A 45,396-nucleotide genomic window follows, 5' to 3' on the forward strand; every position below is an offset into this window, starting at 1 on the left:
CGCGTCGCGGGGCGTGACGCAGACCTTCCCTCCACGCAGCCCTACCCTCCCCGTGCCCGACGAGCGAGCGCTCGAACGACCGCAAGAGATCAGGAGCGCGACGAGACGATCGAGAGCCACTTCACGACGAAGCCGAGCCCCAGCGCGACGATCGCCAGCACGATCAACAGGATCAGGAGTGAATCTGTCGTGTGCCGTTGTGTGCCGTTTCCTCTCGGCGAACCAACGCGGGCGGGCGCCGGTGCGGGACCCCGACCTGGTGCGCTCCACACCGCGTCGCTCTCCGAACCATGTCGGTGCTCGTGGTCGTCGGTCGGCAGCCGTCCCGCGGCCGGGCAGGCACGCGAGAGCTCGCGTCCGCCGGTCCGGTGGACGCGGCTGACAGCGAACGATCGCGGCGTGGTACGACACGGATGTGCGATTCGACACCGAGATCACGCTGATCGGCCCGTGGCGGGCGCCCGCGCAGATGCTCGCCGACCAGGAGTACGACGGGCACGCGAGCGTGCACGACGACGCGACCGCGGGGTCGCTCGGGCTTGCCGGCGCGCCGATCGAAGGCCCGACGCACTTCAGCCAGGTCGATCCGCTCGCGGTGGCACTGTGGGGGGACGCGTGGTTCGAGCGTGGCTGTCTCAGCGCGCACTTCCGGACGATGGTGGTCCAGGGTGAAGAGGTGCAGGCGTCGCTCCTCGTCCCCGACGCGAGTGGCAGCGTCGTCGCGCGCGCACACAAGCGCGATGGCGCGCAGGTGTTCGCGGGCACGGCGTCGGTGGGGCCGGACTACGGGACGACGGAGCTCGAGCGGCGGCTCGCGACGTTCGGTGATCCCGGCGAGTTGCACGTGCTCGATCGGCTCGAGGTGGGCGCGACCTCGACGGATCCGGGCGTCGTGCGCATCACGCGCAGCGAACGCAACGGGTCGGGGTATCCGTTCTCGCTCGACGAGAAGCTCGCGCGCATCACCGAGCCGCACCCCTGGTACACGGACGCGCCAGCGCGTACGTCGCCGTGGGGCCGTGCGGTCGTGCCCATCGAGATGATCAGCGTGCTCGCTCACAAGAGCGGGCCGTCATGGCCGGTACGCACGCCGTCGCTCGGACTGTTCCTCGATCTCGAGATCCGACTCGTGGACGGTCCCGTATTCGTCGACCACGACTACTCGCTCGAACGCGAGCTCGTCGCGCTCGGTCAGAGCCGCCGAACCGAGTCGTACTGGACGCGCACGACGGTCGTCGACGCCGACTCCCACCGGACCACCGCCGTCGTGTTGCTGCACTCGGGCGTGTTCAAGGACTCGTATCCCGGCTACCCGGGGGCGCAGCCTCCTCGGACGAGCAGCTGACCGTGCTCGGGGGCGAAGATCGGTGCTCAGAGGTTCGGAGCGCGGGTGGTCTCGCGAAGCCACTCCGACCAGATCTTGTGGCCGTCGCGTCGGTCGGGGCAGCGGTGCCGTCCGTCGTCGAAGTCGCGGAGGAAGCCGACCCGACGTACGGGGAGCAACGCGACCGGGCGACCGGTGATCTCACGGCGCGTCGACGCGAGCGTGCTGATCGGAGCGATCTCCGGTCCGCCGAAGTCCGGAGCGCGTCCCTTGGGCGCACCTTCTGTCGGCGCGATCAGCCGCTGGGCGACCTCACCCGCATCGACGACCTGGAACGCGAGATGTGGCGTTCGGAGGAACAGCGGCATCGCGAGAAAGGCGTCGAGCAAGTCGTGAAACTGCGTTGCGCGCTGAATCGTCCATGCGCATCGTGATGCCGAGATGATCCGCTCGGCCTCCCGCTTCACCTTGTAGTACGGGAAGCGATGTCGATCGACTCCCACGATCGAGACGTAGAGCAGATGCGCGCCAGTCGCGGTGACCGCATCGACGACGTTGCGGATGCCCGTCGACCTCGACACGGCCGGCGCCGGGGCGAGGACTCGTCGCAGCGTGGAGCACCACGTCGACGCCCTTGACCACGTCGACGACGCGGTCGCGGTCGGTGACATCACCGCGCACGGCGTCGATGCTGCCTTGACGCTGTGCGTGACGTGAGAAGACGCGTACGTCGTGACCTCGCGCGAGGAGCGCAGGAACGAGGTACCGGCCGAGCGTCCCGGTACCGCCGGTGACGAGCACACGCGCCACGGGCACCAGCTGCCTGCTGGGGGCCCGTTCTGCGGCGGCGGGAGCGCTTCCGCGGTGTTCGGCGACGGACCAGCCCGCGTCGCGGTGGCGACGCGGGGTCAGTGGTCGACGTTCACGTCGGCGCGCCACCCGGCCAGCGCGTGCAGCGCAGCGTGTGACGGCGAGCCGGGCTCCGCGGTGTACACGATCAGCACCTGACCCGGGTCGGCGGCGACGTCCAGTGCTTCGTAGGCAGGCTCCGCGTCACCGTTCGTCGCTCGCCGCGTGCGTCGACGACGGTCGCGTGCCGTTCGTGATGCAGCCGTGAGGGATGCCGGCGCGGCGGGCGAATCCGGCTGCCCGTTGCCGGAGCTGCACCTGCCGCTCCCGCGGCGTGACGTGCGCGCTCCCGGCGGGGAGCACGGCGTCGAGGTTCGCGAGCGTCACGAGACGCGCGCTGATCATCGGCGACGTGCCACCGCGCAGGTCCTGCCAGCGGGCGAACAGGGTTCCGTCGCGCAGGCCGGTCGTGTCGAGCCAGTTCGCGACGCCAGGATCACGGGTCGACAGCACGAACGTGAAGCTGCCGTCGGCGTTCGGTCGGGCTTGGTCGTTGGTGAGGCTCGACTGGCGATCCCAGTACGGCGGTGTGATCGTCCACGGCGTCTGGACGGTCACGCCGAGGTACGGCGCCTTCGCGGGGTCGGCGGTGATGACGAGCGCGTGACCGTCGTCGAGGTGGTAGTTCGCGAACGCGCGCGCGGTCGTGCCCGTGATCAACGGCGCGGACCACACGTTCGACGGCGGCGCGTACTGCAGGCCGAGAATGAAGAAGTCGATCCAGTCCTGCGTCTGGATGCCGCGGACGGTGTCGTCGACGAGCTGCGCGAACGTCTGCGGCGGCGCCGGAGGTGGACCGGCGACGCGGCGGACGGCGAGCGTCGGCGGCGCCTGTGCGCTCCAGTCGCTCAAGGTGTCGCGGACGAACAGCTCCACCGTGCCCGGCTTGGTCTGCAGGTGGTTCGCCGTGCCGGTCCCGGCCGTCGGGTCGATCGTGAGCGTGAACGAGCCGTCGGGCGCGACCGTCATGTCCTCGCCGTCGAGCTGGCTCACCGTGGTCAGGACGTTCACGTCGGTGACGACCTGGAACAGCGTCGTCGCCGGCCGCCGATACGTGAAGCGACCCGTCACGCGGTACGTGGACACGCCGTCGATCGGAACGATGCGGTAGACGGTGTCGGGATCGTCGCCCGCGTAGCGGCCGCCGGGAACGCACGTGCCGAACCAGCGGTGCGGCGGCGACTCGATCCACGACACCATCGGGCGCGCCGGGTCGCCGTTCGCGGCCTTCTGCGCGTACGCGAACGCGAGCTCGCGGATCGCGGGTGCGAGCGAGGCGTTCGTCCGAGGCGTGAGAGCTCCGAGCTTCGCCGTGAGCTTCGCCCGCCACTGTCGCTCGACCGTGGCGGCCGCCGCCTGCACCTGCGGCGTCGCCACCAGCCGTTCCGCCAATCGCTCCGAACGCAGCTCGTCGGCGGTCGCGAGCGGGCCGGGCGCGCGCGATCGCATCGACTCGGCGCCCACCGGTCGGGCCGACATCAGCGTGCCGCCCGTAGCGAGCGCGAGCGTCAGGAGCGCGGACCACGGGAGTCGCCATCCGCGCACCGTCATCCTCCTTCGGGGCTCGGTGTCGAGCGATCGTGCGCGAACACGACGCCGGTCGGGAGGTTCTGGTACACGGCGCCGGTCGGGCCGATGCTCATCGGCGTGTAGTCGTCGTTCAGCGTGCCGCCAGCGCCCGCGCGCGCCTGCCAGACGACGCGTCCCGTCCGGTAGTCGACGGCGGTGAAGTACCAGACCCAGATACCCGCGCGCGCGAGCGTCGCGTCCTGCGTGTACAGGTAGAGCAGCCCGGTGCGCGTCGACAGGTACGGCACGGTCTTGGTCCGCACGTCGATCGTCCACGCGGTGCGGCAACGATGTGCCCCGGGCTCGACGTCCACCCGGGCGACGCCGGGCGCCATCGCCGTCATGTCGTTGTGCGGGCCGTTGTCGGGTGCCGTGAGCCACAGCGGCGGCGCGTTGTAGTCGTTGGTGACGATGATGCTCGCCCGGTTCCCCACCTGGACGCCGATGGGAGACACGTCGCTCGCGCTCCGACCGGCGTCGAAGATCGGTACCGAGCACACGAGGCGGCGCCCGTCGTCCGGAACGTTCCCACGTCGGTACACGAGCACGTGGATCCGCGGGGACGCGTTGTCCGTGATCGTCACGTAGTCGTCGCCCACCAGCGTGACGGTGGCGCCCGAGCCGCGTGCGAAGCCACCCGGCTTGCGCGCCGTCCCCGCGTCGTACTGCTCCCGCCACACCTGGCGCACGCGGCCGTCCGTCAGCGTGAACGCGATCAGGTACCCGACGTTGCTGGAGGACGTGTCCGGAGGTCCGGTGTCCACGTAGATCGTGTCACCGTCGACCGCGAAGCCGTTCTCGACCACCTGCCCGTCGAGGTGCACGACGTGGACGCGCCCGTCGACGTCGATCACGCCGACCGTCGTGGACGGCGCCGGGTTGTCGCCCGCGCCGAGGATCCCGCCGGTCGTGAACCAGATGCGGCCGCTCGCGTCCGGTGCGGTCGCGAGCAGCGACTCGCCGGGCCGGAGCAACCCCGAGACGTCGACCTCACGCACCAGCGTGAAGGTCGTCGTGTCCGCCGTGTCGCTGCGATGCACGACGAAGACGTGACCCTGGGTCGATCCGACGACGACGTCGTCGTGTGCCCGGTCGAGCACGGCATACGCGAGTTGCAGCGTCTCGCCGGCGGGCGGCAGCCACCGCGCGTAGGGCGTCATCGTGCGCGGGTCGACGGCAGCGATGCAGCGCACGATCCCCGACGGCTGCGGCGCGACGCATCCCGTCGTCAACGATCCGTCGCGTCCCCACATCTCGGGCGTGAGCGACAAGGTCTGCGCGCTGATGACGGCGACACCGTCGCCCGTCGGTGCCGGGCAGTCCGACGTGTCGGTGTTGCCGGCGTCGCCGTGCATCAGGGACAGATCCGGGACGTAGCGCGTGATCGGCCCCAGCGAATGGGCCGACACCGGCCGGCCGACGAACAGGGGAGACGGGCCGGGATCCTGCGAGCTGGCGACGGGCCCCGGTGGCGTCTGGACCGCGCGCGGGCCCCCAGGCCCGGCTGCGCATCGAGTCGTGCGCGCGCGCAGCTCGCTCGCGTGAGCGGCCGGAGGCATCCATGACGTGCCGGCGACCAGGCAAGTCGCCGCCGCGAGTCCGAGCACCGTGGCACGTGTTCGCATGTCGCCTCCGATCGGATGGCGCGTTCGCGCCCGGCTACCCTTGCCGCGCGCGGTTCTATCACTCGATTGAACAGAGGTCTATCACGTGATAGAAGAGGTCGCGGGCGTCCCCGACCGGCAGTCGGCGTCGACCCGAACGCGGATCCTGCGCGCCGCGGAACGGCTGTTCGCGACGCACGGGATCGACGGCGTCTCGTTGCGCCGGATCAACACGGAAGCTGGCACGAACGTCGCGTCGACGAACTACCACTTCGGCACCAAGGACGACGTGGTGCGCGCGATCCTCGCCGATCGCATGCCGGGGATCGAGCAGCGACGCCGGCAGATGCTCGACGCGATCGATCCCGGCCATCCGTCGGTCGAGAGCGTCGTGCGCGCGCTGGTCGTGCCGCTCGCGGCCCTGGCCCAGTCAGGTCCCGACGGCCGTGCCTACGTCCGGTTCCTCGGCCGGGTGCGACTCCACGGCGATCCCGAGATCACGCGCCTCGTCACGAACGAGCTCGCGCCGTCGACGCGGAAGGTGTCGAGACTCCTCGACACGGCACTCCCGGGCGTGCCTCGCGACTTGTTGCGCGTCCGTCTGCTGCTCGTCGCCGACCTGATCGTTCACGCGCTCGGTGAACCCGAACGCTACGCGGCGCGGTCGCGACGGTCGTTCGTCGAGACCGTGATCACCGTCGCGAGCGCCGCGCTCTCCGCTCCGGTCGAGCTCCACCGTTGACGAGCGCGCGGCGGTCACGGGTGCGCGACGTCAGCGCGCCCGATCGCCCGTGACGGCGGCACGGGGCACGTGCCGGCGACGGCGATCCGCCTGGTCGTTCGCCGTCGTCTTCATGGACCGCGCCCGCGTCGAGTACCCAACGCTCGCGTGCTGAGGCCCGGCCGCGTGCCTCCCGACGAGGCCGTCGACCAAGTGGCGTCGCCGATACTCGGTCTTCGTCGCGACGTTCGCCGGCGCGATGCTCGCGACGCGGAAGGTCCACGATGACACGGTTCCCGCCGTCGCGATCGTCGTCGCGTACGTGCTGATCATCGTCAGCACCGTCGCGCTGATCCCGTACGTGCACCGCGTCGGTCAGTCGCTCGGGATCTCGTGATCATCGAGTCGTCCGTGATGACACCGTGCGACTCGGGCAAGGGTTCCGACCGATCGGCCCTCGCCGACGACAGGTCCCCGGGAACCGTGGCGGTCCGGCAGTCGGGCGTGGCGTTCGCGGTGGACGAGCGTGCCTTGGTCGAGATGGCTGGTGACGCGGACGTGATCGTCGAGCTCGTCCCCGCGGTCGGCGACTTCGTGCCCGTCGAAGGCAACCGGTTCCGCGTCCACGGTGCCGCGACGGGCATCGACGAGGACCGCATGCGACGCACGGTCGTCGTTGCACGCGAACGCAACCAGGGCCGAAGTGTCGGTGATCGACGAGCTGTGACCCCCGACGCCGCGTCGGTACACAAGTCGCGCCGCTGACCGCGAGTCGTGCCCCAAACGGTCAGGCTCAGCGCCTGGTGGCGCGCCGTGTCGTGGACCGCTTGCGTCGAGCGGCGGCTCAGCATGCGGACGCTCGGCGAGCCCGAGCACGTCCCGATCGAGCTCACGGATCGCTCCTCGCAACACTGAGCCGCGCCCATGCTCGGAGACCATCACGCGTCTGCGGCGCGCGGAAGTAGCGTTCCGCGCCGTGTCGCGGGGAGGAGTGTCGTGACCGTCTGGGACCTCGTCGTCGCCGCGGCAGGCGAGCGTCCCGAACGGGTCGTGTTCGCCGACAGCCACGGCCGGTCGCTGACGACCGTCGAGCTGCGCGACGCGGCCGAGCGTGTCGCGGCCGGGCTCGACGTCACCGCCGGCCAGTTCGTGTCGTGGCAGCTGCCGACCGTGCTCGAGTCGGTCGTCCTGCTCGTCGCGCTCGCGCGCGTCGGCGCGGTGCAGAACCCGATCATCCCGATCCTGCGCGAACGCGAGGTCGGGTCGATCGTCGACCAGATCGGTACGTCGCTGCTCGTCGTCCCCGAGACGTGGCGCGGCTTCGCGCACGGTGACATGGCGCGCGCGCTGGCGACCGACCGCGGGTTCGGCGTGCTGACGATCGACCTCGAAGGGGCGATCGGCGACGCGCTCCGTTTGCCGGCGGGCGACCCGAGCACGCTCCGCCGCCCACCCGCCGACGACGGCGAGTGCCGGTGGATCTACTTCTCGTCCGGTACGACGGCGGCACCCAAGGGCGTCCGCCACACCGACGCGTCGGTGATCGCGTCGTCGCGCGGCATGACGGACCACCTCGGGATCGGCGACGGCGACGTCTATCCGATCGCGTGGCCGGTCACCCACATCGGTGGTGTGACGATGATCGCGTCGGTGCTGCGCGCGGGCGGCCGCCTGGTGCTCTTCGACGGCTTCGACCCGGCGACGATCGGCGACGCGATGGCCGCAGTGCGGCCAACCCTGCTCGGCACCGGCGTCCCCTTCTTCCGCGCCTACCTCGACGCGCAACGGCGTCACGGCGACGCGCCGTTGTACCCCGCGTTGCGCGCGTTCACCGCGGGCGGCGCGCCGACACCACCCGAGCTCGTGCACGAGCTCGTCGACGTCTTCGGTGTCCACGTCGTCAGCTCGTGGGGCCTGACCGAGTTCCCGATCGCGACCTGCGCGTCGCCGTCCGATCCGGCCGACCAGCTCGTCTCGACCGTCGGTCGGGCCTCACCCGGCGTGCGCGTACGCGTCGTCGACGGCGAGCTGCGCCTGAAGGGCCCGCAGTGCTTCACGGGGTACGTCGACGCGACGCTCGACGCCGGCGCGTTCGACGACGACGGCTGGTTCCGCACCGGAGACCTGGGCGAGGTCGACGCCGACGGGTTCGTCACGATCACGGGGCGGCTCAAGGACGTGATCATCCGCAACGGCGAGAACATCTCCGCGCTCGAGCTCGAGGACGTGCTCCTGCGCCATCCCGACGTCGCGGACGTCGCGGTGATCGGCCTGCCGGATGCGCGGACCGGCGAGCGTGTCTGCGCGGTCGTCGTCGCGGTACCGGACCGCACGGTCACGCTCGACGTGATCGCCGCCCACTGCGCCGCGCAGGGACTCGCGCGTCAGAAGACGCCCGAGCAGGTGGAGCTGGTCGCGGCGATCGATCGCAACCCCATGGGGAAGGTCGTGAAGAGCGACCTCCAGGCGCGGATCCTGTCGTCGCGACGCTGACGCCGCCGCGACGTCGCGTCACGTCGCGTCAGGACAGCGCGAGCATCACGGCCGCGAACTGCACCGGCTCGTCGCCGATCACGCGCCAGCGGTGGTCGGTCCCGCGCTGGACGACCGCGTCGCCGGGACCGAGCTCGACCGAGTCGCCGCCGGCGAGGTCGAGACCGAGACGACCCGCGAGCACGACGTCGACGTCGATGCTGCGCGTCCGGTGCCAGCCCGCCTCGAGCGGCGGGCCCGGTTCCATGTCGACGCGCCGGAACCAGGCGCCGCCGGGCGGCGGTTCGAGTGCCCACGGTCCGGTCGGATCCCCGCCTTGCGTCGCGCGCGACAACGGGCCGCCGGTGTGCCAGACGTCGACGAGCCGTGTGGTTCCGCCTTCGAGGCTGCACGAAGGCGGTTCGTCGACGGCGGTGTCGTCGCCGGTGACGACGCGCCGCGCCGACGCGACCTCGCCGACCGACCACGTCATGTCGACCGACGGCTGCGACGGATCCGGGCGCAGCATCGCGACGAAGTACGTGCACGGTTCGTCGCCCGCGACGCGCCAGCGATGCGGCGCCGCGCGCTGGACCACGAAGTCGCCCGCACCGATCGTCGTCTCCCGCCCGTCGCCGGTGCCGAGCACGATCTCGCCGTCGAGCACGACGACGAAGTCGAGTGTGTCGGTCGCGTGCATGCCTGGCCGCGCGTCGTCGTCTCCCTCGACGCGCAGCCAGTCACCGCTCGGCGGGAGCCGGATCACACGCGCGCTCGCGCCGCCGGGTGGTGGTTCGAGCGGGAAGCCGCCACCCGTGCGGTCCGTGCCGTCGGCGACGTCGGCAGGCGGCCCCTCGAGCCAGAGGAGCTCCGCGACCCCGATGCCGCCCGCGACGTCGACGGTCCGGGGCGGGGGACCGTCGCTCGCGATGCCGTCGTCCGCCGTGACCACTCGTCGCCCGAACGCATTGGGTGTCATGACGAGCATGATCGCTCCTGGCGACGGATGGTGCCGTGTGCCAAGGTCGCCGCCATGCACGACATCGTCATCAGGGGCGGCACGATCGTCGACGGCACGGGCGCGCCACCGCGGAGCGGCGACGTCGCGGTCGACGACGGCGTGCTGACACAGGTCGGCGGCAGGGTCGGCGGCGCGGGCCGCCGCGAGATCGCCGCCGACGGCACGGTCGTCGCTCCCGGTTGGGTCGACATCCACACCCACTACGACGGTCAGGTCACGTGGGACCCGGAGCTGACGCCGTCGAGCTGGCACGGCGTCACGACGGTCGTGATGGGCAACTGCGGCGTCGGGTTCGCGCCGGTGCGGCCGGGCGACGAGGGATTCCTGATCGAGCTGATGGAGGGCGTCGAGGACATCCCGGGCACCGCGCTGCACGAGGGCATCGACTGGCAGTGGGAGAGCTTCGCCGAGTACCTCGATGCGCTCGAGCGCATCCCACGCGTGCTCGACGTCGCCGCGCAGGTCCCGCACGCCGCGGTCCGTGCATACACGATGGGCGAGCGCGCACACGAGGACGCCACGGCCGACGAGGTCCTCGCGATGGCGGCGGTCGTCGAGGACGCGTTGCGCGCCGGCGCGGTCGGGTTCACGACGTCGCGCACGGTGCTGCACAAGTCGCGGCACGGGCTCGTGCCCGGCACGTATGCGCCGGCGGACGAGCTGCTCGCGGTCGGCGACGCGATGGGACGGGTCGGGTGGCGGGCCTTCGAGGTCGTGTCCGACCACGTCGGGACCGTGCCGGAGATCGAGCTGCTCGTCGATCTCGCGAAGCGCAGTGGCGGGACGGTGACCTACGCGCTGGCGCAGTCACCGATCGATCCGGACATGCACCGGCGCGCCCTCGCCGACGCCGCGCGCTACCAGGCGGGCGGCGTCGCGATCGTCCCGCAGGTGTCGTCGCGGCCGACCGGGATGCTGTTCGGGCTGCAGTCGTCGCTGCACCCGTTCATCACGCACCCGACGTACCGTGCGTTGCGGGACCTGCCGCTCGACGAGCGCGTCGCGCGACTGCGTGACCCGGACGTGCGCGCGCGGCTCGTGAGCGAGTCACCCGCGACGGGCGACCGCATCGCGGCCGGGCTGATGACCCGCTTCTCGCAGATCTTCCCGCTCGGCGACCCACCCGACTACGAGCCCGCACCGTCGACGTCGATCGCGGCCGTCGCGGAGCGCGAGCGGCGCGACCCGCAGGAGGTCGCGCTGGACTGGCTGCTCGAGCGCGACGGCACGGCGTTGCTGTTCGCGCCGCTGGTGAGCTACGGCGACGGCAATCACGACGCGATCCGCGAGATGATGACGCACCCGGCGTCGGTGCTCGGCCTGTCTGATGGTGGCGCCCACTGCGGGCTCATCTGCGACGCGTCGATGCCGACGACGCTGCTCACGCACTGGGCACGCGACCGGTCGCGCGGCGAGCGAATCGCGCTCGAGGAAGCGGTCCGGCTGCAGACGTCGCGCACGGCCGAGGTCTACGGCTTCCGTGACCGCGGCACGCTCGCGCCCGGACTGCGCGCCGATCTCAACGTCATCGACGTCGACGGTCTCACGGTGCACGAGCCCGAGATGGTCTTCGACCTGCCCGCCGGTGGGCGCCGGCTCGTGCAGCACGTCGACGGCTACGAGGCGACGATCTGCGCGGGCCAGGTCACGTTCGAGGCGGGCGAGCCGACCGGCGCCCGCCCCGGTCGCCTCGTCCGGGCGCGCTGACCCCGAAAGATGCGGCACTGAGCGCCGCATAGCGATACTGAGTGCCGCATCTCGCGTGTTCCGACGACCAACGGAGCTGCACATGACCGCGACGAGCAGCACGGCCACACCGGTTCGCCATCCCGACCGCCTGTACATCGGGGGCGAGTGGGTCGCGCCGTCGACCGGGTCGACCATCGACGTCATCGACTCCGGGACGGAGGAGCTCTACTACCGGGTCGCGGAGGCCCAGGCCTCGGACATCGACCGAGCCGTCACCGCGGCGCGGGCCGCGTTCGACGAAGGGACGTGGCCGTCGCTCACGCACAAGGAGCGTGCGGACTACCTGCGCGCGCTGGGCGCCGCGCTCGCACCGCGCGCGGACGCGCTGGCGCAGCTCTGGCCGCGCGAGTCGGGCACGATCGCCAAGATGGCGAAGTTCGCCGCCATGGTGATGCAGAAGGACTTCGACGCCTACGCGTCGCTCGCCGACACGTTCGCGTTCGAGGAGCCCGCGACACCGTCGCAGGGCGGCTTCGGTCTGATCGTGCGCGAGCCCGTCGGCACGGTCGGGGCGATCGTGCCGTGGAACAGCCCGCACGCGCTGATCCCGCACAAGATCGGGCCCGCGTTGCTCGCCGGCTGCACCGTCGTGCTGAAGATGTCGCCCGAGGCCCCCGGCGCGGGGTACGTCGTCGCGGAGGCAGCCGAGGAGATCGGCCTCCCGCCCGGCGTCCTGAACGTCGTGACCGCCGACCGGGAGGTGTCGGAGCTGTTGGTGCGCGATCCGCGCATCGACAAGATCACGTTCACGGGCTCGACCGCCGCGGGACGGAAGATCGGCGCGATCCTCGGCGAGCGGATCGCGCGGATGACGCTCGAGCTCGGTGGCAAGTCGGCCGCGGTGATCCTCGACGACGCCGACATCGAGACGGCCGCGAAGACGCTCGCCCGGGCCGAGTGCGCGATGACCGGTCAGGTCTGCTCGTCGCTCACGCGCATCGTCGTCACCAACAAGCGTCACGACGCGATGGTCGAGGCGCTCGCGGAGAGCTTCGGGCGCGTGCGTGTCGGTGACCCGTTCGACGATCAGACGCAGATGGGTCCGCTCGCGATGGAGCGCCAACGCGCCCGCGTCGAGGGCTACATCAAGAAGGGCGTCGACGAGGGCGCGACGCTCGCCGCCGGCGGCAAGCGGCCCGCGCATCTCGAGCGCGGGTGGTTCATCGAGCCGACGGTGTTCGGCAACGTCGACAACTCGGCGACGATCGCACAGGAGGAGATCTTCGGGCCCGTCCTGAGCGTCATCCCCGCTGCCGACGAGCAGGACGCCGTGCGGATCGCGAACGACACGATCTACGGGCTCAACTCCGCGGTGTTCACGCCGGACCCCGAGCGGGCGCGCTCGGTCGCCGCCAAGCTGCGCGCCGGGACGGTCGGCATGAATTCGTTCCGCACGGACTTCGGCATCGCGTTCGGCGGGTTCAAGCAGTCCGGCATCGGCCGCGAGGGTGGCAAGGAAGGTCTCGTCCACTTCCTCGAGACCAAGACCGTCATCCTCGACGAGCCGCCGGCCGGGTACGACGCGAACGACTGACGTCACCCGTCACTCGTGCGTCGCTCGACCGCGTATGGCGCGGTTCGACGACGCACGAAGGGGTCAGCGCGCCGCGGTGAGCTCGACCGCCGTCGCGACGACGTCGCGTTGCCGGTACTCGCGGACGCCGCCGCGCAGCTGCACGGTCGCGGACGCTTTCCCGACGCGGAACGTGAACGAGCCTGGCTCGACGACGAAGCGCATGTCCGGGTCGTAGAACGCGAGCCGACTCGGGTGGACGGTGAAGCGGACCGTCCGCCGTTCGCCGGGCCCGAGCGCGACCTTGGCGAACCCGCACAGCGCACGCTCGGGACGCGCCACGGACGCGACGTCGTCGCCGACGGTGAGCTTCACGACGTCGATGCCCGGGCGGTCGCTCGTGTTGCGCGTCTCGATCGACAGGACGACGGGTTCGGTCGTCGACCCCTCGCGCTCGATGTCGAGCGGGCCCCGCTCGAACGTCGCATACGAGAGCCCGTGACCGAGCGGGAACAACGGCGTACGGGAGCAGTCCGTGTAGTCGCCGTAGAACATGCTGCGCCCGCCGCCCGCACGCGGTGACCGGTACACCGGCACCTGTCCGACCGTGCGCGGGATCGACACCGGCAGCCGGCCCGACGCGTCGATCCGACCGGTGAGCACGTCGGCGATCGCGTTCCCGCCCTCCTCGCCGGGCAGCCACGCGTACACGAGCGCAGACGCGCGCTCCGCGATGTCCGCCAGCGCGTGGACGCGCCCGCTGACGACGACGACGACCGTCGGCGTGCCCGTCGCGAGCACCGCGTCCACGAGCTCGTGCTGGACGCCGGTCAGCGCGAGCGAGGTCGCGTCGCGCGCTTCGCCCACCGTGGAGTGCGGTTGGAGCCCGGACTCGCCGCCGACGAACACGATCGCGACGTCCGCGCCTGCCGCGACGGACGCGGCCGCGGCAATGCCGTCGGCGTCGTCACCGGTCACCGCGCAGCCGCGCTCGTACGCGACGCGGTCGCCGTAGACGTCGCGCAACGCGGCGAGCGGCGTCACGTGATGCGTGAAGTACGGGCCGGCCTGGAGCGACCCCTGCTCGTCGCTGGCGGGGACGAGCGCCGACGCCGCACCCTCGTACACGATCTCGACGTGGGCGGGGTAGTGGTAGTCGCCCTGCAGGAGGCGCGGGTCGTCGGCTGAGGGCCCGATGACCGCGAGCGACCCGACGTCGGGCGCGAGCGGCAGCACGCCGTCGTTCGTGAGGAGGACGAGCGACGACGCGGCCGCGCGGCGGGCGACCGCACGCTGCGCCGGCGTGTCGAACACCGCGGTCGCGGCGGTGGCGTCGACGTACGGCTGCTCGAACAACCCGAGCCGGGCCTTGCTCGCCAGCACGCGCCGCACTGCGCGGTCCACGACGTCCATCGGGACGGTGCCGTCTTCGACCCTCGCCTGGAGCGGCTCGCCGTAGCAGTCGGTGGCGGGGAGCTCGAGGTCGAGACCCGCGGTGATCGCGATCGCGGCGGCGTCCTCGCGGCTCGCGGCGACGTGGTGGTGGGTCATGAGCTGGACCACCGCGAAGTAGTCGGCGACGACCACACCGTCGAAGCCGAGCTCCTCGCGCAGCAACGCGGTCAGGATCGACGCGCCGCCCGCGCACGGGATTCCGTCGACCGACGCGTACGAGTTCATCACCGAGCCGAGGCCCGCGTCGCGGATCGCGGCCGCGAACGGCTCCGCGTAGACCTCGCGCAACTCACGCGGCCCGAGCTGCACGGGCGCCCAGTTCATGCCGCCCTCGGACAGCCCGTAGCCGAGGAAGTGCTTGCCCGTCGCGAGGACGCCGTCGCGCAGCCCGGCCTGCAGCGCGCGCACGTACGCCGTGCCGACGCGGCCTGCGAGGTACGGGTCCTCGCCGTACGTCTCCTCGACGCGACCCCAGCGCGGGTCGCGTGCGACGTCGAGCACCGGCGCGAGCGCCTGGCGCGCGCCGACCGCGACCAGTTGCTGCCGGATGACGTCGGCGACCTCGCCGACGAGCTGCTCATCCCAGGTCGCCGCGAGCCCGATCGCCTGCGGGAAGACCGTTGCGTCACGCGCGCAGTATCCGCCGGTCGACTCCTCGTGCACGATGACCGGGATGCCGAGGCGCGTCTCCTCGAGCGCGAACCGCTGGATCTCGTTCATCAATGCCGCGCGCTCGGCGGGCCGCAGTCCCGTCGTCGCGCCGATCCGCGTCACGTGCCCGATCCCGTGGCGCATCGCGCGCCTCGCCGCCTCGCGATCGAACCCGCGCTCGTCGAGCAGATCGGTGACCCACACACCGCCGAGTTGGGCCAGCTTCTCGTCGAGGGTCATCTCACCGACCAGCGCGTCGACGTCCGGCGTGTTCGGCATCCCAGCTCTCCCGCCATCCAGTTAGTTCGGGTATCGTACGAACTCATGGCCTCGGGCGCACCCGCGCGACCGCCGATGGACCTGTCCGACGTGCGCCGCCACCATCTCTCCCTGGTGTTGGAGCACCTGGCCCGGAACGGTCCGCGGTCACGGGCCGCGCTCGCGCAGGAGACCGGCCTCACGAAGTCAACGGTGTCGGCGCTCGTCGGCGACCTGCTCGCGCGCGATCTCGTCGAGGAGCTCGACACGCCGCGAGCGGGACGGGTCGGCCGGCCATCCGTGGACGTCGGTGTCGCGGGGCGCGGCCTGGGCGCGCTCGGCCTCGCGATCGACGTCGACTCGGTCGCCGCGTGCGTGGTGGACGTGACGGGCGACGTGCGAGTGACGCGGCGGCGCAACGCGGCGAACCGTGACGCACGCGCGTCGCAGGTGGTCGCCCGCCTGCGTACCGTGACGGCGCGCGCCGTGGACGCCGCGGCGCGGCTCGGCATCCGTTGCATCGGCGCGACGCTCGCGCTGCCCGGCCTTGTCGACGCGACGTCGCGGACGTTGTTCGTCGCGCCGAACCTCCACTGGTTCGACGCCGACCTGGGCGCGCTCAGGGGCGACCTGCGGCTGCCCTCCGAGCTGCCGATCGCGGTCGACAACGAGGCGAACCTCGGTGCGCTGGCCGAGCTGCGCCACGGCGCGGGTCGGGACCTGTCGTCGTTCGTGTACGTGTCCGCGGGCGTCGGTGTCGGTGCCGGCGTCGTTGTCGACGGGCGGATCCTGCGTGGCGCGCACGGGTTCGCCGGTGAGCTCGGGCACGTCGTCGTCGATCCCGACGGTCGCCGGTGCGCGTGCGGCGCACGGGGGTGCCTCGAGACCGTGATCGGCGCGGATCGCGACGCGACGCTCGAGCACGCGGCGGACGCGCTCGCCGTCGCGCTGCGGTCGGTGGTGCACCTCGTCGATCCCGAGGCCGTCGTCCTGGGCGGCTCGCTGACCGCGTACGGCGACACGCTCGCGGCGCGCGTCGAGGACCGGTTGCACGCGACGACCCTCGGCGCGCGCTGGCACCCGTGCACGGTTCACCTGTCGACCGTCGGCTCGGACGCGCCCCTGTTCGGCGCGGCGACCGCCGCGCTCGACACCGTCCTCGCCGATCCCACGCTCGTCCCACCCCGCGTCTCCTCGCGGTCCGCGTGAACGGAGGATCCAGATGTCCGACGACTTCACCCCTCGCCCCGAGCATCACTTCACGTTCGGCCTCTGGACGGTCGGCAATCCGGGCCGGGACCCGTTCGGTCACGAGGTCCGCCCACCGCTCGACCCCGTCGACGCCGTGCACCAGCTCCACGACCTCGGCGCGTACGGCGTCAACTTCCACGACAACGACCTCGTGCCGTACGGCTCGTCGCCGACGGAGCGCGAGCGGATCGTGAAGCGCTTCCGTGCCGCGCTCGACGAGACCGGGATGAAGGTCCCGATGGCGACGACGAACCTCTTCAGCCGGCCCGTGTTCAAGGAAGGTGCGTTCACGGCGAACGACCCCGACGTGCGCCGGTTCGCGGTGCGCAAGACGCTGGATGCGATCGACCTGGGTGCGGAGCTCGGCGCGAACGTGTACGTGATGTGGGGTGGCCGTGAAGGCGTCGAGGCCGACGCCGCGAAGGACATCCGGCTCGCGCTCGACCGCTACAAGGAGGCGGTCGACCTGTGCTGCGAGCACATCCGCGAGCGCGGCTACGGGATGCGTGTCGCCATCGAGCCGAAGCCGAACGAGCCGCGCGGCGACATCCTGCTGCCGACCGTCGGGCACGCGCTTGCGTTCGTCCACGAGCTCGAGTGGCCCGACATGGTGGGCCTCAACCCCGAGTTCGCGCACGAGACGATGTCGGGGTTGTCGTTCACGCACGCGGTCGCGCAGACGCTCTGGCACGGGAAGCTGTTCCACATCGACCTGAACGCGCAGCGGATCGGCAAGTTCGACCAGGACTTCCGGTTCGGCTCGGAAGGCATTCGCGACGCGTTCTACCTCGTGCGCCTCCTGGAGGACTCGGGATGGGACGGCATGCGCCACTTCGACGCGCACGCGTACCGCACCGAGGATCCCGACGGCGTGTGGGACTTCGCGCGCGGCTGCATGCGGACATACCTGATCCTCAAGGCGAAGGCGGAGCGCATGCGCGACGACGCCGAGATCCAGGAGGCGTTGCGCGTCGCGAAGGTCGACCGGCTCGCGGAGCCGACCGGTCCGCTCGCTGCGGTCCGGACGGCGCGCCCGGACGAGGACGCGCTCGCTGCGCAGGGCTACGGGCACGAGCGCCTGGACCAGCTTGTCACCGAGCTGCTCCTTGGCGTGCGCTGATGCCACTGGTCGCGGGCGTCGACTCGTCGACCTCGGCGTGCAAGGTCGAGGTCCGCGATGTCGACACGGGAACGATCGTCAGCACGGGGCGCGCGCCCCATCCTGCGACCACTCCGCCCCGCAGCGAGCAGCACCCGGCCGCGTGGCGCACGGCGTTCGACACCGCCTGTCACCTCGCGGGCGCGACCCGGGTGAACCGGCCGGCCGCGATCGCGGTCGCCGCGCAGCAGCATGGGCTCGTCGTGCGCGACGCCAACGGTCACGTGCTCCGCCCTGCGAAGCTGTGGAACGACACCGAGTCCGCCACTGACGCGGCCGAGCTCGTCGCCGCGTTGCCTGACGGCGCGCGCGGGTGGGCGGCCGCGTGCGGGAGCGTCCCCGTCGCGAGCTTCACGATCACCAAGCTGCGGTGGCTGCGCCGCTGCGAGCCCGACGTGTACGCGCGCGTGGCGTCGGTGCTGCTGCCGCACGACTGGCTCACCGCGCAGCTCACCGGTCACGCGACGACCGACCGGGGCGACGCGTCCGGCACGGGCTACTGGTCACCCGCGGAGGGGCGCTACCGCGAAGATCTCCTCGCGCTCGTCGACGACACCGTCGACTGGTCGGCGATGCTGCCACGGGTGGCCGGGCCCACCGATGTGGTGGGGGAGTGGGGCGCGACGGGAGCGGTCGTCGGGCCCGGAACCGGCGACAACATGGCCGCCGCGCTCGGGCTCGGTCTCGAGCCCGGCGACCTCGTGCTGAGCATCGGGACGAGCGGCACCGCGTTCTGCGTGAGCGAGCGGCCGGGCTCGGACGCGACGGGTGCGGTCGCCGGCTTCGCGGACGCGACCGGCCGGCACCTGCCGCTCGTGTGCACGCTGAACGCGACGAAGGTCACCGACGCCGTCGCCCGTCTGCTCGGCGTGACGATGCCCCAACTCGACGCGCTCGCGCTCGGCGCACCCGCGGGCGCGGGCGGGCTCGTCCTCGTCCCGCATCTCGACGGCGAGCGCACGCCGAACCGGCCGGACGCGACGGGCTCGCTCGCAGGACTGCGCTCCGACGTGACGCGCGAGCAGGTCGCCCGCGCCGCGTTCGAGGGTGTGGTGTGCAACCTGCTCGCCGGCGCGGACGCGCTCGCCCACTGGGAGCCCGCCGTGACGTCCGGTCGCGTCGTGCTCGTCGGCGGAGCCGCGCGCAGCGCCGCCTACCGGCAGATCGTCGCGGACCTGACCGGCCGTCCGGTGACCGTCCCCGACAGCGCCGAGCTCGTCGCGCGCGGCGCCGCGGTCCAAGCCGCGGCGGTGCTGACGGGTGAGAGGTTCGACGCGGTCACGCGCGCGTGGAACGTCCGAGCGGGCGCGATGGTCGAGCCGGACCCGACGGTCGACGCGCCCGCCATCCGCGCTGCTTACGCGTCGAGGGCGTCGGGCTGATCGAACCGCGCCTCTCGTCCTCGGACGATCGCGCACAGCGTCTCGTCGTACGGCGCGTCGAACCCGAGCTCGTGGCTGAGGTCGACGACCGCGCCGTTGATCACGTCGATCTCCGAACGGCGGTGGGCGAGATGGTCGAGACGCATCGAAGGGCTCGCGTGCGGGATCGTCGACGCGAACTCGGTGACGTATCGCACCGGGTCGTCGAACGAGAACGGGACGCGCTTCGCGACACCGACGCGGTACGCCTCGCGCGTACAGCCGAGCGCGACACGCCACGCGTCGGCGTTCACCATCAGCTGACCGACGGTCACGTCGAACGCCGCGCACGGCGCGCTGAGCGTCACGTTGCACAGGAACTTCTCCCACACCATCCGGTCGATGTCCGCGAACGCCTGCACGTTGAACCCGGCGTCCGCGAACGCTCGCTCGATCACGCGCACGCGGGCGGTGAGCCCGCCGTGCAGCTCCCCGACGCGGATGAGCCGCATGCCCTCGTGATGGACGTGTCCGGGCTCGGGGATCGAGGAGCCGAACCCCTCCGCGATGCCCACGACGACGTGCTGCTCGGGAACGATCCGCGCGATGCGCGCACCGGAGCCGAGCCCGTTCTGGAACGCCACCACGACGTCGCCGGGCCTGAGCAGCGGGGCGATCTGCGATGCGACGGTCCCGACCGCCCACGCCTTCGTCGCGACCAGCCAGACCTCGCACGCGCCGGCGTCGGCCGGGTGTCGCCCGACGTGGAGACCGCGCACGACGTCGTGCCCGCTCGCTCCCGAGACGGCAAGCCCCGAGGAGGCGATCGCGTCGATGTGCGCGTCCCAGACGTCGATCGCCCACACCTCGTGTCCCGCGCGACCGAGGAACGCCGCGTAGACGGAGCCCATCGCGCCGGTCCCGACGACCGCGATCTTCACGGGTTCCTCAGCCCGTGTGCCCCTGCAGCGCGCGCAGGCAGAACTGCCAGCTGTCCTCCGCGCTGATCCGCAGCCCCGCGCTCCGCGTCAGGCGATCCTCGAACCAGGTGGAGACCACGCAGCGGAGCAGGAGCGCCGTCGCGACGCGCGTGTCGGGCCAGTCGATCTGTCCCGCGCGCTTCGCCTCGTTGACGAGGTCGGCGAGCAGCTGCGAGATCGGCGCGAACATCGCCTCGACCTGCTCGGGGTGACTGCGTGCGAGCTCCAGCGAGAACTCGGAGATCGGCCGCCGATTGTGCGCATCGGGCCGCCGCGCCGCGAGCTCGGGATCGCACTGCTCGTGGAGCGAGACGACGAACGCGCGCAGACGCGCGAGCGGTGCGTCCTCGGCATCGACGGCGGCACGAAGCTCGTCGACCGCCTCGCGAATCGTCTCCTCGAACAGCGCGAGCAGGAGCTCGTCCTTGCTGTCGAAGCACTGGTAGAAGGTGCGCAGCGACTGCTTGGCGCGCGACACGACGTCGAGGATCGTGAACTCCGTCGTGCCCTTGTCGTCCATGATCTGGAACGCGGCGTCGAGAAGCCGTTGCGCGCGTTGCTCGGCGCGGGTGCGCGCGGTGTCCAGCGTCCGCGACACCACGCGCCCGCGCCACGTCGGCCCGGGCTCGCGGTCGTTCGCGTCGACGTCCGTCATGGGTCCGTCCCTTCCGGCGCACACGTTGGTAATCGACGTTACGCTGCTGCGAGAGCAAGGTTCTCGTTCGGCGGGGGGAACGTGCGGCTCGACGGGAAGGTCGCGATCGTCACCGGCGCCGGCTCGGGCATGGGCCGCGCGATCGCGAGGCGGTTCGCGGCGGCGGGCGCGCGTGTCGTGTGCGCCGACATGAGCGGCCGTGAGGCGGACGTCGCGGAGCTCATCGGCGAGGCGGCGCGCGCCGCGCACGTCGACGTCACTCGCGCCGAGGACGTCGTCCGCATGATCGGCGTCGCGACGGGCGAGCTCGGCCGGCTCGACGTGCTGTGCAACAACGCCGGGGTCGGCGGTCCGCACCAACCGCTCGCCGACGTCGACGACGCGCTCTTCGACGAGCTCGTCGCCGTGAACCTCAAGGGTGTGTTCCTCGGGATGAAGCACGCCATCCCCGCGATGCTCGACAACGGAGGAGGCTCGATCGTCAACACCGCGTCCGCGGCCGGGCTCGTCGGGTGGCAAGGGCTGTCGGTGTACTCGGCGACGAAGGCGGGCGTCGTGCAGCTGACGAAGTCCGCCGCGCTCGACTACGCCGAGACCGGCATCCGCATCAACGCGATCTGCCCGGGCATGACGTACACGGGCCTCGCCGGCGCGGCCCCCGACAGCGAGCCGCCGTCCGGCGCGCACCTGCCGACTCCGATGAAGCGATGGGGGCGTCCCGGCGAGCTCGCGGCTGCCGCGCTGTTCCTCGCCAGCGACGAGTCGTCGTTCGTGACGGGCGCCGCGATCCCCGTCGACGGCGGGTACACCGCGAGCGGCCCGCCGGTGACACGCGGCCGTGGCTGAGCCATACGCGCCACGGCGTCGACAACGACGGTTGACGGCGCGGGTCCCGTGTCAGTGACGCTTCAGTGAGCGAGGAGTCGGTCCTGAACCGACTCACGCTTCATTGAGCGATGAGCGATCCGATCCGTCACCGGCCGGCGAGACGCTCGACGATCGGCGCGAACTGGTCGAGCCTCGCCTGCTGGATCGTCACGTAGTTGACGGCCAACGGCTCGCGCCGCTCCTCGAGCTGGTCGACGATCGCGTCGGCCGTGCCGACGAGCACGTTCGGGTGGTCGCGAAGCACGTCCGGTTCGGTCCGCAGCGAGCGCGCGATCCGGCCGATCGCCGCCTCGCGGTCGGCCGTCACCTCGACGAAGTACGGCGAGCTCTCGACGTCGAGCGCGGCGAACCGCGCGCCTGCGGCCGCACGTGCGTACCCCACGCGACGCATCGCTTCCTCCGTCGGCGTGAGACCGTCCTCGTTGCGCGCGACGAACGGCACGTTCGAGATGCTCACGATGTCCGCCTCCCGCCCGGCGAGCGACAGGACGCGCGCACGCGCGCCACCGATCATCATGGGCGGGTGCGGATGCTGCACCGGACGGGGCGTTCCTGCGTACCCGGTGACGTGCACGTGGTCGCCGGAGCAGTCGAGCTCGTCGCCCGACCAGTGCGCCTTGAGCAGTGCGACGACCTCCTCGAGCTTGTCGACCCTTCGCGCCGGCGCGTCGAACGGGACTCCCATCGCCGTGTACTCGACGTCGCTCCACCCGGCGCCGATCCCGACCTCGAGCCGCCCGTCCGACAACACGTCGAGCGTCGCGGTCTCCTTGGCGAGCACCGCGGGCAGGTGGTAGTCGACGCAGAAGACCCGGCAGCCGATGCGCAGCCGGTCGGTGACCGCGGCCGCGGTCGCCATCGCCGCGATCGGGGCGACGTCCTGCCGCGGAGTGTGAGCGGCGCGCTGCGCCGGGCCCGGCCCGAGGTAGTGGTCGGCGAGGAAGAGCGTCGAGTACCCGACGTCCTCGACCCGCACGGCGAGCTCGCGCCACTCGGCGGCGCTCGACGCGGTCGTGGCCTGCACCGCGAAGCGGAACGGGCGGGGTCCGCTCATCGGGTGAGAATACCGCTTACCAACGCGGGGTAGCGCCCATTCCGCCGTGCGATTATCGTGTTCTCCGCGTGGCGAAGCGAACGAGGTTCAGCGAGTACCGGGACCGGTACGCGAACTACCGGTTCGAGCTCGACGACGACGGGATCCTGCTGATGCAGTGCCACACGAACGGCGGCAGCCTCGTGTGGGACTGGAAGGCGCACGACGACATGGCGGACGCCTTCGCCGACGTCGCCGGCGACCGTGACATCAAGGTCCTGATCCATACGGGCACCGGCGACAACTACAACGCGGACTGGGGCCGGCTGCCGAACGGCGAGCTGCCCGACCCGCCGCTGTACGACGCGATGCCGGGCGTGCGCGGGCTGCGCAAGCTCGACGAGAAGGCCTGGTACGCGCGCCACATGATCCAGAACGTGCTCGACGTCGACGTGCCGATGATCAGCGCCGTCAACGGGCCGTGCAACTGCCACTCCGAGGTCCCGTTGATGGGCGACATCGTGCTCGCCTCGGAGGACGCGTACTTCCAGGACGCGCCGCACTTCCCGAAGGGGCTCGTCCCCGGCGACGGGCAGCACGTGATCTGGAGCTTCCTCGTCGGTCACAACCGGGCGCGCTACTTCCTGCTGACGGGCAAGAAGCTGACCGCGCAGGAGGCCCTCGAGTGGGGCGCGGTGAACGAAGTGCTCCCGAAGGATCGGGTGCTCGACCGCGCGTGGGAGCTCGCGCGGGAGCTCGTGAAGCGGCCGCCGCTCGTGTTGCGCTACACGCGCCAGCTGTTCACGAACCCGCTCAAGCGCGCGTTCGTCGACGAGCTCGGCCACGGGCTCGCGCGCGAGACATACGCGCAGCAGGAGTGGTTCCCGTTCGGCGGCGGCATGGCGCCGCTCGACCGTGCCTGGGACGACGAGCCGTGGTCCGGTGACGCGACCCGCGACGAGAGGTGACGTCGTGACCGACATCCAGGAGCGGCTCGCGACCGGCAAGGGCAAGTTCACGCTGCTGTACCCGGAGCTCGGCACCGCGCCGGTCAGCTACGAGGACTGCATCTCGGAGGAGCTCTTCGCCGCGGAGCGCGACGCCATCTTCGAGCGCACCTGGCTCTACGTCGGGCGCGTCGAGCGCCTGCCCAGGAAAGGCTCGTACTTCACACGCGAGCTGCCGGGCCGGCTCGCGTCGATCGTCGTCACCCGCGGGCTCGACGACACCGTGCACGCGTTTCACAACGTCTGCGCGCACCGCGGCAACAAGGTCGTCTGGCACGAGCACCCGCAGCAGGAGACCAGCGGGACATGCCGCGAGTTCGCGTGCAAGTACCACGGGTGGCGCTACGGCCTCGACGGGTGCATCACGCACGTGACGAACGAGTCCGAGTTCTTCGACCTCGACAAGACGACACTCCGCATGCCGAAGGTGCACTGCGAGGTGTTCGCCGGGTTCGTGTTCGTGAACCTGGCCGAGGATCCCGTCCCGCTGCGGACGTTCCTCGGCGAACGGATCGGTGAGCTCGAGGTGTACCCGTTCGAGCGCATGACCCAGCGCTACGGGTTCTCGACGCGCATCCACGGCAACTGGAAGCTCGCGGTCGACTCGGTGTGCGAGTGGTACCACCCGCCGTACGTGCACGGCCGGTTCATCGACCCCGACGTGTCGAAGGCCGAGAAGATGGTCCCGCCCGTCGACGCGTACCACTACGACCTGTTCCGGCCGCACATGCTGACGTCGGTGCCCGGGCCGCCGCCCCTGCCACCGCGCGAGCCGGGAACCGCGGGCGCCGCCCGGCAGGACCAGCGGTGGGTCTACAAGCTGTTCCGCGCCGGACTGTTCGGGCCGGACGACGTCCCCGACGTGGGCCCCTTGCCCGAGTTCCTGAACAAGGGGCGCATCAACTCCTGGGGCAACGACCAGTTCTGGCTGTTCCCGAACCTCTCCATCCAGATCTGGGCGCGCAACTACTACATCACCTACACGTACTGGCCCGAGGCGGTCGACTCGCACGTCTACGAGATCGACATGTACTTCGTGCCGCCCGCCAACGCGCAGGAGCGCCTCGCGCAGGAGCTCGTCGTCGACTCGACGATGGAGTTCGCGATGCAGGACGTCAACACGATCGAGGCCACCCAGTCGGGGCTGTCGACCCGCGCCCAGCACCAGTTCCAGCTGGGCGACCAGGAGCTGCTCATCCGCCAGTTCCACACCGTCGTGCGCGACACCGTCGCCGCCCACAAGGAGGCGCGCAGGTGAGCGAGCAACTGTTGCCCGACGCGTTCGCGGAGCTCGAGCCGTTCGTCGAGGACTGGGCGAAGCCGACGCGCGCCGAGCGGTACGCGACCCGCCTCTCGAAGCCGTTCGACGAGACGGTCGCCTTTTACGACGCGATCGCGCCACGGGCCGAGGAGGCCATCGCGTACCTCGACGCGCTCGACCTGAACGCGCTTCCTGACGACGCGACCAGGCTGCTGCACCTCCTCTACTCGATGATCCTCGTGTCGTACGCGGTGAACGTGTTCAAGCAGCCCCGCATCCCCGACTCGGGTTCGGCGTTCTTCGACACGGTCGCCGAGCCCGCCGTGTGAGAGCGCCGTGGTACGCGAACGCAACGAGCTCGGCGAGCACCTCGGTGTGGAGATCGTCGGCATGACCGCGGCCGACCTCGTGAACCGTGAGGCGGCCGACGACTGCCGAGCGATGCTCGAGCGCCATGGCGTGGTCGTCTACCGCGGCGCCCACCTCGATGACGCCCAGCTCCTCACCTTGAGTCGCGCGCTCGGTCATGTCGTCGTCCCACCGGTGACCGACTCCGGTGACATCCCGGAGGTCGCGACGATCACGATGGACCCCGCCAAGAGCAGGCTCGCCGCGGTCCGAAAGGGCAACTTCCTCTGGCACATCGACGGCACACACGACGAGCAGCCGCAGAAGGCGACGCTCCTCACGGCGTGGGCGGTCGATCCCGCGGGCGGCGACACCGAGTTCGCGACCACGTACGCGGCGTACGACGCGCTGCCGGACGACGACAAGGCCACGATCGACGACCTTCGCGTCGTCCACCGGTTCTCACGACCGATGCGCATCACGTTCCCCGGCGCGACACCGGAGCAGCGCGCCGCCTGGAACCGCGTGCCCGAGCGGGTTCATCCGCTCGTCTGGCGGCGCAAGGACGGTCGTCGATCGCTCGTGATCGGAGCGACCGCGGACGAGATCGTCGGCTGGTCCGAGAACGCCGGCCGGGCGTTGCTCGACCGGTTGGACGGCTGGGCCACCCAGCCGCGGTTCACGTACCGCCACCGGTGGCGCGAAGGCGACCTCGTCGTCTGGGACAACACCGGCATGCTGCACCGCGCGCTGCCGTTCGAACCGACGTCGCCGCGGGTGCTCCACCGCACGACGCTCGTCGGCGAGGAGCCCGTCACGGGACGGGTCGCGTGACCGGCGTGCCCGCGTGGTCCGAGCCGAGAACCGCGATCGTGACGGGCGGCGGCTCGGGCATCGGCGCAGCGATCAGCCGGCGGCTCGCGGTCGAGGGCGCCGCGGTTGCCGTCTTCGACCGCGACAGCGGAGGCGCGAAGGCGACCGCGGTCGCGATCGAGCGCGCCGGCGGGCGTGCGCTGCCCGTCACCGTCGACATCTCGGATCGGCCCGCCATCGACCGCGCCGTCGCGCAGGTCCGCGCGGAGCTCGGCGCGGCGACGATCCTCGTGAACAACGCGGCGATCTCGCCGTTCAAGCGGTTCCTCGACATCGAACGTTCCGAGCTCGACGCCGTCATCGCCGTCAACCTGATCGGGACGTTCGAGTGCTGCCAGGCGGTCGTGCCCGACATGCTCGAAGCCGGCTGGGGCCGCATCGTCAACATCGCGTCGTCGAGCGCGCAGACGGGCAGCGCGCGGCAGACGCACTACGCCGCGACGAAGGGCGCCGTGATCGCCTTCACGCGTTCGCTCGCGCTCGAGCTCGGGCCGAAGGGGATCACCGTCAACGCGGTCCCGCCGAGCTTCGTCGACACGCCGTCGCTGCGCGCCGCCGACGCGGACGGCAGCCTCGACATCGACGCGTTCGCGCGGATGATCCCCGTCCGGCGCGTCGGGACAGCGGACGACGTCGCCGCGATGTGCGCGTATCTCGTCCGCGACGATGCGAGCTACGTCACCGGCCAGGTGCTCGGCGTCAACGGCGGACGGGTCACCACGTGATCGACGACCACGCGGTCACCAGCGATCAGCGGCCGTGTCGAGGCGGAGCGGCCGCGCGTACGACAGGTCGGACGAGTCCCAGCGGCCCTTGACGAACTCGCTGAACGTGCCCGAGCGGAGCAACGACGCGTCGCCCGGCATCGCCCACTCGATGGTGCAGCGCCGGAGCGCGATCCTCCAGGTGCCGTCGCGCCGCTCGAGGCGGTCGACGTACCGGCCGGCGACGAGCAGCACCGACGATCGGTCCTTCGCGACCATCGTCCCGATGACGTAGCTCTCGCAGTGCGCGACGTCACCGTCGATCTCGCACGTGTGCGTCGTGACGTGGTGCAGGTGATCGGCGAACGCCGCCGCGTGCGCCTGATTGGCCCACTCGGCGTACTCCGCGCCGCGCTTCACCGCCGGCCCGTGCTCGTCCACGGCGTCGTCGTGGTACACGCTCGCCATCAGCGCGACGTCGTGTCGGTCGTGACCGCGCGACTGGGTGTTCACGCAGTCGAGGATCGCGAGGCGGTCCTTCAGGTACTGGACATCGCGTCGCAGCTCGTCGAGCCCGTCGTCGCTCATCGTCGCCCTCCTGCTCGGAGTGGTAACGGACGTTACAGTTGCACGAGAGCCGGGTTCTCGATCCGTGGAGGAGCGATGGCAGGCGACGAGGGTGTCCTCGATCCGTGGGTCGCGGAGTGGTTCGCGGCGAATCCCATGCTCGCCGAGCCGCGCGACGACTGGTCGCCGGAGATGCTCGCGCTCGCGCGCGGGGACTTCCCGATCGCCGAGGGTCCGCCGGTCGCGAAGGTGAGCGACGACGTGATCGCCGGCGTCAGCGTCCGCGTCTACGAGCACGAGCATGCGCCGACGGGTGTCGTCGTCTACTTCCACGGCGGCGGGTTCTGCACCGGCAGCATCGGGATGATGGACAACGTCGCGCGCGAGCTCGCGCAGTGCGCCGACGCAACCGTCGTCTCCGTCGACTACCGGCTCGCGCCCGAGCACCCGTATCCGTCCGGGCTGGACGACTGCGAGACCGTGACGCGTGCAGTCCTCGACGACAGGGCGCGCTTCGGTGCGCCCGGGTTGCCGGTCGTGGTGGCGGGGGAGAGCGCGGGTGGGTCGCTCTCGACGGCCGTCGCGCTCCGCCTGCGCGACCGGGGCGACACGCGGCTCGCCGCGCAGGTCCTGATCTATCCCGGCGTCGCGGGCGACGACTCGACACATCCGTCGCGGCAGGAGTTCGACGGGATCCTGCTCACCGCGACCGGGATGCACTGGTTCTGGGACTCCTACACCGGAGGGCGTGACGTCAGCGACGATCCGTACGCGGTGCCGTTGCGCGCCGAGAGCCTGCGAGGCCTGCCGCCCGCGCTCGTCGTGCTCGGCGGGTGCGACGTGCTGCGCGACGAAGGACGCGAGTACGCGCGCCGTCTCGCGGCCGAAGGCGTCGACGTCGAGGCGATCTGCTACCCGGGTCAGCCGCACGGGTTCGTGAACTTCGGCTTCCCCGCGGCCACCGAGGCGTTCGAGCACATCGGCACCTGGTTGCGCGCGAACCTCGCACGCGCCGGAGACGTCGGATGACGGCGGAGGTCACGATGCCGGACAAGGCTGCGATCATCTCGGTCGACGGGCACGTGAAGCCGCCGCGGCAGGCGTACCGCGAGTATCTGGACCCCGACTGCCGCGAGAAGTTGGACGAGTGGCTGCGCAGCGTCGACGGGACGCCCGACGGGTTCGTCCACCCGCGTCTCGACACCGCAAGCCAGTGGGATCCGGCGCGCCGGATCGCCGATCTGGAGACGCAGGGTGTCGTCGCGGAGGTCGTGTTCTCGAACGGTCAGCCGTTCGACTCGCCACGCGTCGACCACGCCGCCGACCCCGTTCTCGTGCGCAAGGCGAACACGGCGTACAACCGGTGGCTCGTCGACTTCTGCTCGGAGGCGCCCGGACGGTTCTGCGGTCTCGCCGCGGTCGGCTTCGACGACGTCGACCAGGCCGTCGCCGACATCCACTGGGCGAAGGAGCAGGGGCTCGGCGGGGTGCTGATGCCGCCGCTGCATCCCGGCGGCCGCTACTTCTTCGACCCCGCGCTCGACCCGATCTGGGCGGCATGCGTGGAGGTCGGCTTCGCGCTCGGCCAGCACGGCGGCACGGGCGCACCGCAGTACGAGCCGCCGAGCTTCGCGTCGTTCATGGTGCTCGCGACCGAGCACTCCTTCTTCTCGGGCCGCTCGTTGTGGCAGCTGATCCTCGGCGGCGTGTTCGACCGCTTTCCGACGCTACGCATCGCGTACGTCGAGACGGAGTCGTGGTGGATCGGTCCCGTCCTGCAGATGCTCGACCGGCGCGAGACGATGGGCGACGACTGGACCGAGTTCGCGGAGATGCTGCGGCGCATCAAGCCGTACACGCGGCTGCCCAGCGACTACTGGCGCTCGAACTGCGCCGTCGGTCTGTCACCGTTCCGCACCAGCCAGTTCGACCTGGACGCGCTGACGGACGAGACGCAGCGGTACGCCGTCCACGCGGCCAACGGGATGGTCGGCGTCGACTACCCGCACCCCGAGACCGTCTACCCGGTGCTGTTCGACGAGGTGCGCGCGCTCGTGGAGCACCCCGCTGTCAGCGAAGCGGACGCGCGCAAGGTGCTCTACGAGAACGCCGCCGCCCTGTACGGCTTCGACCTCTCGCGACTCGCGCCGCACATCGAGCGCGTCGGCTTCCACCTCGACGACGTCCCACGCGTCACCACCGACCAGCGTGCTGCCTCGTCGCTCGCCGAGGTCGTGCCGACCCTCATGGAGATGCGCGACACGCACGCGAACGACGGCGCCTGACCCGCGCGCTGCTCGTTCAGCGGAAGACGGCGTTCGCCCGGGCAATGCCGCCGAGCCAGCCGAGACTCGCCTTCGGCTGGCGTTCGAACGTGTCCCGGTCGACCGCGACGAGGCCGAACGTCGGCTCCCAGCGGCCCCACTCGAAGTTGTCGAGCAGGCTCCAGTGGAAGTACCCGCGCACGTCGATGCCGTCGTCGATCGCGTCGCGGAGATGGTTCAGCGCGGTGGTCGTGTAGGCGATCCGGCGGTCGTCGTCGCGGGTCGCGATGCCGTTCTCCGTCACGACGATCGGCACGTCGCCGAGGATGTCGTGCGTGTGCCGAACCGCGATGCCGAGCGCGTCGGGGCGGTACGCCCATCCCATGAGCGTGTTGTCGGGGTGCTCGGGGTGGGCGACGATGCCGTGCTCGTCGACGAGTTGGCTCGTGTAGGACTGCACGCCCACGAAGTCGTCGTCGCGTGCGGGTCGCAGGTACACGTCCTCCCACTGCTCCTGCACCTCGGCGTGCTTCGCTTCACCACCCGGTGCCGGGACGAGCGCCTGATTGGCAACCGTCCATCCCACCTTCGCGCCAGTCGCCGCACGCACGACGGGTGCGGCCGCTCGATGGGCCGCGACGAGGACGTCGCCGATCTCGGGGTCGGGGAGCGCGTCGAACGGATAGGGCTCGCCGGCCGCGACACGGCGGAGCGCGCCGAGTCCCTGCGCGTGCACGTTGGGCTCGTTGATCGTGCACACCCATTCGACGCCGTCGAGGATCGCGCACGCGTGCTCGACGTACCGGGTGAAGAGCTCGACCGCGTCCGGGCCGAGCCAGGCACCCGCGTCGTCGAACCAGAGCGGGTGCGTGAAGTGATGCAGCGTGACGACTGGCGTGAGGCCGAGCCCCGTCGCGGTGTCGATCATCCGGCGGTAGTGCGCGAGCTCGGCGCGTGAGAACCTGCCCCGGCTCGGTTCGATGCGCGACCACTCGAGGCTGAAGCGGTACGCGTTGAACCCGGCGTCGGCGAGCAGTCGCATGTCCTCTGCGTACCGGTGGTAGCTGTCGACCGCGTCCCCGCTGAACTGCACGTACGGGGCCGCGTCGTGCTCGAGCTTCCACCAGTTGTTGTTGAGGTTGTTCCCCTCGACCTGGTGGGCGGCGGTCGCCGCGCCCCAGAGGAACCCGGCCGGGAAGGTGCGTGTCATGTGGTTCGTTCCTCCGTCAGTCGAGGATCAGCTCGGGGATCGTGAACGTCACGGCGTCGTGGATGTCGGCGCTCGACAGGCCGAGCAGCAGCGTCACCTCGCCGGCCTCGACGCCGCGACGGCCGTCGGGCCACGTGTACGCCAGCCGTTGCAACGGGACCGAGAGGTCGACCGCCTCGGCGCCGCCGCTCGCGAGCGCCAGGCGTGTGAAGTCGACGAGCTGACGGACCGGTCGTACAACAGTGCCGGCCTCGTCACGCGCGTAGAGCTGGACGACCGCGGTCCCGGCGTGCTCGCCGGTGTTGCGCACGAGTGCCCGCACGCGGAGCACCTCGTCCACGAACGTTGCGTCGTCGAGCTCGAGCCCGAACGACGTGTACGTCAGGCCGTGGCCGAACGGGTACAGCGGTGAGCTGTCGGCCAGGTCGACGTAGCCGTACCGGGGCAGCGTCGGGTGCTCGTACCCGCTGCCGACCGGGAACCCGTGGTACATCGGCACCTGGCCGACGTGGCGCGGGAACGTCGACGGCAGGCGGCCGCCGGGCTCGATGCGGCCGAAGAGCACGTCCGCGACGACCTCGCCGGCGAGCGCGCCCAGCAACGGCGCGAGCAGCACGGCGGACGACGCGTCATGGACCGCGCCGAGCAGCAGCGGCCGGCCCGACACCACCACGGTCACGACGCGCGTCCCCGCGCGGTGCAACGCGGTGACGAGCGCGTCCTGGTTCCCGGGCAGTACGGGGTTCGCGACCGTGCGACCCTCGCCCGCGGTGTGGTTGCCGACCCAGCCGGTGCGCTCGCCGACGACGGCGATCACCACGTCGGCGTCCTCGGTCGCGGTCAGCAGGGCGGCCTGGTCGAGGTCCGCGTCGTCGAAGCTCCCGACCGGGTGGTACGTCGCGCCCGGATCGACGGCGCGGATCGCGTCGACGACCGTCGTCGCGTCGGGGTTGAGCGCGCGGGCGCCGGCCTCGAACACCGGCTCGATCCCCGCCAGCCGCGTCTGGAACAGATCCGGGAACACGTCGTCGGCGGCGCGTGCTCTTGCAACCCGACCGCTCGTGATGCGTGCGACCGCGATCGGGATCTCGGTGTCGGCGACCGACGAGTACGCGCCGAAGTGGATGCGCAGCTCGTCCGCGGCCGGGCCGACGATCGCGAGCTTCGCGACGCCGGGCGCGAGCGGCAGGATCCCGTCATTGGCAAGGAGCGTGACGGCTGACTCGGCGACGACGCGTGCGAGCGCGCGTGCGTCAGCGCCGTCGATCGCCGACGGCGCCCGCGGCGCGCGGCCGGATCGAATGTCCGGCACCAGTCCGAGGCGCGCCTTGATCGCGAGCACGTTGGCGACGGCGCGGTCGAGGATCTCCTCCGAGAGCGTCCCGTCTTCGACGAGCGGACGGAGTTGGCTGGTGGTGTCCGCGCTCGGCAGCTCGACGTCGATGCCCGCGGTCAGCGCGTCCGCGGCGGCGCGTCCTGGAGTCGCGGCCGTCCGGTAGTCGCGGTACAGCATCGTGACCGCGCCGTAGTCGCTGACGACGAGCCCGTCGAAACCGAGCTCACCCCGCAACAGCTCCGTGAGCAACCAGTGATTGGCGCTCGCCGGGATGCCGTCGATCTCGTTGTATGAGCTCATCACCACGGACAGACCGGCGTCGGCGATGGCGCGCCGGAACGGTTCGGCGTGGACGTCGGTGAGCTCGCGGCGACCGAGCTGGGTCGCGGCCTGGTTCAGCCCGCCGAGCGAGTGCGCGTAGGCGAGGAAGTGCTTCCCGGTCGCGAGCATTTCGGAGTCGCCGGCGTCGCCCTGCACACCGCGGATGAACCCGATGCCCATGCGCGCGACGAGCTCGGGATCCTCGCCGTACGTCTCGTGCACGCGGCCCCAGCGCATGTCGCGCGCCACGTCGAGTAGGGGCGAGAAGAGGAGGTGGATGCCGACCGACCGCGCCTGGCGCGCCGCGATCTCGCCGACGCGCCGCGACGACTCCGGGTCCCAGCTCGCCGCCTGCCCCCACGCGGTCGCGAACTGATCGCCCTGCGCGTGGACGAGCCCGTTGATCCCTTCGGCGTGGACGAGCGTCGCGATGCCGAACGGATTGACGTCGCGCGCGATCTCCTGGAACCGGGCGAGCTCGTCGCGGAGGCGGTTCAGGTCCGAGTCGAGCTGCCACCCGAGCGACAGGTGGCCGACGCCGTGCGGCCGTACCGACGGGAGGCGCTCGAGCTCGTACGGGAACCCCTTCGAGAGGTCGGGCGCGCCGCGGCCCGGATCCGCGAACTTCGAGAAGTCCACGAGATCCATCGGCACGACACCTTGGATCTGTCCGATCTTCTGGTCGAGGTCGAGGCGCGAGACGAGCGCGCGGATCTCGTCGGTGTCCGGCACTACTTCAGCGTGATGGGCGAGCCGATCGCGATGAGCTGGTCCTTGCCGGATCCCTGCTTCCAGGTCGGGTCGATCCTGAAGAGCTGGAACTGGTCCTGCCCGTCGAACTTGTTCGGCCCGAACGAGCTCTTCGGCGCGGCCGGGAGGTCCACCGCGCCGAGGGACTCGACGCCCTTTGCGAACGTCTCGTTGTTGAGGTCCTTGCCCGCGGCCTTGGCGGCGTCGACGAAGAGCGTCAACGACGTGCACGCCTCCTCCATCGCGACGAACCCGCTCGACTTGCCCGAGAGGTCCTCCTGGTCAGGGTTCACGATCTCGTTGCCGGTCGCCTGCTTCCACACCTGCCGGCAGTGCGCGAACGCGGGGTCGTCGAAGTTGTAGTTCTGGTTGGGGACGCCGGTGCCAGCGACGATCGGGAACTTCCCGAGCGGGTTCGTGTACGCGGCGGCCTGTAGGTTCCCGACGACGGGAGAGAAGATGCGCGGGTGGTAGCCGGCCGCGTCGAAGTCCGCGCCGGGCGTGAACTGGCCGACGTCGATCACCGTGTCGACGCCTTTGCTCTGGAACCGCTGGGCGATCACCTTGTCCTGCGCGGTGGCCGCCTGCAGGTCCGTGTCCGGCGCGTCCATGAGCGCGGTGTCGGCGACCTTGTAGCCCGCGTCCTTCAACGTCTTGACGGCGAGGTCGATCTGCGCCTTGTACGGCGCCTGCGCGGCGTAGACGGCGATCGTGTGGCCCTTCAGGTCGCCGTTCTGGTCGAGCAGCTTCACGAGCGCGTCGATCGACCGCTCGTCGCTCGCGTTCCAGGTCGCCCACGGCGCCCGCGCCTGCGCGAGGAGTCCCTTGTTGAAGTTGCCACCGACGAGGATCGTCTGGTGCTGCTGCACGACGCAGAGGTTGTTGACGTTCAGGAACCCGACGAGCACCGCGAAGACCTTGTCGTCCTCAGTGAGCTTCGTGCACGCCGCGAGCTGGTCGGTGTTGCCGATCGGCGAGTACTTGGCGATGAACAGCTGGAGCTTGCGGCCGTTGACGCCGCCGCGCGCGTTCACGTCGTTCACGAGCGCGGTGATGATCTGCTCCTCGGGCCCGTGGTCGAGCCGGATCACGCCGGACTTCGCGAGCGCCACGAGGTCGATGTACGAGAAGCCGATCTTGATCGTGTCAGCGGTGACGCCCTGACCGAGCGCCTGGCTGCCCGTGGCGGTTCCGGCCGAGTTCGCGGTGGTGCTCGACGAGCTCTTGCCTCGCGAGGTCGTGCACGCTCCCGCGAGCACCGCGAGCACCGCGAAGACGACGGTCCACGACTTCACGCGCGGCATGGCTCCCCCCAGCCTCGGCACCGTTGATAACGGTGTTATACCCGTAACGGCGTTATGGTAGCGACTGCGCAACGTCTCTGCTGCGCGGTCGCCGAGACGCGACGGAGGATTCGATGACGCGTGCTTTCCCGAGCTCGTTCGAGTGGGGGACCGCGACTGCGGCACACCAGATCGAGGGCCAGAACTGGAACAACGACTGGTGGGAGTGGGAGCACCGTCCGGGCTCGGGCGTGGCCGAGCCGAGCGGCGACGCGTGTGACTCGTGGGACCGTTGGCGCGAGGACGTCGCGCTCGTGCGCGAGCTCGGGCTGAACACGTATCGCTTCTCGATCGAGTGGAGCCGGATCGAGCCGGAGGAGGGGGAGTGGTCGCACGCGGCGATCGACCACTACCGCCGCATCGGTGAGGCGCTCCGCGAGGACGGGATCCAGCCGGTGGTCACGTTCCACCACTTCACGTCGCCACGCTGGTTCGCGGCGCGCGGCGGCTGGACGGCGCCCGACGCTCCGGACGTGTTCGCCCGGTTCTGCGAGCGTGCCGCCCGCGAGCTCGCGCCCGTCCTCGGACGGGTGTGCACGATCAACGAGCCCGGGGTGGTCGCGATCATGGGCTGCCTGATGGGCGTGTTCCCGCCCGGCGTGTCCGACGAGGACGCGCACCGGCGCGCGACGACGACGCTGTGCGCCGCGCACCGCAAGGCGGTCGACGCGATTCGCGCCGCGGCACCCGGCGTCCCGGCCGGGTTGACCGTCTCGATGACGGACTACCAGCCGCTCGAAGGGGGCGAGACGAAGCTCGACGAGATCCGGGCGCTGCTCGAGGACGTCTTCCTCGACGCGACCGGCGGCGACGACTTCGTCGGCGTCCAGAGCTACTCACGGGCGCGCATCGGACCGGACGGATGGGTCGGGCCCGAACCCGGTGTTCCCGTGCTGCCGCTCGGTTACGAGTACTACCCGCAGGCGCTCGCGGCGACGATCCGTCGGGCCTGGGAGTACACGGAGCGCGCGGTCCCCGTCCTCGTCACCGAGAACGGGATCGGCACGGACGACGACGCGCAGCGGATCGACTACCTGAAGGTCGCGCTCGCCGGGGTCGCGGACTGTCTCGACGAGGGCATCGACGTCCGCGGCTACACGTACTGGAGCCTGCTCGACAACTTCGAGTGGACGTTCGGCTACGGGCCGAAGTTCGGCTTGGTCGAGGTCGACCGGACGACGTTCGCCCGGCGCTCGAAGCCGTCGGCGAAGTTCTTCGCCGACGTCGTCAGGCGCAACGCGCTTCCATGACGGCCCGCTCGGGCATCAGTGCACGACGACGCGCACCCTCCCGAGGTTCTGGATCAGCGTGTAGGGCCGTTCAGCGTCGCGTACTGCCACCAACCACGGAGCGGGAACCCCAGCCGTGCCGACTCCTGCAGGACCGCCCGCTGCTGCGAGGTGAGGCCGGCGAAGGGGTCGCCGCTCCCGCCGGGCTCGGTCGCGTCGTCGATCTGCGGCAGCTTGTCGTGCAGCACCCGGAGGGCGAGCAGCTGCACGGTCATGAAGCTCGGGATGGCGTTGGGGACGCCGAACACCATCGGCACGAAGCCGTCCCAGATGCCCGACGTGCTCTCCGCAGCGCCGACCGTCTGGTACGCGCTACCACTCGCGCCGAACAGGTAGCCGCGCGGGCGCGCGATGTCGCCGTACACCTTCGCGGCGACGACGCGCGAGTACTTGGCGGTCGCGGCGTTGACGCGATAGCCGCCGAGCGTCGGGCTGTTCTGGACGCCGCCGGCGTTGTTGCTCACGACCATGGACGCGCCGTGCGAGAGCACGAACGCGAGGGTGCTGGGACCGCCACCGATCGAGGGCGGGTTCTGGAGCGTGTCCTCGTTCCCGAGCGTCGGGTACGTGGGCTCGAAGAACCGCCCGCGGTACTGCGCCTTCGGCGGGAAGTAGAAGGAGAACCGGGCGTTCGTCCCCGCGAACCCGCCGTGGACGTAGCGGTAGGTCACGGTCACGTGTGTCGCGGGGTCCGTCGTCGTCCGCTGCTCGTCGACGTCGGTGTAGGGCTGGGTCAGCGCCGGGTCCTGACAGCCCGGTGTGACGAACAGGACGCCGTTCGACCCTTGCTGGCACGTCGGCTGCGGCGCGCTCGTGACGCCCGTCGCGACGCCGGTGCAGCCGGCCGCCGTCACGACGACGCCGACCGCGCCCGCCACCACCGCGCACCTCGATCGGTTCCGAGAATGGCCCGCATCGTCACCCCCGTTCGTGGGCGATCCCGCGCCGCGCGGTTGGTCACCCGATTCCGTCATCGTTGCGCCGGAAACGGGGTTCTCGTATCGTGATAACCATCATGCCGACCGGCGAACGGGCGGTTGCGGCCGGCCACCGGATGTTCGACACTGTGTGACCGCACAACTCAGCACATCGCCGGGACGGCCGGCGCGCGTGACGCGGTACGGGGGGAGCGAGATGACCGCGGTGCCCGAGGACGAGGCCGCGAGCGCGGCGACCCTGACGCAGGCGGTGCTGGACGAGGAGGCGGAGCGTCTCGCGCGGCAGGCCGCGGCCGACGAGGTCGAGGTGCTCGACGACGAGCAGCTCCCCGGCGTCGGTGACCAGGCGATGTCGTTGCGGGAAGGCGTGGGCATCGGTGGCGTGACGCTGCTCGCCGTCTTCTCGGCGCTCGCGGCGGTGGACCAGCTCGACAACGGGGTCGGCGGCGTGCTCGCCCCGGACATCCGCAAGACCCTTCACATGAGCAACGGGGTGATCGCCGTCACGACCGTGGCGGGCAGCGTGTTCGCGATCGTCGGGGGTCTCGTGCTCGGACGTCTCGCCGACAACACCCGGCGGACGACCATCGTCGGGATCGCGACACTCGCGTGGGGCACGGTCTCACTGTTCACCGCGACGGTCGTGAACGCGCTCTTGTACTTCTGCACGCGCGCTTTGACGGGTTTCGGCCGTTCGAACACCTACGTGGTGCAGGGTCCGGTGCTCGCCGACGCCTATCCGATCGCGGCGCGTGGCCGCGTCTACGCGGTGCAGAGCATGACGGGAACGTTCGGCGGTCTCGTGCTGCCGCTCGCGGTCGGCGGCCTGGTCACGCTCCTCGGCGGTGGTGACGCCTGGCGGTGGGGCTTCGTGTTCCTCGGCGTGCCGGTCGTCGTGCTCGGAGTGCTCGCGCTGTTCCAGAAGGACCCGCCGCGTGGCCAGTTCGAGCAGAAGGCGACGATCGGGCAGGTGATCGAGGAGCGCGACGCGCCGCCGATCTCGCTGGGCGCCGCGTACCAGCGGATCGCGCAGATCAAGACGTTCAAGAACGCGATGACGGCGTTCACCGCGTTGGGGTTCAGCTTCGTCGCGGTCCCGGTGTTCGTGAGCCTGTACCTCGACGAGCACTTCCACGTGAACGCGTTCGGCCGTTCATTGATCGCGATGATCCCGGGGCTGCTGGGACTGCTCCTGGTGCCGCTGGCGGCGCGCCACTTCGACGGGTTGTACCGCAAGAGCCCGCCGCTGACGTTGGTGTTCATCGGCGCGCTGTTCGTACCGGCCGGCGTGCTCGTGCTCCTCCAGATGTTGATGCCCAACATCTGGCTGTTCGCAGTGTTCGCGACGCTGTCGGGCGCGATCCTGCCGATCGAGCTCGCGATGCTCGGTCCGCTGTTCGCGAACGTCAGCCCGTACTACCTGCGCGCGCAGGGCGCCGCGATCGGCATGGCGATGGTTCTCGGGATCGGCGGTTTCGGTGGCGCGTTGCTGGGCGGACTGATCTCGGACTCGTTCGGCCTGCGCGCCGCGGTCATCGCGGTCGCCCTGCCGGCGAACCTCATCGGCGGGCTGTTGCTGATGAACAGCGCGCGGTTCCTGCGCAACGACCTCTCGCTGATCGTCGAGGAGATCCACGAGCTCGAGGCGGAGCAACGCCGGCTGCGGGACAACCCGGGTGACGTCCCGGTGCTGCAGATGCGCAACATCGACTTCGCGTACGGCCCCGTGCAGGTGCTGTTCGACGTGAACCTGGACGTGCGGCGCGGCGAGACGCTCGCATTGCTGGGCACGAACGGCGCGGGCAAGTCGACGGTGCTGCGGGTGATCAGCGGGCTCGGCATCCCCGCGCGCGGCGTCGTTCGTCTCAACGGCCAGAGCGTGACGCTGTCGTCGCCCGAGACGCGCGTGCGCTGGGGGATCCATCAGCTGCCGGGCGGCAAGGCGATCTTCGACCCGATGTCGGTGCGGGAGAACCTCGAGATGGCCGGGTTCATGTACCGCAGCAACGGCAGCGAGCGGCGCGGCCGGATGGAGCGCGCGCTGTCGATCTTTCCCGAGCTGCGCGACCGGTTGGACGACGAGGCAGGCCGGCTGTCGGGCGGGCAGCAGCAGATGCTCGGCCTCGCGATGGCGTTGATGCACGACCCGGAGATCTTGCTGATCGACGAGCTGTCGCTGGGGCTCGCGCCGGTGATGGTCGAGAACCTCTTGGGTGTCGTCGACCGGCTGAAGCAGGCAGGGCAGACGATGATCATCGTGGAGCAGTCGTTGAACGTCGCGCTTGCGATCGCGGACCGCGCGGTGTTCATGGAGAAGGGTCGCATCCAGTTCGAGGGCCGCGCGGCGGATCTTCTGGAGCGTGACGACCTGGTGCGCGCGGTCTTTCTCGGCAGCGAGCAGGCATAGCCATGGCGTCAGCGCTCGCGCTCACGATCACCCGCCAGACCGTCTACGGCGGGTTCGTCGACGGCCTGTCGATCGGTCTGCTCGCGCTGGGCATCGTGTTGATCTACCGCTCGAGCCGGGTGATCAACTTCGCGGTCGGGGCGATGGGCGCGCTGTCGGCCGCGCTGCTCGCGCTGCTGGTCGTGAAGTACCACTGGAACTACTGGCCCGCGGTGCTCGTCGCGCTGGTCGCGGGTGGGGCGTTCGCGGCGGCGTGCGAGGTCACCGTCATCACTCGACTGTTCCGGGCGCCGCGCGTCATCGTCCTCGTCGCGACGATCGGCATCGCGCAGCTCGCGCTCGCCGCGCAGACGGCGTTGCCGCACATGGACGCGAGCATCGACACGCCGTACCCGAGCGCGGTGCTCGGGACGTGGCACGTCCTCGGCTTGCGCGTCCGGGGTCAGGAGCTGTCGGTGCTCGTTGCGGTCCCGGTGATCACACTGCTGCTCACGTGGTTCCTGACCCGCACGGACGTCGGCAAGGCGGTCCGCGCGGCAGCCGCGAACCCGGAACGGGCGCGCCTGTCCGCGATCAACCCGAAGATCCTCTCGACGCTGGTGTGGACGATCGGCGGGGCCGTGTCGGCGGTGTCGATCATCCTGCTCGCCGGGACCTCCGGGAGCGTGACGGGCCTGACGACGATCGGGCCGAACACGTTGAGCCGCGTGCTGGCGGCGGCGTTGATCGCCCGGATGGTGTCGTTCCCGCGGGCACTCGCCGCCGGTGTCGCGATCGGGATCCTCGAAGCGGTCATCAAGTACAACGCGCCGACCCAGGCCGGCCTGACCGACGGTCTGTTGTTCGTCGTGGTGGTCGTCGTCACGTGGCTGATCGCCCGGCGGGAGAGCGCGGACGACGACGCGTCGTTCTCGTTCGCGCCGCGGGTGAAGCCGATCCCGGAGCGGCTGCGCGAGATCTGGTGGGTGCGCCAGTTGCCGCGGCTCCTCGGCGTGGTCGCGTTGGTCGCCGCGATCGCGTTGCCGTTCATCGTCACGGCGCCGTCGCGGCACTTCCTGTACGCGCGGATGCTCCTGTTGGCGATCGTCGCGCTGTCGCTCGTCGTGCTGACCGGCTGGGGAGGGCAGGTGTCGCTCGGGCAGGCCGCGTTCGCCGGGCTCGGCGCGCTCGGCTACGCCGCGCTCGTGAACGGCCACTCGCTCGGCCTCGGGTACGGCACCCACCGTCTCGAGGTCAACTTCCCGACCGTCTCGCCGATCGTGGCTCTCCTCGTCGTGACCGCGGTGGGAGCGCTCGTCGCGACGTTGATCGGCGCGGGAGCGTTACGCGTCCGGGGTCTGCTCCTCGCGGTCGTCACCTACGTGTTCGCGCTCGCCGCGCAGCAGTACATGTTCCAGCGACCGTTCCTCTCCGGCGGCAGCAGCGGGTCGGTGTTCGTGCAGCGGCCGATCGTGGGAGGTCTCGACCTCGCGTCCCAGCGCAACTTCTACTTCGTCGCGCTCGTCGCGCTCGTGATCTGCATGCTGCTCGTCGCGCGGTTGCGGCGTTCGGGTGTCGGCCGCTCGATGATCGGCGTGCGCGACAACGCGCACTCCGCGGCGGCGTACACGGTGTCACCCGCACGCGAGAAGCTGCAGGCGTTCGCGCTCGCCGGCGGCATGGCCGCGTTCGGCGGCGCGCTTCTCGGCGCGCTGCTGTCGACGATCAGCATCAACGAGGTGTTCACCGTCGGCGACTCGCTGCAGGCGGTGTCGATCGCGGTGATCGGCGGCGTCGGCTCGGTCGCGGGGCCGATCCTCGGGTCGCTGTGGGTCGTGGGCCTGCCCGCGTTCTGGCCGTCGAGCACGTTGGTACCGCTCCTGACGAGCAGCATCGGCCTGCTGCTGCTGTTGATGTACTTCCCGGGCGGGCTCGTGCAGATCGGCTACTCGGTGCGCGACGCGCTGTTCGCGTGGCTGGATCGGCGCCTGCCCGAGACCGTCGTGGCACCGAAGTCCACGGAGATGCCGCGCGCACGCGTCGCACGGCCCGCCGACGTCGTCCTTCCCGCGGACGTGATGCGCACCGACGGGGTGTCGGTCCACTTCGGCGGGCGGGTCGCGGTCGACGACGTCAGCGTCAGCGTCGGCGCGCGGGAGGTCGTCGGCCTCATCGGCACGAACGGTGCGGGCAAGACCACGCTGATGAACGCGATCGGTGGGTTCGTGCCGTCGACGGGCCGCGTCGAGCTCCTCGGCCACGACGTCACCCGGCTCACACCAGCGCGGCGCGCCCGCCGCGGGCTCGGTCGCACGTTCCAGGCCGCGCGCCTGTTTCCCGACCTGACCGTGCGCGAGACCGTGCAGGTCGCACTCGAAGCCCGTCACCGCACCCGCTTCAGCACGACCGCCCTCTTCCTGCCCGCGGGATACAAGACCGACCGCGCGCAGCGCGCGGAGGCGGAGGAGATCATCCACTTCCTCGGTCTGGGCCGCTACGCCGACCGCTTCATCGCGGAGCTCTCCACCGGTACGCGCCGCATCGTCGAGCTCGCCGCGCTCCTCGCGCTCGACGCGCGCGTGCTGTGCCTCGACGAGCCGACCGCCGGTGTCGCGCAACGCGAGACCGAGGCGTTCGGGCCGCTGCTGCTCCGGATCCGCGACGAGCTCGACGCGTCGCTGCTCGTCATCGAGCACGACATGCCCTTCATCATGGGCATCACCGACCGCGTCTACTGCCTCGAGACCGGTCAGGTGATCGCGGAGGGAACACCGGCCGAGCTGCGCGAGAACGCGGCCGTCATCGCGTCGTACCTGGGCACCGACAAGCGCGCCATCCAACGCAGCGGGACCGCCGACGTCGCCAGCGTGACCGGCAGCGCCTGACTCCGAGCGGCCGCCGGCCGTCGCCGTTCGTCGTCCGGTGAAGCCGTCCCGGGACCGCCCTGTCAACGGACCAGGCCGGGAACGTCATCGAGTGCGCCCTCGTCGCACACGACCACGACCGTCCCGCCGCACCCACCGCCGCTCGAGCGCGCGCCGTGGACGCCCGGGCGGTTCAGCACGTCGTCGACCACGGCGGTCGCGGCCGCGTGTCCCAGTCCCATCGCGTCGTACGCCCGGTGGCTCGCCGCGAGCGCCGGCCCGAGCGCGCCGAGCTCACCGCGGCGCAGGTGCGCGAGTGCCTGCTCGCAACGCGCGTGCTCCTCGATCCCGAAGCGCGTCGCCGCACGCACCGGGTACACCTCGCCGGGCTCCACGGTCGTCATGTCGTCGTCCGTGCCCACCCAGCGCTCGCGGAACGACGCGCCGTCGAGCTCATCGGGGAGGGCGTCCGTCGCGTGCAACGGGAGCTCGCTGACCCACGCGCACGCCTCGCCCGTCGCATCCTCGGCGATCCGCTTGCCCATGAACGCGGCAGCTCGCGCGCGGCGATAGGGCGCGCCGCTGACGTCGTGACGCGCGCCCGTCGGCACACCGACGACCTCGACTCCCGGTGGGAGCGCGACCGGCGGCTCGATCGTTGCCGGCCGGCACAGGATCGGCAGCAGGGCGCCGGGCACGCCGAGCGTGACCGCGACCTGGTCCATGATCCCGCACGGCGCGCCGACGACCCGGTTCTCGGCTTCCTGGCAGAACGCGGCGAGACGGAGCCCGTCGAGCGTGCCCGCGCCCAGTGCGCGCGCCGTCGCGACCTCCAACGCCGCGCTCGACGAGACACCGACGGACTGCGGGACGTCGGACGACACGGTGAGCCGCGCGCTCGGTACGTCGACCACGTGATGGCGGGCGAGGACGATCGCGACCCCGAGCACGTAACGCGTCCACTTCGGGAACGCGGCGACCTCGGTGCGCACTGCGAGATACGGCAGCGACGCGAGCCGTTGCACCTCACCCGCCGGTAGCGAGACGGATCCGACGGAGAACGCGCTCTCGGGCTCGGCGACGACCGTTGTCGTGACGCGGGTCGGGATCTCGAGCACGAGCGCGCCCGAGTAGTCGGCGACGCCGCCGAGGAGGTCGAGCCGTCCGGGCGCGCTACCGAGCGAGGTCATCGACGAGCTGCGCGAGGACGGGACCGACGCGCGCCGCGAGCGCGCCGTTCGCGTACCCGGCCCACGCCACGGGTGACGTCGTGTCGAGGGGGACGTCGAGCGGGCCACCCCACGGATCGGTCACGACGCCGCCCGCCACCTCCAGGAGCATCGCGGTGCACACGTCGTACGGGTGGCATGCGAGCGCGCCCGGGTCGACGAGCGGCCGCAGATCGGCGACAAAGCGGTCGTGCCCTGCGATCAGCTCGTGGAGCTGCCCGCCGGACGAGATGTACTCGTCGTCGAAGACGACCCGCGAGCCGAGCCGCCGGAACAGCTCGCTCTCGAGGTGGGCGAGGGCCGGCTTGCCCGGCACGAAGAACTTCGCGATGCCGGCGAAGCCATGCTCGAGGTCGGTCGCGGTCGACGGACGCACGGGCAGGGTGTGGCGCGCACCGTCGCGCAGGTCGACGCGCTCCGCCACGACGGCGTCCGCGCCACGCACCGCGCTCAGCTGGTCGGCCGCACCCTGCTTCGCCGTCGGCAGCTCGGTCATCGCCGCGGTGACGACGTCGCGCAGCGAGCCACCGCGCGGTGCGGCCGCCGCGAGCGACCACGCGGGCCGCTTGTCGTACATCAGTCCGCGCGTGCCGTCGATCGTGTCGACGATCACGGTCCATTCCGCGTCGGCTGCGAGCACGGCCGGTTCGTCGAGACCCTCCGACACCAGCTCCACGCCCGGCCAGTGGCGCGCGAACCATTCGACGAGCGCGTCGTCGGCGACGCGGTCGATCGCGTAGATCGTGTCGGCCGCGGTCGAGCCGTCGATCGCTGTCATATCCATCCCGCGAGCCCCGACGACGACGTCGCGGATGTGGTCGCCGAGCGCGCACAGCAACCGGCGCGCGTCCTCCGGCGTGTCAGGCGAGCGCGCCACGCAGCTCCGCCGCCTTCTCGTCGGGGTCGGACTCGTTCGTCATGGAGCCGCCGCCGATCTCGGGCCCGGCCAGGTACTTGAGCAGGCCGGGCGCGCGCAGCGGCGGGTGCAGCTCGACGTGGAACGGGTAGTGCGGGTGGTCGCCGACGGGGGCCTGGTGCACGGCGAGGACGTACGGCATGCGGATGCCCCAGAGCGCGTCGTAGCGGCGAACGACCTCGCGCAGCACGAGCGCGAGCGAGCGACACGCGCCGTCGTCGAGGTCGACGAGCGACGTCACCGGCCCGCGGGGCAGGACGTGCACCTCGTACGCGTACCGAGCGAACCACGGGACACACGCGAAGAACGCGCCATCCTCCGTCACGACGCGCGGGCCGTCGACCTCGCGCGCGACGACGTCCGCGAGCAGCGAACGTCCCGTGCGCGCATGGTGCTCGCGCGCGACCTCGGCTTCGCGGGCCATCGTCCCGTAGACGAGGGCACCCGCGTAGATCTGGCAGTGGGGGTGGGGGTTCGACGTCCCGACGGCCGCGCCCCGGTTCTCGAAGATCAGCACGTGCGCGACGTCGTCGCGCGCCTCCAACGCGCGCGTTCGCTCGCGCCACGCCGTGACGACCGCGGTCACCTCGTCGTCGTCGAGACCCGCCATCGACCGCGTCGGGTCGTGGTGGTAGCAGACGACCTCGGCGGTCCCGGCCGCGCGCCGCGTCCGGTACAGGTCGTCACCCGACGACGGCTCCGGCGCGTCGGCCGAGAACACGGGCAGGTCGTTCGTGAACACGAACACGCCGCGGTAGTCGGGGTTCGTCGTGTCGATCCGCTTCCCGAGCGGCGCGAGCGCGTTGTCCTGTGGCGCGCGCGGCTCGTCGTCCGCGACCGTCGCGCCGATCCACGGCCGGGCGTCACGGTGCGACGTGAACAGCACCCACTCGGCGCGGAACGGGTGCCAGCGCAGCTCCCAGGTCATCAGCGCGCGACGACCCGCACGTGCTGCGGCTCGCACCCGTCCGCGACCGCGGTGAGCGTGATCACGCCCGGGCCCGTCGGCCGCACCACCGCGAGCGCGCGGCCGCCGAACGTCGTGCACCAGGCGTCCGTGAAGCACTCCTCCGATCGAGGGTCCGCGCTCGCGAAGCCCTGGAGCGCGGCGGGACCGTCGAGCTCGACCGTCACCTTCCGGTCGGCGCTCGTGTCCGTCGTTCCCTGCTCGTCGACGAGCGTGAGCGTGACGAAGGCCAGGTCGGACGGGTCCGCGC

38 protein-coding genes and 1 pseudogene are annotated in these 45,396 nt (G+C 71.2%); 22 read left to right on the forward strand and 17 right to left on the reverse strand.

The window, feature by feature from the left end; translation table 11 throughout:
* Positions 1–415 precede the first annotated feature (415 nt).
* Positions 416–1,345 carry a hypothetical protein gene (locus tag VFC33_03460; GenBank protein ID HZR12284.1) on the forward strand — a complete coding sequence of 310 codons (930 nt, stop codon included), beginning with the start codon at positions 416–418 and terminating at the stop codon, positions 1,343–1,345.
* 26 nt (positions 1,346–1,371) lie between these two features.
* Here the strand turns inward: VFC33_03460 and VFC33_03465 are convergent, their stop codons facing one another.
* Entirely contained in the window at positions 1,372–1,827 is a 456-nt protein-coding gene (locus VFC33_03465; protein ID HZR12285.1) for a hypothetical protein, read from the reverse strand.
* A gap of 34 nt (positions 1,828–1,861) precedes the next feature.
* Here VFC33_03465 and VFC33_03470 point away from each other — a divergent pair, with 34 nt between their 5' ends.
* Complete coding sequence (locus tag VFC33_03470; GenBank protein ID HZR12286.1) at positions 1,862–2,041, forward strand: hypothetical protein; 180 nt, start codon at positions 1,862–1,864, stop codon at positions 2,039–2,041.
* 336 nt (positions 2,042–2,377) lie between these two features.
* Here VFC33_03470 and VFC33_03475 read toward each other — a convergent pair whose 3' ends face one another.
* A complete protein-coding gene (locus VFC33_03475) occupies positions 2,378–3,778 on the reverse strand; it encodes a DUF1214 domain-containing protein (GenBank protein HZR12287.1) in 1,401 nt (466 codons plus the stop codon).
* 2 nt (positions 3,779–3,780) lie between these two features.
* Complete coding sequence (locus VFC33_03480; protein HZR12288.1) at positions 3,781–5,157, reverse strand: hypothetical protein; 1,377 nt, start codon at positions 5,155–5,157, stop codon at positions 3,781–3,783.
* Positions 5,158–5,512: 355 nt separating this feature from the next.
* Here VFC33_03480 and VFC33_03485 point away from each other — a divergent pair, with 355 nt between their 5' ends.
* The 4 genes and pseudogenes from VFC33_03485 (at position 5,513) to VFC33_03500 (ending at position 8,620) form a co-directional block, all read left to right on the forward strand.
* Complete coding sequence (locus tag VFC33_03485) at positions 5,513–6,148, forward strand: TetR family transcriptional regulator (protein HZR12289.1); 636 nt, start codon at positions 5,513–5,515, stop codon at positions 6,146–6,148.
* A 220-nt stretch (positions 6,149–6,368) separates the two neighbouring features.
* Positions 6,369–6,524 (forward strand): annotated as a pseudogene (locus VFC33_03490) (hypothetical protein).
* Positions 6,525–6,541: 17 nt separating this feature from the next.
* Positions 6,542–6,892, forward strand: coding sequence for a DUF2254 family protein (locus VFC33_03495; GenBank protein ID HZR12290.1), 351 nt, complete (start codon positions 6,542–6,544; stop codon positions 6,890–6,892).
* Positions 6,893–7,123: 231 nt separating this feature from the next.
* Positions 7,124–8,620 carry an AMP-binding protein gene (locus VFC33_03500; GenBank protein HZR12291.1) on the forward strand — a complete coding sequence of 499 codons (1,497 nt, stop codon included), beginning with the start codon at positions 7,124–7,126 and terminating at the stop codon, positions 8,618–8,620.
* Between the two features lie 28 nt (positions 8,621–8,648).
* Here VFC33_03500 and VFC33_03505 read toward each other — a convergent pair whose 3' ends face one another.
* Complete coding sequence (locus VFC33_03505) at positions 8,649–9,587, reverse strand: cupin domain-containing protein (GenBank protein HZR12292.1); 939 nt, start codon at positions 9,585–9,587, stop codon at positions 8,649–8,651.
* Between the two features lie 45 nt (positions 9,588–9,632).
* Between VFC33_03505 and VFC33_03510 the strand changes: the two genes are divergently transcribed.
* Positions 9,633–11,327, forward strand: a complete 1,695-nt coding sequence (locus VFC33_03510; GenBank protein HZR12293.1) for an amidohydrolase family protein — start codon at positions 9,633–9,635, stop codon at positions 11,325–11,327.
* 82 nt (positions 11,328–11,409) lie between these two features.
* Positions 11,410–12,903 (forward strand): aldehyde dehydrogenase, encoded by a 1,494-nt coding sequence (locus tag VFC33_03515; protein HZR12294.1) that lies wholly within the window; start codon positions 11,410–11,412, stop codon positions 12,901–12,903.
* 63 nt (positions 12,904–12,966) lie between these two features.
* Here the strand turns inward: VFC33_03515 and VFC33_03520 are convergent, their stop codons facing one another.
* Positions 12,967–15,267: a glycoside hydrolase family 3 N-terminal domain-containing protein gene (locus VFC33_03520; GenBank protein ID HZR12295.1), complete on the reverse strand. Its 2,301-nt coding sequence runs from the start codon at positions 15,265–15,267 to the stop codon at positions 12,967–12,969.
* A gap of 45 nt (positions 15,268–15,312) precedes the next feature.
* Between VFC33_03520 and VFC33_03525 the strand changes: the two genes are divergently transcribed.
* From VFC33_03525 to xylB, 3 genes are read left to right on the forward strand one after another with little or no spacing between them, the layout of a single operon-like run.
* Complete coding sequence (locus VFC33_03525) at positions 15,313–16,455, forward strand: ROK family transcriptional regulator (protein ID HZR12296.1); 1,143 nt, start codon at positions 15,313–15,315, stop codon at positions 16,453–16,455.
* Positions 16,456–16,468: 13 nt separating this feature from the next.
* Complete coding sequence (gene xylA / locus VFC33_03530; protein HZR12297.1) at positions 16,469–17,617, forward strand: xylose isomerase; 1,149 nt, start codon at positions 16,469–16,471, stop codon at positions 17,615–17,617.
* Entirely contained in the window at positions 17,617–19,038 is a 1,422-nt protein-coding gene (xylB, locus tag VFC33_03535; protein ID HZR12298.1) for a xylulokinase, read from the forward strand. The genes xylA and xylB overlap by 1 nt, the downstream gene beginning before the upstream one ends.
* Here the strand turns inward: xylB and VFC33_03540 are convergent.
* Together VFC33_03540 and VFC33_03545 are read right to left on the reverse strand one after the other, a co-directional pair.
* Complete coding sequence (locus VFC33_03540; GenBank protein HZR12299.1) at positions 19,014–19,958, reverse strand: 2-dehydropantoate 2-reductase; 945 nt, start codon at positions 19,956–19,958, stop codon at positions 19,014–19,016. The genes xylB and VFC33_03540 overlap by 25 nt on opposite strands.
* Before the next feature lie 7 nt (positions 19,959–19,965).
* Complete coding sequence (locus tag VFC33_03545; protein HZR12300.1) at positions 19,966–20,652, reverse strand: TetR/AcrR family transcriptional regulator; 687 nt, start codon at positions 20,650–20,652, stop codon at positions 19,966–19,968.
* A gap of 81 nt (positions 20,653–20,733) precedes the next feature.
* Between VFC33_03545 and VFC33_03550 the strand changes: the two genes are divergently transcribed.
* Positions 20,734–21,498, forward strand: coding sequence for a glucose 1-dehydrogenase (locus tag VFC33_03550; protein ID HZR12301.1), 765 nt, complete (start codon positions 20,734–20,736; stop codon positions 21,496–21,498).
* 127 nt (positions 21,499–21,625) lie between these two features.
* Here VFC33_03550 and VFC33_03555 read toward each other — a convergent pair whose 3' ends face one another.
* Complete coding sequence (locus VFC33_03555) at positions 21,626–22,594, reverse strand: TIGR03621 family F420-dependent LLM class oxidoreductase (GenBank protein HZR12302.1); 969 nt, start codon at positions 22,592–22,594, stop codon at positions 21,626–21,628.
* Positions 22,595–22,662: 68 nt separating this feature from the next.
* Between VFC33_03555 and VFC33_03560 the strand changes: the two genes are divergently transcribed.
* The 5 genes from VFC33_03560 to VFC33_03580 are packed head-to-tail and all read left to right on the forward strand — an operon-like array spanning position 22,663 to position 26,787.
* On the forward strand, positions 22,663–23,541 hold the full coding sequence (locus tag VFC33_03560; protein ID HZR12303.1) for an enoyl-CoA hydratase/isomerase family protein: 879 nt from the start codon (positions 22,663–22,665) through the stop codon (positions 23,539–23,541).
* 4 nt (positions 23,542–23,545) lie between these two features.
* Positions 23,546–24,838, forward strand: a complete 1,293-nt coding sequence (locus VFC33_03565) for an aromatic ring-hydroxylating dioxygenase subunit alpha (GenBank protein HZR12304.1) — start codon at positions 23,546–23,548, stop codon at positions 24,836–24,838.
* Positions 24,835–25,170, forward strand: coding sequence for a hypothetical protein (locus VFC33_03570; protein HZR12305.1), 336 nt, complete (start codon positions 24,835–24,837; stop codon positions 25,168–25,170). The genes VFC33_03565 and VFC33_03570 overlap by 4 nt, the downstream gene beginning before the upstream one ends.
* Before the next feature lie 7 nt (positions 25,171–25,177).
* Positions 25,178–26,023 (forward strand): TauD/TfdA family dioxygenase, encoded by an 846-nt coding sequence (locus tag VFC33_03575; protein ID HZR12306.1) that lies wholly within the window; start codon positions 25,178–25,180, stop codon positions 26,021–26,023.
* Positions 26,020–26,787: an SDR family NAD(P)-dependent oxidoreductase gene (locus tag VFC33_03580; protein ID HZR12307.1), complete on the forward strand. Its 768-nt coding sequence runs from the start codon at positions 26,020–26,022 to the stop codon at positions 26,785–26,787. Before VFC33_03575 ends, VFC33_03580 begins: the two co-directional genes overlap by 4 nt.
* Before the next feature lie 15 nt (positions 26,788–26,802).
* Here the strand turns inward: VFC33_03580 and VFC33_03585 are convergent, their stop codons facing one another.
* Entirely contained in the window at positions 26,803–27,354 is a 552-nt protein-coding gene (locus VFC33_03585; GenBank protein ID HZR12308.1) for a nuclear transport factor 2 family protein, read from the reverse strand.
* A gap of 75 nt (positions 27,355–27,429) precedes the next feature.
* Between VFC33_03585 and VFC33_03590 the strand changes: the two genes are divergently transcribed.
* The gene (locus tag VFC33_03590; protein HZR12309.1) at positions 27,430–28,362 is read left to right on the forward strand and encodes an alpha/beta hydrolase; all 933 of its coding nucleotides are present in this window, start codon (positions 27,430–27,432) and stop codon (positions 28,360–28,362) included.
* A complete protein-coding gene (locus tag VFC33_03595; protein ID HZR12310.1) occupies positions 28,359–29,618 on the forward strand; it encodes an amidohydrolase family protein in 1,260 nt (419 codons plus the stop codon). Before VFC33_03590 ends, VFC33_03595 begins: the two co-directional genes overlap by 4 nt.
* Positions 29,619–29,634: 16 nt before the next feature.
* Here the strand turns inward: VFC33_03595 and VFC33_03600 are convergent, their stop codons facing one another.
* Genes VFC33_03600 through VFC33_03610 form a run of 3 tightly spaced genes read right to left on the reverse strand, consistent with a single transcriptional unit; the run spans position 29,635 to position 34,518 of the window.
* Entirely contained in the window at positions 29,635–30,807 is a 1,173-nt protein-coding gene (locus tag VFC33_03600; GenBank protein ID HZR12311.1) for a family 1 glycosylhydrolase, read from the reverse strand.
* Between the two features lie 16 nt (positions 30,808–30,823).
* Positions 30,824–33,196, reverse strand: a complete 2,373-nt coding sequence (locus tag VFC33_03605; GenBank protein HZR12312.1) for a glycoside hydrolase family 3 N-terminal domain-containing protein — start codon at positions 33,194–33,196, stop codon at positions 30,824–30,826.
* Positions 33,196–34,518 carry an ABC transporter substrate-binding protein gene (locus tag VFC33_03610; protein ID HZR12313.1) on the reverse strand — a complete coding sequence of 441 codons (1,323 nt, stop codon included), beginning with the start codon at positions 34,516–34,518 and terminating at the stop codon, positions 33,196–33,198. The genes VFC33_03605 and VFC33_03610 overlap by 1 nt, the downstream gene beginning before the upstream one ends.
* Positions 34,519–34,631: 113 nt before the next feature.
* On the opposite strand from VFC33_03610, the gene VFC33_03615 reads away from it, so the two are divergent.
* On the forward strand, positions 34,632–35,807 hold the full coding sequence (locus VFC33_03615) for a family 1 glycosylhydrolase (GenBank protein HZR12314.1): 1,176 nt from the start codon (positions 34,632–34,634) through the stop codon (positions 35,805–35,807).
* 53 nt (positions 35,808–35,860) lie between these two features.
* On the opposite strand, the gene VFC33_03620 is transcribed toward VFC33_03615, so the two are convergent.
* On the reverse strand, positions 35,861–36,724 hold the full coding sequence (locus tag VFC33_03620) for a hypothetical protein (GenBank protein ID HZR12315.1): 864 nt from the start codon (positions 36,722–36,724) through the stop codon (positions 35,861–35,863).
* A 256-nt stretch (positions 36,725–36,980) separates the two neighbouring features.
* On the opposite strand from VFC33_03620, the gene VFC33_03625 reads away from it, so the two are divergent.
* The gene (locus VFC33_03625) at positions 36,981–39,191 is read left to right on the forward strand and encodes an MFS transporter (GenBank protein HZR12316.1); all 2,211 of its coding nucleotides are present in this window, start codon (positions 36,981–36,983) and stop codon (positions 39,189–39,191) included.
* A gap of 2 nt (positions 39,192–39,193) precedes the next feature.
* Positions 39,194–42,055, forward strand: coding sequence for an ATP-binding cassette domain-containing protein (locus VFC33_03630; GenBank protein HZR12317.1), 2,862 nt, complete (start codon positions 39,194–39,196; stop codon positions 42,053–42,055).
* A gap of 62 nt (positions 42,056–42,117) precedes the next feature.
* Here VFC33_03630 and VFC33_03635 read toward each other — a convergent pair whose 3' ends face one another.
* The 4 genes from VFC33_03635 to VFC33_03650 all read right to left on the reverse strand — a co-directional run.
* A complete protein-coding gene (locus tag VFC33_03635; protein ID HZR12318.1) occupies positions 42,118–43,224 on the reverse strand; it encodes a hypothetical protein in 1,107 nt (368 codons plus the stop codon).
* Entirely contained in the window at positions 43,208–44,140 is a 933-nt protein-coding gene (locus VFC33_03640) for an inositol monophosphatase family protein (protein HZR12319.1), read from the reverse strand. Before VFC33_03640 ends, VFC33_03635 begins: the two co-directional genes overlap by 17 nt.
* The gene (gene galT, locus VFC33_03645; GenBank protein ID HZR12320.1) at positions 44,124–45,107 is read right to left on the reverse strand and encodes a galactose-1-phosphate uridylyltransferase; all 984 of its coding nucleotides are present in this window, start codon (positions 45,105–45,107) and stop codon (positions 44,124–44,126) included. Before galT ends, VFC33_03640 begins: the two co-directional genes overlap by 17 nt.
* On the reverse strand, positions 45,107–45,396 hold a 290-nt coding region (locus VFC33_03650), incomplete at its 5' end, for a glycoside hydrolase family 2 (GenBank protein HZR12321.1). The genes galT and VFC33_03650, both read right to left, overlap by 1 nt.

It is taken from the genome of Acidimicrobiia bacterium (genome assembly GCA_035651955.1).
In the GTDB taxonomy this organism is placed as follows: Bacteria; Actinomycetota; Acidimicrobiia; order IMCC26256; family JAMXLJ01; genus JAMXLJ01.

Bases quoted from the DNA above. Each gene is read 5' to 3' on its own strand.
- xylA (HZR12297.1), top strand. From the start codon at position 16,469: ATGTCCGACGACTTCACCCCTCGCCCCGAGCATCACTTCACGTTCGGC.
- VFC33_03630 (HZR12317.1), top strand. From the start codon at position 39,194: ATGGCGTCAGCGCTCGCGCTCACGATCACCCGCCAGACCGTCTACGGC.
- xylB (HZR12298.1), top strand. From the start codon at position 17,617: ATGCCACTGGTCGCGGGCGTCGACTCGTCGACCTCGGCGTGCAAGGTC.
- VFC33_03545 (HZR12300.1), bottom strand. From the start codon at position 20,652: ATGACGGACGTCGACGCGAACGACCGCGAGCCCGGGCCGACGTGGCGC.
- VFC33_03480 (HZR12288.1), bottom strand. From the start codon at position 5,157: ATGCACGGCGACGCCGGCAACACCGACACGTCGGACTGCCCGGCACCG.
- VFC33_03515 (HZR12294.1), top strand. From the start codon at position 11,410: ATGACCGCGACGAGCAGCACGGCCACACCGGTTCGCCATCCCGACCGC.
- VFC33_03525 (HZR12296.1), top strand. From the start codon at position 15,313: ATGGCCTCGGGCGCACCCGCGCGACCGCCGATGGACCTGTCCGACGTG.
- VFC33_03585 (HZR12308.1), bottom strand. From the start codon at position 27,354: ATGAGCGACGACGGGCTCGACGAGCTGCGACGCGATGTCCAGTACCTG.
- VFC33_03495 (HZR12290.1), top strand. From the start codon at position 6,542: ATGACACCGTGCGACTCGGGCAAGGGTTCCGACCGATCGGCCCTCGCC.
- VFC33_03505 (HZR12292.1), bottom strand. From the start codon at position 9,587: ATGCTCGTCATGACACCCAATGCGTTCGGGCGACGAGTGGTCACGGCG.
- VFC33_03635 (HZR12318.1), bottom strand. From the start codon at position 43,224: ATGACCTCGCTCGGTAGCGCGCCCGGACGGCTCGACCTCCTCGGCGGC.
- VFC33_03595 (HZR12310.1), top strand. From the start codon at position 28,359: ATGACGGCGGAGGTCACGATGCCGGACAAGGCTGCGATCATCTCGGTC.
- VFC33_03610 (HZR12313.1), bottom strand. From the start codon at position 34,518: ATGCCGCGCGTGAAGTCGTGGACCGTCGTCTTCGCGGTGCTCGCGGTG.
- VFC33_03590 (HZR12309.1), top strand. From the start codon at position 27,430: ATGGCAGGCGACGAGGGTGTCCTCGATCCGTGGGTCGCGGAGTGGTTC.
- VFC33_03625 (HZR12316.1), top strand. From the start codon at position 36,981: ATGACCGCGGTGCCCGAGGACGAGGCCGCGAGCGCGGCGACCCTGACG.
- VFC33_03600 (HZR12311.1), bottom strand. From the start codon at position 30,807: ATGACACGCACCTTCCCGGCCGGGTTCCTCTGGGGCGCGGCGACCGCC.
- VFC33_03520 (HZR12295.1), bottom strand. From the start codon at position 15,267: ATGCCGAACACGCCGGACGTCGACGCGCTGGTCGGTGAGATGACCCTC.
- VFC33_03555 (HZR12302.1), bottom strand. From the start codon at position 22,594: ATGAGCGGACCCCGCCCGTTCCGCTTCGCGGTGCAGGCCACGACCGCG.
- VFC33_03510 (HZR12293.1), top strand. From the start codon at position 9,633: ATGCACGACATCGTCATCAGGGGCGGCACGATCGTCGACGGCACGGGC.
- VFC33_03615 (HZR12314.1), top strand. From the start codon at position 34,632: ATGACGCGTGCTTTCCCGAGCTCGTTCGAGTGGGGGACCGCGACTGCG.
- galT (HZR12320.1), bottom strand. From the start codon at position 45,107: ATGACCTGGGAGCTGCGCTGGCACCCGTTCCGCGCCGAGTGGGTGCTG.